The sequence below is a fragment of the Candidatus Woesearchaeota archaeon genome (genome assembly GCA_016187565.1).
Lineage (GTDB): Archaea > Nanobdellota > Nanobdellia > Woesearchaeales > JACPJR01 > JACPJR01.
Genome location: JACPJR010000021.1, coordinates 1 through 48,776, shown reverse-complemented (window position 1 = coordinate 48,776; position 48,776 = coordinate 1). Strand labels below are relative to the sequence as shown.

Sequence of the window (48,776 nt, the reverse complement as noted above, 5' to 3'; positions counted from 1 at the left end):
CAAGAAACAGAAGTATGGTGAAAAGGGGAGAGGAAGGAGTCAGGTGAGACTAACAAATTTTGTAGGATAGGCGAGCAACCCGAGCGAAGCGAGCATGCCACCGTGTCTATGACCGGTGGTGGTTGCAAGCCTATTTGACAATTGATTCTTGAAAAAATGCCTCATTTAAAGAAAAGAGAATAAGCTCTAGCAAATAACTGATTTTTAGATAGCAGCGACTTTATGCCTAAAGTTTATGATTTCATAACGTTTAAATAGGAGATCCACTCTCAAGACTCTATGAAGCGTCTTCCTCCTTTTAAGACTACTAAAGAAATTTCGGTATCCAAGCGCATCATTGATCAAGTGCTTGGTCAAGATGAGGCAGTTGCCGTCATTACAAAAGCTGCATCGCAACGACGACATGTTTTGTTAATTGGAGAGCCAGGTACAGGAAAATCTCTCCTTGGCTTAGGTCTTGCAGAACTCTTGCCAAAGGAAAAACTTGTCGATATTATTGCTTATCCTAATGTTAATGATGAAAATCAACCATTAATTAAGACCGTGCCTGCAGGTAAGGGAAGAGATCTGATAATGAAAGCACGGATGGAGACCATGGGATTGTTCAGAACCCAGAACATGATCATGCTTGTCCTTGCCATTCTTGCCATGCTCGCACCATGGTGGATACGTTCACAGTATGCTGCAAAAGAGGGAAGCACTGCAGCCTCTATCATGTTTACTGCATTTTTTCTTGGTGGCATGGTCTTTGTCGCAGCGGTTGTTATGTTTGTTAATCTTGGAAAGCGCATGAATGGAAAAATTAAGTTACCCAAAGTGATCGTGGACAACTACCGGAGAAAACAAGCGCTTTTTATGGATGCAACAGGTGCCCATGCAGGTGCTCTGCTCGGCGATATCCTTCATGACCCGTTCCAAAGTGGTGGTCTAGGAACGCCTGCTCATGAACGAGTAGTAGCGGGCATGATCCACAAAGCCCACATGGGGGTTCTTTTTGTTGATGAGATTGCAACCTTGCAGCCTCACACGCAACAGGAGTTATTGACGGCACTTCAAGAAGGAAAGTATTCGATTACTGGCCAGAGTGAACGCTCTGCAGGAGCCATGGTGAGAACAGATCCTGTGCCATGTTCCTTCATTATGGTAGCTGCGGGTAATTTTGAAACTATTAAGAACATGCATCCTGCATTACGATCACGTATCCGTGGTTATGGGTATGAAGTGTACATGAATGAAACCATGGAAGATACACCAGAAAACTGTGATAAAATTGCGATTTTTGTTGCTCAAGAAATTAAAAAAGATAAAAAAATTCCTGACTTTAGTAAAGCAGCGGTAGATACCATTATTGAAGAGGCTCGGAGACGGGCGAATAGAAAAGGTCATCTGACGCTTCGTCTTCGTGAACTAGGAGGATTGGTCAGAGCTGCAGGCGACCTTGCAAAAGATGAGGGTGCAAAGATTGTTGAGCCGATCCATATCCGTGGTGCACGTAAACTTGCCCGAACCTTAGAACAACAACTTGCTGACAAAGTCATTGAACGCAAAAGAGAATATAATGTTATCTTAATCAGTGGAAAGCGAATTGGTAGAGTCAATGGTTTAGCGGTGATGGGCAGTGGCAGTGCATTTTCTGGTATCTTATTGCCCATTGAAGCAGAGGTAACTGCTGGCGGCAAAGAATCGGAGATTATTGCAACCGGTAAGCTTGGGGAGATCGCCAAAGAAGCAATCAAAAATGTCTCGGCAATTATCAAGCGGTACTTTGGAGAAGATATTAAAGAAACCTGTGATATCTATGTCCAGTTTCTCCAGACGTATGAGGGGGTAGAAGGTGATTCTGCATCCATTGCTGTTGCAACGTCTATTATTTCTGCCTTGAAGAAAATCCCTGTCAAACAGATGTATGCCATGACCGGAAGTTTATCCGTGAGAGGAGAAGTCTTGCCTGTTGGTGGCGTCACCTCAAAAGTAGAGGCTGCTATTGAGGCAGGCATTAAGAAAGTGATTGTACCAAAATCAAATATTGCTGATATTATCATTGAGGAAGCAATGCTCAAGAAAATTGAGATCATACCTGTTGAAACAATTTCTGAAGTACTTGCTGAGGCATTGGACTGGAAAGGCAAAGAGAAAGTTCTTGAACGCATCATGGCTTATAAGTGGTAGTTGCCTTTCTTAGATCATTCTGTTTTTGAGTATACGTTTATTCACGTGGAACGTTTCTAGACGTTGTTGAAATTTTTGCTACTCTTCAATACTCGAATAAGTTTTTATAAGAACGCATTCTCTAGTACTCAAGAGTTATTATTTTCTCTCAGAGAAGAGGGGTAAAAAAGGGAGGTGTAGAACGATGGCTGTAGATCTTTATAACACAGGTACTGATATGTTAGACCCATTGGTGAGCCTTTGGAATCGCTTTGTGGAGCTTATTCCGGGTTTACTTGGCGCTATTATCGTTGCGATTGTGGGTTATTTTGTTGCATCATTAGTTGGTTATGTGGTGCACAAATTATTAGAAAAAGTGCAGTTTGATAAACTGCTCAAACAGTATGAATTGGAAACAGCTGTTGGGCATACGGAAATTTCTGGATTGTTAGGAGCTCTTACGAAGTGGTATATCTTCGTCATATTTTTGGGTGATGCTGCCCGAATTGCCAGTTTAGGAGTATTATCTGAACGGTTGGTTGAATTTGCAATCTGGTTCCCTAATCTTATCGTGGCCATTTTGATCATCTTCTTTGGTCTGATGCTGGCACACTGGTTAGAGGTAAAACTCAAGCACGAAAAGTCAAAATATATGATGTGGACCACATCCATTATGAAGGTATTAATCATCTTCTTTACCGCAGTTATTGCACTCCGTCAAGCTGGCCTTGATGTGTCGTTAGCTGAGGATACCTTCCGCATCATTGTAGGAGCCATTGCAATTGCTGTTGCCGTTGCCATTGGCATTAGCTATGGTTATGCCTTGAAGGATGCTGCTAAGGGACATGTCAAAAAAATAGAGAAACACTTAAGTTAGCCACAGTGTTTTTCTTTTTTCCTTTTTTTCTGTTTCTTAGAAAGTTTTAAATATAAACCCTCTTTTAATCTTCTTGGGGTATGTGTGAGCTCAGGGTGAATGTAATGGCTATGGCAGATGAAAAACCACTCCAGGGCATTGCAGGCGAAACAAAAATCACTGAGTGTCCGGAATGCGGATCAGAAGATATAATATTTCATGATAACGAACGCTACTGTCAACGGTGCGGGTTGGTTATTGAGTAGCTCTCTTTATAATGTAAACTTATTCTTGTAGATTAAAACAGATAACAGTGAAGAGAAAAAAATAATTACAAAAATTATTACTAAAATGGGTCTAACTGACGCTGACAATCTTCACTGCATCAGCTGCAACAATCCCACCGGTACTCGGGAAGATCGCTACTCCCTGTAATTCTGAGTCGTCAAAGGTATATCTTCCTAAGTAAACCCATTGATCTCCTGGCGTGCTCTGATCAAGGTATTTGGTTGTTAAACCATACTTGTGTTTGATCATGTATTTTGCGGTAGTACTCATCTGTGAGCTCCACGGATGATCGAACTTCCAGGTATAGACATCATAACGGCTAAGCAAGCTATGGACTTCCCAATAGACATAACTGCTGCTGTTACTTGCTAGGTGATAATGAGCATTTCCATTGATAGCATCAGGATAATTAATACTCTGCCAGGCTGCAGTAATGATCGGATCATCACGAGGAACTATGCCGGTAACTTCTGCCATTGGTCCATGACCTATGCCATTCATTAAGGCGCCAGCACCGCCATTAAACCACCCTCCCTGGTTGTCAAGGACTTCACTACAGTCTGGCTTGACACAATCTCCCTCACAGGTAGGTGTAATGTTGAAATTCCAGGTATTCTCAACACCTTGATAGCAGTACAAGTTTAAGTTGACATCAAAACGGTTATTCTGGTTATGGATGGTGTTATCCCACAGCACATTATTTCGTGAACCGCCCAAATCAACACCCCATCCTTCATACGTTGTGTCTGCTTCAGTCCAATTTCTGGAATTAATATCATTCCCCGTAATACTGTTCAGATCTCCACCGGCGACTTGAATTCCTTCCATATTATTAAGTAAGCTGTTGTTTGCAACAGTGTTGTAGTTTGCACCGAGAAGAAAACCTCCTAAAATAATGCCTTGTGCAAAATTAGTAATGGTGTTGTTGACGTACTGGTTGTACGTAGCACTTTGGGTATTAGCAATTCCAAATCCATCTGAACTACCGACAAACACGTTATTTTTAACTACATTGTACCCGGCATGGATACTTAATGCAGCATTATTAGAATCGACGAGGGTAAAGGTATTCCCATCAAAGGTATTGGATACGCCATAAAGCCACGTCTCTTTATTAAACGCATTCCGTTGTACAAGATTGTTATCTGCACCTAAACTTACGCTAAAAAAGTCATTGAAAATATTATCTTCGACGATGTTATTGTCGGCATTGACTAGCTTTAAATCAGAAACAAAATTGTTAAGACGGCAATTTTTGATGATAACGCCATTCTTTCCATCAACATAGATTCCTTGGTAAATTCCATTCCCATTGATTGTATATCCCTGACAATCAAAGGTGATATCATTGGCACCTAGAGTAATACAAGGATCGCGATTAGCGCTAATATTGGTAACAAGAACGCTATCTTCAAAGATTGTTCGACAGCTCGAAACTTCAGTAGCAGAAACAGTGAGCAATGGTGTTAAGAACGCGAGAAAGACTACCAACCACACTATTTTTTTCATAGCAATACCCCCTCTAATATTTAGATTTACTACTCACTTAAGACAACTTTTTATATAAATGTGTTGGAGATTCTTGGATTTTCTCGACAGCTCTTTGTTCTACGAATTACGAAGTAACCACATTTGACAAAGAAAAGTTTAAATAGGAAACTGCGTCTTGAGAAATCGAGAAGGGAGGCAATACTATTTCAAAAACTAGGGAACTGGGAAAGGGTTTACGACTATTCTTGGTAATTATTCTCTTTATAACTGTTTACTATCTTTTTGAAATTAAGGGGATGTTTTGGACAGGGGGCATGCCAACAGGTTTTGTTATCAATAAAGATAAAGGATCTCTTATTGCAGCCCTAGAATCAAATCTTCGCGATGATTTTCAGGGTACGATTTCAGTACAGAGCCTCTCGGTGAGTGAGGACGGAAAATACAATCTGAGTGTTTCGTTTGTTTCTGCTGCAGGGTCATCAGGATATCTTTTTCTTACTGATGTTGACAACCCTTATGGACTACAGCAACTACAAACTGGGTATAATGAGCAGTTTGCTACCGATATGATCTATGTTGGTGGTGATTTTAATTTTACTACAGCAACTGTTCGTTTGCCAAAATATGCTCCTATTTCAATGATCTTAAAATGTCCTGATGAAGAATGGCATGAAAATAATCTTAGTTGTGATCAGTGGAAGAGAACCAATATTTCCTTTGTCGAGACCGACAATAGCATTGAATTCAATGTTACCTCCTTTTCTGGTTTTGTAGGAACAAGCTATATATACGATACCTTCGAATCAGGAACCAACTATTGTACATCTATTGAGGACACGCAATGGTACGACGCTGTCTGTCAATCAGGCGCAGGGAGCTTCACCATCATGAGTGATGCAAGTCTTGCTTATATGGGCAGGAAATTTGCAAATGTGACAAAGTTAAATTCAGGGAATAGTTCACGAATAAGAGTAGAGGTCTATGATGTCTATGGAACAACCAAGAGTAATATTTATAGCAGAGTCTACCTCAATGCGCAAAACGTTTCAGTCTCCTCCGGATCCACTGATGCATGGATTTTCATGGGTGTATGGGACGCCACTTTACCCCTACCGTACTTACAGGCCTTTGCATACTTTGACGAAAATGAGAGTTTGGGTTGTGGTTATTTTTCTGATCCAGCGCAAGGAACCCTTACAGGATGTAGCAATCAAACAAAACAACATCTGAATACAAACACTTGGCATACCGTAGAGCTTTTTTACAATGCAACAGGAGGAATAAGTTGCTGGTTAAATGGAACGGTCTTCTGTAATCAGACAGGCATTAATTTCAGCAATGAAGAAATTCAACATGTAAGTCTCGGAGTAATTGATAACTCTGTTGCAAATGCAACAGGGACATTGCTATTTGATGAGTATCGGGTTTCAAACCAAAAAATAGGTAGCTATCCCTTGATACGAAATGTAACCTTACCAACAAGTATGGTCTATGACGATCAAAATCTTTCTTTGTGGGCCTTAATTACTGATCCTGATACAGAAGATAGCATCCAGTTAGTATGGTTAAATAAGAGCACGACAGAACTGTTTCTTTTACCGCAAGCAAGTGGGCAAACAATAGTAGGTTACCTTACCAATACAGGTTCTAATTATTCTTTAGCGATCAATGAATCACTCTATGCTAAATCTGCAAGTTCTGACAGTTTAACGGTAACATATACTTTACTTGCAAACGACAGCAACGGACAGATTCAACAAGTACAAGGAAGTTTTGAGGTTCTTGATGGTAACCCTGTTGTCTCTCTTATTACTCCGGCAGATGGTACGTATTTTGCAAGTCCAAATGTAACCCTTACCTGTAATGTAACTGACCCGACTGCTAATCTTTACAACATAACTATCTATACAAACATCAGTGGCACGTTCATAGAAAACGCAAGTACCAACATTTCCGGAAATAGTTCTTCAGTCAGCATGAATTTGAGTTCCTTACTCGATGGTGTGTATCACTGGAATTGTTTAGCATATGATACTGAGAGTTTGGATGGCAATGCAGCAAACATTGCTTGGGGTGACATAAATCGGACTTTTATAATAGATACGACTGCACCAGGAAGTATAGCTAACCTCACCCATGAAAATGCAAGTTTAACCTGGATTAAGTGGAATTGGAGCAATCCAACAAATAATGATTTTAACCATACGGAGATTTGGTTAAACGGCAGTTGGGTAGCCAATCTCAGCACACCTACGACCAGTTATGTTGCGACGAGTTTAACGAATACGACAAATTATACCGTGAGTATCAGAACAGCAGATCATGCAGGCAATGTTAATCAAAGTGCAGTGAATCATACTGCCAGCACCAATGCAGTGCCTGATACACTATCACCAAGTACATTAAGCAATCTCACCAATGTTTCTATAACTGATGCCAGCATTACGTGGAATTGGACTAATCCTTCTGAGAATGATTATAACCATGTTGAACTTTACGTAAATGGCACATTTGTAGTAAATATAAGTTATACCTTACACAATTACACTGCCACAGGATTGTTGAACAATACGAATTACACGTTAAGTACACGAACCGTGGATCATAGTGGTAATATCAACTCAACGTGGGTTAACCATACGACTACAACAGCGGTTGATACCACCGCGCCTGCAAGTATTAGCACGTTGAGAAAAGAAGCCCAAGATTCGTCGTGGATAACGTGGAACTGGAGCAATCCACTAACGGGCGATTATAATTATAGCCTTCTCTATTTGAATGGTAGTCTCGCGACTACTGTTTACCAGCCTACCAATAGATACAATGCAACAGGTTTATTGGCAAGTACGGTTTATACGTTAAGTATCCTTACGGTAGATCATCTAGGGAATGTTAATACCACTTGGGTGAATAATTCAGGCCAAACAAGTGCTAGTTATTGTGGTGACGCTCGTTGTGATGGAACCGAATCATGTTCTCTTTGTGTTATAGATTGTGGTGATTGCCCTGTTGGTGAGCAACAAGGTAGTAATCTGGTTGTTCCTGTAGTTATCCTCGAGCCAAAGATATCGCGCGCATGGGACATCCTTGATGAGAATGCTGAAGTAGTCTGGAGGATCACTGATCAAGAGATGGGCGTTAAAGAAATTTCTTTTACCACTAAAAAAGTAATGGAAAATGCAGAAATAAGCCTTGCAGCATATACTCAACGACCAAGTGGTCTTTATCAGACCATTCCCGGGTCATTGTATTACTACCTTAAGATTGAAACCATGAACATGGATAGCACCTCTCTCGATGATGTACAATTTCAATTTACTGTTGAAAAAACATGGTTGGATGCAAATAATCTAACTTCTGAAGACGTAGTCTTATACCGTTATACCGTTGATTGGGTAGCCCTGCCAACCATAAAAGTAGCTGAAGACAGCACGATAGTTACGTATGAAAGTAACTCACCAGGATTTAGTTATTTTGCTATCGGAGGAAACAAAAAAGAGAAAACTGGTGTGGAAACTCCTCTTGAAGAACTAACCACCCAGCCTGTTGTTGTCGGAGAGTCAATTTCTATACCAAAGGAACCAGTTGTAGAAACTCCACGTACTATCATTAATCTGACCAACACAAGCGATGCATCTGATAAGCCATGGACATTTTTCATTCCACGAGGAGACCTCTTGATGTTGTTTGTTTTTATTGGCCTTCTCATCTCGGTTGGTGGTATCAAGTATTGGCGGCGAAAGCGGATAAAAGCATCTGATAATCACCAGAACCTATAGGAGCAATCTTTATATAGCACGATGTCTTTTTTTGTTCTATGATTCAAGCTATCCTCCGAGAAGAGATCGATTTCGGCATTGTGATGGTACTTTGTGAAAAGGAGGGTCAAACTGCTAAGCAGATCTATGAGAAGGTAAAAACACGAATCACTCAGCAAATATCCTATCATCGTGTTTATGAATTATTGCTGGCTTTTCCTCACTAAACACGGGAATTTGTAGAACAAGCCCGCACTATTGCGGTAAAAGCATTATATACCCCCTCTCCCTAGAAACATTGGGGCATAGGTTACTATGGCAGGAAGAATAAAAGAAAAAAGTATTAAGTCTTTTAACCTCCAAAGAGGCAACACACAAAAGTATCTCGTGCCAGGAACTTCTTCTCGACGACGAGTAAACAGTTTTAACAAGTATTTTATCGACATTCCTGGTTTCCAGGAACAGAAAAAGTGGAAGAAGACTGACAAGTGGAGAGAATGGTATTAGTCTGCAAATAAGCTTTTTATTTTTTCTCTCTCTTTATGCGCGTTGATACAAGAGTATTATCTCTCTTAGGTATAGTCTCGCCAGGTATGCTTACATTTCTCGCATTTATAGAATTTAGTTTCTGGTTCATCTGCAGCCCTTGTTTGGAGAGACCAAAAATAAGCCTTCTCATGCTTACATTTTGGGCAGGTTACCTCTACTAAGGGATGAGGGCTATCATCTTCTTTATGAACAACTTCAATGGACGCACTCTCTTTTGTTTTCTCCACAATTTTCATCTTATCACGATCTGTTTCTTTATACCCACACGAGCAAGACATGACTCGTTTATTGCCTTCTTTTTTTGGAATAAGAATTGCACCACATTTTTTGCAAAACATACTATCACCTCGTATCATTAGGATTTAATAACTGAACGAACCATATTTTAATATAGCCGAGATAGGGAATTCTCAATACAGCCCTTCCAATAATCTGTTCTTCTCTGATGTTAATTTCATCTAAAGATGAGGAAGCAATGCTCTGTTGATTATGATCCCCCTTTGTCTGAAAAATGGCTTTTCCTTGTTGTCCATCGACATTGATAATTCTGTGGATGATTGGGTCTGTTCGTTTGCTCTGAAAGACAATAACGTCTCCTGCCTCGAGAGATCTTGCTGGTGTCCCTAAAAGTACCATGATATCTCCTTTGTTGAATCCATTGGGAAACCGAAATTCTTGAAACTCTTCTTTGGTGATGCTATACTGCATATAATAGTCTTCTTGGCTACACAGATCATTACCACAAAGAGCACTTGAGTGCCACCAATCATCAAAGCTACCATCATGCTCCATACTTCCCGAAACAACAGCCACAATCGGATGGGTCGTCCCTAAAAGGAATCCTAATCCTGGATAAACGAGGAATTTGATGATGACAAATGCTAAAATAACATTCACTATCCAACTGAGCCAACTATCTTCATACCAAAGAAAGTGCCAAAACCTCTTGAGAAGCGTTGTTACTGATTGTAGCCTTCTCTTTTTCATCTCTTGTTGGAGAGCCCAATGCTTTATAAACGTTGTGGATTAATTTAGGTAGTTACTGAAAGATAAAACCAAAAGTTTAAATAGATCAAATCCGTTGAGATAACTATGCGTGGGGCAAAGGCAATAGTATTCTCAATAGGGGCTTTTATTCTTGCAGGAGTAATTATGTTCTCAGTAGCTGCTCAGCTCCAATCACCTAATGGTGCATCTATGCAGAGAGTAAATGGAACAAATTGTACACCTTCTCCTGAAGGCATTGTTGCGTGGTGGCCTTTTGATGAACAAAATGGTACAACAACAGACGATGTTGTTGGCTCTCACTCAGGTGTCCTCGTCAATGGACCTTTACATGTTACCGGATTGGTTGGTCAAGCGCTTCAGTTTGACGGAGGGAATGATTACGTCTCTGTGGGTGATAGTGACTTGTGGTACTTTGGTCGAAATAATTTTACTATAGAGTTATGGATGAAATCTTTTGAGCCTGGTGGAGGAAGCATGGGCCATCCAAGTCATATTTTTATTGGTAATGATGAAGGTTCTGGATTTCGGCGTAAATGGTTCTTTGCTTTAGGGGGAGGAGTTTTGGAATTTCACATCAATGGTGGGGTATCAGGAACACAATTTTTTGCTCTTGCTCCCTTTAGTCCAACCTTAAATGAATGGTATCATTTAGCCATGCGTCGTATGGGAAACAATTGGACTGTTTTTGTCAATGGTCTTCCGGTCGTATCGGAAATGCATGATTATGAAGTGCCAAATGCTAATGCTCCATTAACGATTGCACAGGCTGAAAATCTTGGATATGTCAATGGCGTCATTGATGAAGTCGCTATTTATGATCGTGCGTTAAGTAATGAAGAGATTCGTGCCATAGCTAATGCATCTCAAGCAGGAAAATGTAAGCAATTCCAAATCTCTACTGCATCACCATTATTCGCTCAAATAGATCAGTATGTTGTCTTTCAGTTTGAGGCCCTTTTTGGAAAAGAGCCACTGCTCTGGTCAATAATTAACGGTACCATTCCCCAGGGTATGGGCTTTTATCCGAATGGAATGTTGAACGGCACGCCTGCAGGTGTCGGTAATTTTACCTTTACGGTACAGGTGAAGGATGCATTAAATCAAACGGTACAAAAAGAATTAGTTATGGAAGTGCTTTTACAGCTTCCACCCCCTACGTTTACTGTAGAAAAAGTGGGAACGCAGACTGTTCCTGGACAAGATGCAGATTATTTTATTATGGTACAGAATATTGGTGTGAGCCCCACAGCAAAAGTCAATAGTTCGGAATTACTCGAGCCATGGTTTACTTTTCTGAATGCATCTCCTTACCCAAAGACAATTGTTAACACCTCTGATGGATGGCCATTGCCAGAGAACGAGAGCCTCTTTAATCAAAGTTCCTATCAAACCTTTCTCCAATGGGAAATTCCTCCCCTCCAACCAGGAGGCTCGTACCTGATTTATTATAAAGTAAACGTTGATCCTACGTTCCCCGTAGGAGAGGAAGTTACGGGAACGTTTTGCCTTACGCCTGAAGAAGCAGAAGCCTGTTCGCAAACATACCAAGATTGTTTACAAGCAGGAATGATAGGATGTATTCAAAAAAAAGATCTAAAGTGTGTTACCGTCGTTGTACCTACCTGCATTTTCCTTTGGACTAGATGTCTGTGGAGAGGAAATCTCGATGGGTGTGGATCACATGAGCAGAACACTTCAGGATCTTTTGACCCGAATCAAAAGACCGTACTTCCAGAGAAATATGCGTTGCCGAATCAGACACTCTTATACACTATTGATTTTGAGAATATAGGAACTGCAGAAGCAAAAACTGTTGGCTTATTGGACGAGCTCAATCAAAAACTTAACCTCTCAACACTTCAGGTTGTTGCAAGGAATGGAACCTTTTATGCTATCAATGATGGACAAACCATTCTCTTGTACCTGCAAAACAAAACCCGACAGAAAAATATTACCTTTGGTAATGAAACGATCTTTATCAATGAGACCTACATGGAAAACTGGACCGTGAACAGAAACAACAATACGTTACGCTGGTTCCTCGAGAATATCTATTTGGGGATTAATAAAACAGATCATGTTTTCTACCAGATTAAGCCAAAGCAAGGATTGGTTTCTGGAGCAACTATTCTTAACAATGCAACTATCCGCTTTGATGTTTTTGATCCTATGACAACAAATAACACCATTACGATTATTGATAGTTCAATACCAAAATGTACCATGAATGCCCTCCCTCCGTTAATGTATTCATCAAACTTTAGTGTTTCTTGGAATGGTACCGATGCTATTGGAGAGATCGAATCATTTGATGTGTATATGGCTGCAGATGGCCAAGGCTATCAACGGATACTTACCCGTACACTACAGACAAACACAACTATTGTAGGAAAGCGTGGAGTCTATTACGAGTTCTTCTGTGTTGCCACAGATATGGCAGGGAATATTGAAACCCAACAAATTAGAGCAGAAGCATCAACAACTGTTTACGATTGGAAACCAACACCAATAAAAATGCGTGTTGACTGATTACTCTACGATTGTAGTACCTATAATCAGAAGCATAACAATCTTTTTATACTGCATTCATTTTAGTTCTTGCATGACACAAAAGCAAACTACTGAAAGGCATCAGGATTACTTTGAGGGAATTCTCCAACTTCGTCATGCTACACCTGATGCTATTGTCTTTGCCCGGCAGAAAGTAATGCAACATCCTCAAGTACACATTACAAAAGAAAAAGTAGTTCGTGGTGGAGTTGATCTCTACCTTACGTCAAAGACTTTTCTCAAAACCTTAGCCGTAGCAATCCAAAAACAATTTGGTGGAACATTGAGCATGAGTCCAACACTTTATTCGCGTGATCGACAGACGAGTAAAGACATCTATCGTTTAACCGTGTTACTCAAATTGCCTCTGTTTCAGGTAGGCGATGTTCTTGCGGCTGAGGAAAAAGTTATCAGAATAACCCATCTTGGAAAACTTATCCATGGAGTTGATTTGCAAAGCAACAAAAATGTAAGCCTTGATTATGCAGCTGAGGTAGTTCTGCTTACAAAGCATCCAACACCTATCACCAAAGTAAAACCACGGCTTGAGGCGCTTGATCCAGAAACGTATCAAAGTGAACCTCTTCGCAATCCTGTTGAAAAAAAACCTGGAGAAAAGGTTACTGTGGTGAAGTGGCACGGCTTATGGCTGGTTTGAAGGTGTTGTGATTATTTATCTGGTTTTGTCCTCAATTGATGACGAAATTATCGACGACAAAAAGAAAAGGTTTAAATAGAATCTCCTGGGAGATAACATCCAGCAACACGATGGAGGAGGTTCTTATGAGTGAGAGGGAAGTGGTTGTTGTTGGCGCTGCACGCACGCCCATTGGAAAACATGGTGGTTACTATCGACATATTTCTGCACAAGAGCTAGCCATCCTTGCTGGCACTGAAGCACTCATTCGAACAGGCATAGCTCCTCGAGAATGGCAAGGTAGTATTGATAAGGTTATTGTGGGACTGCAGATTTATCCAGATCCTGATTTTCAGCAGATCTACACGGTTAATGTTGCGCACGGATTAAGAGTTCCTGATGCTCCATCGTATGGCGTCCAAAAAATCTGTGGCACTGGATTTCAGGCAATTGTTGCTGCGTATAAAGATATTCTTCTTGGAGATCAGGCAGCTATTGCAGTTGCCGGAGAGAATATGACCCGAGCTCCATTGACGAATTTAGCAAATCGAACCGTTCAGGATGTGTGGACTTTTGAACATCCAAGTGTTCCGAATGCAACAAAGGAACGATTTCCTGCACGCATCGTGAGTACCGGCTCTGGAGATGCTATCTGGTTAAGTTTAGAACATCTTGCGTTTGATACGCGGATGTCACAAACAGCAAATTTAGTCGGGCAAGAAGCAGGGCTTACCCGAGAGCAAACTGAAGCATATGCGCTTGAAAGTCATAGACGTGCTGGTTATGCACAAGAGCGTCAATGGAACCGTCATGAGCCTTCGCTGGATAGATTTGACCTTGCTGCTTATCTTGCAGGGATCGCACCTGTTGATTATACTGATCGTGAAGGGAATCATCTTGTTGTCTGGCGGGATGAGGGTGTGAATACAACACTTACCAAAGCCATGCTTGCTGCACAACGAACCCTTCCGGGAATGAAGCTCTTTACTCCAGGAACATCCTCACAAATCAGTGATGCTGGTGCAGCTATGGTCCTTATGGAAAGAAACTATGCAGACAGCTTAGGACTTTCCTATGCCTATAAGATTGCTGGTTATGCTGAAGGAACCTGTGACCCAAAAAGAATGGGTCTTGCTCCAGTTTCAACTTTCCGAGCGCTCCTTGATAAAAGCGGGTGTAGCATGGAGCAGATTGATCTTGTGTACATCAATGAAGCCTTTGCTCCCCAGGTCATGGCAGTACAACGATTACTTCAGATACCTGATAACAAACTAAATCCGAATGGTGGAGCAATTGCCATGGGCCATCCCCTGGCAGCAACCGGACTTTGTCTCTCGGTCGATGCAGTTTATGAAGGTTTGCGGCAAAACGCTGAGAGAATGCTAACAACAGCTTGTATTGGTGGGGGTCAGGCAACAGCAATTTTATATGAACGAGTTGCTGGGAGAGGTGGGTAAGATGGGCGTTGCTTTTGCATTTGGGGATAGATCACTTGAGGATGCTGTTCGTGAAATAGAGCGCATTCAACGAGTTGCTATTATTGGTGCAGGAACGATGGGAACAGGACTTGCCCAACTTCTGCTTGAGAAAACTCCTTGGGAGATAACCCTCTATGATGTTTCAGCAGAGGCTCTTGCACGGGCACAGAGCACATTAGATGCTACATTCCGAAAGATGACCTCAGTGAAAGGTGATCTCACCGAGCTATGCCAACACGAACTTTCAGCATTACGAGAACGCTTACAAGGGAGAGTAGTAACCACAACCGACTATAAAACCTTAAGCGATAAACATCTTATCTGGGAGGTTGCAACAGAACGCGAAGGTATCAAGCGTCAGGTATTTTCTGGTATTCAGGAGTATGCAGACCCTCGACAACTTGTTGCTGTTTTCTCGAATACCTCTTCTCATTTGACGAGCGAGCTTGCAGGGCTTTTTTCTGATCGAAGCTTTCGTGAACGGTTTGCCGTTGTGCATGGTTATTTTCCGTTTCATGGCAATGCCCTCATTGATGTCATGAAAGGCCCTGAGACCAGTGAACTAACCTATCGAGTAGCATGGTTGCTTGCAGCACAGGTTCTTGAGAAAAATACCATGCGTCTTCCTCGGGAACATCATGGTTTTTTGACCGATCCCTTATTTGAGGCAATGGCAGCAGGTCCAAGTTGTTATGTTGCATCAGGACGTGATATTGTTAGTCTTGGAGGGGTTTGGGGTCATTTTACTACCAATCCATTTCAAGTTTTAGATAACACCGGTCATATGCCCTATACTGAATCTGCAAGACATATGCGGGCTGCATTGCCTGAACATGATCGTCTTCGTACGTGGTATCAGGGACCTGAAGGAGCTGCGTATCCCGATTGGATACAATGGCTTGAGAGCGAGAGAAAAACAGGTTCAGCGAGTAGAACCGGTGAAGGATTCTTCAAGTGGGAGCACGGAAAACCTGTTGCTGTTTTCAATCCGGATACCTTTGAATACGTTCCTATTCCAAGAATAGATGCTCGTGCCTTTGCTTCCTATGCACACGCAGAAGCAGCTGATCATGCAGCAGGAAGAATTAAGAGTGTTGATGCTTTGCGACATATTGCGCATGCTGATGATGACGGAGGAAAGACCTTCAGGAGGTATGTTATCCCAGTACTTCTCTACGGTCTTGATATGATCCAAGAGGGGTTTGGCACGCCAGGTCAGGTGAATACCTCCACGAGAGTTGGATTGAAATTCAAGCATGGACTTGTCGAAGTCGTTGATGGCTTTCTGGCACATGGTGGTGTTGATGGTTTTGTTGCGCTTGCTGATCGAGCAGCCAGTGAAAACCACGAATGGGTTGCTGAAGGCCTCTATGATGTCCGCGGAGAAACAGGACCTCGGACTGGTACGCCTTCACTCCTTATGACGATGCAACACCGTGGCTGGCGAAGCCTCCTTGGCTATGGACATCTCAATGGCACGCCAGTTGAGGAACGAGATCTTCGTACTGGTGAGATGAGACCCTCGTATGCGTATTTTGAAACTATGGTTTCTCAAAGAGATCGTGTCCTTGTGGTTCTTGCTAATAATCCCTTACGGGGAAATGTCTGGAATCCAGAATCCATGGATCAGTTTCGGCATATCGTGGAACATGCCATTGAAATGTATCGAAATGGAACTATTGGTGCCATGCTCTTTTATCCAAAGGGTGGCAAGATGATGGGAGCTGATGCCAATGCATTTAATGTAGGGTGGTATGATCCTGCAGTTGGGTATAGACCTATGGATAGTGAAGGACGAAGAAGAATTGCCCAGGATGGAGTGGAAACGTTTGAAATGCTTCGACAAGCGCCAATTCGAACAGTCTTTGCTGGTAAAGAACTCTGGGGTGGTGGTGCTGAAGTATCCTATTTTTTCGATCTTCGATTTATGCAATTCAACCACGGAGCGTTCTATGATAAAGCCTTTGGAAGAAATGACTGGGGCCATCGACCAGCATTTGTCCAACCCGAAGAGGGATTGGGTATTTTAATGGGGTATAATGGTGCGAGGCGATTAAACGAGCTCATCAGTGAGTCAGGTGCACGGGAGGTTATCCATCTCGGCGTTTCTGCAGAACGGGCTCATCAATTAGGATTGGTTCATGGAGTTTTTGCAACTGAACAAGAACTTCTTGTACGTTCCTATGAAGCAGCACGGCAGTTAGCAAAAAGTCCGCCCTATTCAGCCGCGCTTACCAACCTTCAATTCGGACATCCGTCGACAACAGCAGAGATTGGAGCGCAATGTAGAGACGCTTTAGATCCAGGTATCAATCCATGGGTAACGGGTTTTGAGGTCCTCCTGAGTAAAGGAGTACGACGACCAGTGCATGATTACAACTCTCGAGGAACAGATCTTCCTGGCTGGACGCCACCAATAAGGTAAGTCGTTTACTTTTACCGAGCCAATTATGGCGGTGCTACGGTCATGACTACACTTCGTTTGCCATGCCCTACTCGCCACCCCGATGGGGTCATCCCCCGACTCGTCGCACGCCCACAAACTCATGAAAATCCGTTGGATTTTCAGGACACCGAAAATGCCATGCATTTTCGCGTGTTTACCAATTACCAAAGTTTGATCAAATGGGTGTAACATGAAGTTGCACGTCGCGGCCTTCGTGTTGCCTTAATAGCCGCGCCGAAGAGCTTCATGCTCTTCCTTGCGTGTCAACTGAGCGTAACCAGTTGCGGGGTGTGCGTAGGATTTGCTCATTAAGCAAATCCGTCAGCTGCCATTAGCGTGGCGTGTGTAGGGTTATGTTTTCTTTTTTGCCTTTTTTAATTGGTGCATGCTCAGTTTATACACATACAGCACTTCAAAGAATAATCGTTGCTGTGCTAATTCTTCTACATGATATCCTTGTTTTTGCAAAATTCGATCGACATCTTCTTTGGTTGTCAGTGAACTAAAAAGTAAAAGAATAATTCCTGTTGGTTTGAGAAAGAATTTTGCTTGTTTGAGAAATCGTTGAATGGTTTCATATCCGTGTTTTCCGCCACAGAGTGCAGGATGATTAGCTACGCTGTTTTCAGGGTCTTCAGGCAGGTAGGGAGGATTAAAGATAATAACATCAAATTGTTGTGGTTGTAGTTGTTCAAACAAATCTGAACAGAGGAATGTAATATTGGTTATATTCTTTGCCTTGATTGTTTTTTTTGCATACGAAAGTACCGCAGCATCCTTATCTACGGCAAGTACGCTTTCTGTGGTTTTTGCTGCTATTTCGGCAAGATAGCCAGAACCAGTACCCATATCCAAAACATTTCCGTGGGCAAATTGTTTAACATACGTTGCTAGAAGAAAAGTATCTTCAGCGGGTTCATAGACATTCATGGATATCATCTCAGTAATGGGCATACCTGCTCTATGGAAGAAAACGATTTGTCTATTTATACCTGAGTTTTTTGTTCCTGTTGCTCTCTTACTTGTTGTACTTCTTCTGCAGGAAAGGCATCATCAAGGGTTTTGTAATATTCCTTTACTCTATTGATGATAGAGGGTAAGAGAAATTTTTGTACTTTTTCTTCAAACGTCTCACTAAGGCTAGAGAATTCAGTAATCCGGTAGTAGTTCTTTACTTTTTCAACTAAAAAGAGTTTTCGTAATCGCATGAGTTGTCTTCGGATATTTGAGGAAGCAACCCCCCATAAGGCTAGATGTTCCTGCTCGCGAAAGGTAATAACCTCTTTGGTAATCTGCTCGCAAGTTAACTCCTTTTTTTGTTTCTTTGCGTCGAGGAGAACATACAACACATCAACAACAACATCACGAGAATCACCTGGTTGGAGCAACCCCACTGATAAGCAGAATTTTCTCACCAGATCGCGTTTGCCAAGATGATAGGGTTTTTCATACCTTCGTAGCGTTAACTCAGAAAGAGGCGTATCAATGGATATCTTCTGTGGCATAGCACATTTCAGAATGAGGGTAATTATAAAGGTTTCGGAAATCAAGGCGTTTGTTTGCTTTTGGCTCAAAACATTATACTTGTTCTTGCGAGAATGCAATAGTTATTGCTTTTCCTTTGATGGTCATATTTTCTGTTTTGGAAAAGCTACTCTCTGTACCCTCAATACTCTCCACGAGTTTTAGTGACGATGCACCTACCTTCTCAGCAATAGGATCCTCCCAAGATTTCAGCAACGATTGAAGCTCCTGTGGCAGAACAATGACGAGCTGAATACGATCTTTTTTTTCGAGGCCTGCTGTTTTCCGTAGATTCTGAACCCGTCGCATAACTTCACGTGCATACCCTTCTGCATCTAGCTCTTGAGTCCGTTCTTTATTCAGATAGATAAAACCATGCGTCCATTCCTGTCCATCATGCGTATCAGGGTAGGTCCGTTCAACAATAAAGTGTTCTTGCATCAATGTTATTCGTTCATTGTCAAGCCGAACTGCATATTGTCCTTTGGTAAGTACGGTGTCGCGTAAAGCCTTTTCACTTTCTCCTACGAGTTTCGCAAGAATCATGGGAGTTTTATCACCAAACCCTGATGCTATGGCCTTATAATTGACCCTCACTTTTAAGGTAACAAAGGGAGGTAATTCTTCGACGGTAATGGCCTTTACATTGAGCTGTGTCATGATTATTTCTCGAAGTGCTTCTATAGCAGTTGATGCTTTTGTCTCTCTGGTTTCAATAATCACTTCTTTCAAAGGCCATCGTACATTCATGCCCATTTTCTCGCGCATATGCAATCCTGTAGTAACAATGCCCTGGACCACATTCATGTGTTCCTCGAGTTCTGGCTGGTGTTGTTCTTTCATAACTACAGGCCACTCAAGCAGATGGATACTTTCTTCATTAAGGTGATATCGCTCTCTCAACTGTTGATAGATTTGTTCGGTGATAAAAGGAGTTACTGCAGCCATAAGCTTGAGAACGGTTAAAAATACGGTATAACAGGTCCAGAGAACAGCTTTTTTCTCTTCAGGAGAACCAGTAGCACTCTTTTCGCGGATTAACTGGATGTAGATTCTGCTTAGGTCAAGGTAAAGGTTTTCCACTTCTCCAGGAACTTCATTGAGGAAATAGTTATCGTATTTTTCTGTCGTGTTTTTGATGGCGCTATTCATCCGTGAGAGAATGTACTGTTCAGCAAAAGAAAGATTTTCCTCTGCAATAACAAGCGGTGCAGGATTTGTTCCTGTCTGCATGCTCAGATCAATGATAAACCGTTGGAGATTCCAAAGAACCAAAAGATTTCTGTGCTTAAATTGCATATCCTCAAAATTATAGTTCAGATCAATACCTGGATTTGCTCCTCCCATTGTATAATAACGGAAGGTATCAGCACCATACTTATCGATAACTTCCTGAGGAAGGATGTAGTTGCCCAATGACTTTGACATCTTTCTTCCCTGTGCATCTTGGACAAACCCATGCATATAGACATGGGTAAAGGAAGGCTTGCCAAAGGCAATCATCGAGGCTACCATGAGCAGATTAAACCATCCTCTAATTTGATCTTTTCCTTCAAGAATAAAATCAGCAGGAAAGAGGTTTTCAAGGTTTTCTGCTTGGTGAGGATAATCTAAACAATTCCATGAAACAGTTCCTGCATCAACCCATACGTCCAAAATATCAGGAATCCTTCGATAGGTTTTACCATTTTTTTGGATGGTTATTTGATCTACCGTAGAAATATGGAGGTCATCAATAGTTACTCCAGCCAATGATTCAAGCTCTGCTTTTGATCCAACAACCAGATAATCATTAGGATCATTTTCGTTTCTCCAGATAGGTAATGGTGTTCCCCAGAAACGTTGCTTTGAAATAGAATTGTCACGTAAATTCTGAAGCCAGGATTCAAAGGCATTAAAGGCCGCCTCAGGAACCCAGCGGATAGTTTTATTCTCAAGGATCATCTGCTTTTTCAGGTCCTCAACCTTAAAGAACCACTGCCTTGTTGTCTTGTAGACAATAGGCTTTTTACAACGCCAGCAATGAGCATAACTGTGATTACATTTGGTGCAGGCTAATAATGCACCATTTTCTTCTAACAATGCAATAAAGTTCTTGTCGTCTTTTTTTGCAACCAAGCCTCCAAAGAGGGGATGGTCCTTAGGATAGACGCCATGTTCATCAATCACATTAAAGGGCTGGATACCTTGCCGAACACAGAGCTCATAGTCAGCATCTCCACAACCCGGTGCAAAGTGTACCAGTCCGGTACCATCATCGAGGTTTACATACTCATCAGAGAGGAGGACCGTAAATATTTTATGTTGCTCTTTTCGTGCTTCGTTGATCTCAGGAAACTGATCCGCAAAAGGAGGGAGATAAGCAATGCCTTCAAGATCTTTTCCTTTGAGCTCTTCAACAACAGCATAATCCTTTCCTATGGTCGTTTTTATCACTCGCTCAGCGAGCTCTTTTGCAACGATCCAGATTTCATTTCCGACCTTACATTTGACATAATCAAACTGAGGATGAACAACAACCGCAAGGTTTAACGGAATAGTCCATGGTGTTGTTGTCCAGATAAGAAGGTACTCATTTTCGGTTCCCGCTATTTTAAATTTGAGATAAATAGAATCATCGGTAATGTCCTTGTACTCAAGCTCATGCTTTGCCAGTGCCGTGGCACATGAAGCACACCAGGTCATGGCTCGTTCTCCTTCATACAGTCTTCCGGTCTCATGCGCACGTTTAATCAGCCACCATTCTCCGTCGATAAATGAGGGAGTAATTGATTGGTACGCATTTGTAAAGTCCATCCACACCCCGAGCCGTTCAAAGTCTTGGTTCATTGCTTCCATGTTCTCAATACAGAGTTTTTTGCACTCTCCAATGAACTTGGTTACGCCAAAAGCACGAATCGCTTCCTTACCATGGATATTGAGCTTCTTTTCGGTAGCATGCTCCACAGGAAGGCCATGCATATCATAACCTGCTCGATCCCAAACATCAAATCCCTGCATCCGTTTATAACGAAGCACGGTATCCTTTAGGCTCTTATTCCATGCAGTTCCAATATGCACTTTTCCTGAAGTGTAGGGAGGTCCATCTAAGAAATAGAATGGCTTTTTCCCTTTGTTCTTTGCCTTAGCCTTTGCATAGGTGTTATTTGTTTTCCAAAACAAAAGCACGGATTCTTCTACTGCTTTGAAATCGTAGTTACTCATTTGCTGAACCATTGTCTTTTGCACAGAAATCCGAGGTAATTTAAAAACGTTTAGCTTTTTTGTTTTTAAGTAATGCAATGATCTTGGGCAACTGTTCTTCGGCTGCACGTTCCCCTTGTTTGATGATATACGTGCTTCGATCGAATTCAATCCATGCAACTCCCTCAAGTTTAGGATGGATAAGAACCTCTACCTTCGATGTTTTTAACTTTTCCTGTGCCAACTGATTAGCCAGAATGTCCATTGAGTTAGTCATGACCATCACAATTTCCGGGGTTTGTTGATTACATAATACCTTGACTATCTTCGGTGTTGTGAGTAAACGGTCAAAAATAAAATCGATAATTCGGTACATAATTCCAGGGAATGGATATTTTTTTGCTTTGAAAAACTCTTTTAGGTACCCCCGTTCAGTATCCACAAAGTTCTTCTTAAGCGAGAGAATAAGTGAATTCTCTTCATTTGTCTTCTTGCTAGGCAAATTGATTTCTGCAGCAGGTTGGCTTACATCAACTGCAATAACAACCGTAGCACCAAGTTCTCGAACGACTTCTACAGGGACAGGATCAACAAATGCTCCATCCACTAAGAGCATATCATTATGCTTCACTGGCGTAAAGACACCAGGAATACTCATACTGGCACGTATCGCATGAGCTACATTTCCTTTAGTGAAAACTACTTTTTTTCCTGTCTGTAGTTCTGTTGCAATGATTGCTAAAGGAATTTGCAGATCTGCAAAATTCTTTCCTTTGGTTACCGTCGTGAGATACTTTTCAATCTTATTTCCTGTAATAAACCCTTTTTTCGGAATGGTAAAATCGATCAATTCCTGAATATGGGTTGATAGAATAATCTGTTCAATCTCCTCTGCAGTAAGACCGGAAGCATACAGAGCTCCAATGAATGCGCCAATACTGGTACCTGCAATAGCATGAATAGGGATATGTTCTCGTTCAAGAACTTTAAGTACCCCAATATGGGCAACCCCTTTGACACAACCTCCACCGAGAGCAAGACCTAGTTTCATACGACCTCTTTTTTATCAGTTCTCTTCTAATTTTATCTACTCGGCCATTTTCGGTTCCATCGAAGGATAATAGCAGCTATAATCAGTCCTATTGCAATAATCAGTGCAGGAACAATAAAACTATTTTCCTTGACAATGGGAATGTCATGGCATTCAAAGTCGCTCCCACAGTATTGGTTCGCTGCGCAGTCATCATCTTCTTTACATTCGCGTGGAATAAAGAGGTCGCGAGCGACAATAATAATGATAATAACCAGTAATGCAATGATTGCAAGTAATGCTCCATCAGCTTTTTTTCCGGAGATCATGTTCTCTTGAGATGCTAGGTTAAGACATCCAGTAATTTTCCTGTGTCTCTTGCTTCCTTTATCTCCATGGCAATCCGTTTTCCATAACTCAGGGATTGTCCGTACAAATACTGCGTATAAGGTGTAAACATCGTTCCAGGACTTCCGGGGATTCTCAAACTAACGTCAAAGACAACAATCTCTTCTTTGGGTGGACCTGCTGTAATACATGCCTGGAGAGCAAAAGGCCCGATAATCCCTGGCGGATGTTCTTTTTTACAGGTCTTAATGAATTTTTCTCCTACTATAAAAGCCTGTTCCAAAAGGGATTCTTTAATGGTACAGGCAATATGGCCTGCCTCAATGTATTTGGGCGTGAGGTGCTTCAACACCTCGAGTTGTTCAGGAGCAGGTAAGCGGATCAATCCATCGAGGTTTGTCTGCCTTCTGGTATCAATCCCCATAAGCTCTAATTCATCGTGAAGTGTTGTATAAAAGAAATTGAAGTTTACCTGCACTCCGACAATATATTCTTCAATGACTGCTTTTGCAAGACCATCTTGCGTAATCTGTCCTTTTGCGAGGAGCTCTTTTGCTCGCTGTTCATATTCTTCTGGTGTATGGGCGAAAAAGAAAGAACGTTCATAGCCACGCTGCGCTTCAGCAACCTTGACGATAACAAGACGGTCAATGTCCTTTACCTGGGCAAACAGTTTTGGGTATCTTATTCCTGACTTTTCAAGGAGATAGTACTGATTTTTAGGAACATCCCGTTCTTCAAGTTTTAAGAGTGTTCGTGTGCCATAAATAGGAACAAGGAACGTATTCTCAATATCCTGGAAATTGCAGTAGACCCAGAAATAACGGTTGTGGATAAAGACCGTGTTAAGCTTTCGTAACTTTTCCTGAACTGCTGGCTTGGTAATATCTCTGAAATGGTCTACGAGAATAATCTCATCAACAATGCCCTTTTCACGACGCGTCTTGTAATAAGAAGCATAGGTTTTTTCTCTGCCTCGTTGACAGACAGCGAGGGTTTTAAACCCAAGATCTTTTGCACCTCTGCAGACATCAAGGGCACTATGACCACCAAGAACACCAATAGTAATAGCACTGGAGTTGTATCCTTTGAGGATTTCCTTAATCTGTTGCCGTTGTATCATACGCTTGGATCACCTGTGGAAGCATATCCAGTCGTTGTACTTTGTAGTCAAATTCGCGTTTATTTTTTCTGTCAACGAGAATCCCAGCAATGCCAACCTGCTTGGCGCTAAGCATGTCCGAATGGATGCTGTCTCCTACCATGATGGCATCTTCAGGCTTCATGTTTGTATCGTTAAGGACATGTTTAAAGAGCTCTGGATTCAATTTAAGCATTCCCTCTTGGTATGAAAATCGCATACTTTTGAAATATTTTCGTAAGCCATACTTGTCCAATACCTGTTCAACAGAAAAACAGTCAGCATTCGAAATAATGGCTAAGGTGTAGGTCTTTTGGAGTTCGGCTAATGTATCATCCACCTCGGAAAAAGGCTTTGCCAGCAGCATATTTTTATTCCACATGCCTACGAGATCATCAAGGAGTTCTTCGCTTGGTTCAATGCCAAACTCCTCACATACTTTGGTGAAGGCTTCTCGTAAATTCGGAAATTTATCGAGCATAAAGGCCTTTTCAAAGCGTATCACAAAATCCACAAAGCTCATTCTGACACCGAGTATACTTCTGGCTTGTTGTGTTGGGCTGGGAAACACTCCATTTTCCACTAATGTGCCCCAGAAATCAAAAATAATCAGTTTTGTCATTTCATACCCCCTCTGGTGTTGTGTTTGAAACATCTTATGATATTTAATACTTTTGGAACAAGTGCTTTGCATCTGGACAGAGGGGGACTTGTTGTTACTGGATTCGAGTAAATAAATCTTTTATAGACAAACCCCTTAACAATATATGGGGATTTTGGGTTGTATTTGTAGGCTTTCAGGGAAAAAGAAGGATAATGAGCCCTTTTCATGGTTTAAGATGTCCTTAAGCTACTCAGAAAGTTTCATTAACTCATAGTCGCAGTTTTAATCAGCTCCGGGGTTTTACGCCTCTTTTTCCCCGGAGTTGGTTTATTCCTTAACAAGAAGGCGCTTGGCATGGGGACTTAAATCCCAAAGCGTTTTGTTTCCTTTCTTACCCATACGTTTTACCAGACCTTTCTTCCTGAGATAGTAGAGGGATTTTGAAAGGAGTTCTAACGAACTATTGGTGTATTTTACCAGGACATCTGCTGTTACTGGCTCAGACCCGGCTAAAAAAGCGACAACTGAGCGAGAAAGGGGAGAGAGATCTTTAAAAGAGACATTTTCGGTAATGGGTTCATCAACCGTATCTTCCTCGTTTTCCAACTCTTCTATAAGAGATTCCTTCGTTGGTTCTTGCTCTTTTGACACTTCTGGTTCTTCCTTTAATTTTACTTCTTTTACTTCCTCAACTCGAGCAGTTGTTTCTGTTTTCTTGGGCTCAATCCCAATGCGGACATTTCTTGATTCGAGAATATCTTTTGTTGCGTAATAGGTTACTAAGTAATCTTCCTTAAGGAAAGGATTGATATCTTCGAATTTTCGGTAATGAAAATCAAAGATGGCATCAGCGTACTCTAACAGTTTTCGAGGGTTTCCATCTGCCAATCGTATCAGGAGATCAAGGGCATCTTCGCTTAAGTTGTTCACATAATTTTTTTTGCCTTTTGGATGCTCTAAACGAAGCGTGAGAATTTCCCTCATTTCTTTGTCGGTTAAGATGGGTAGCTCAATCATTCTATTTCCTAGTCGCTCCTTGAAAGAATCAGTGACATTTCTCAGCATCTTGTTGATCTGCGCAATAACTATCGCTTGGATCTTTTTTTCGTTTTTACTCTCCCATTTTCCTCGTGCTTGGAGAATTAAGTTTGGGTCAGTAGCTTGGAACTCATCGATCAGCAAAATGGGTTGTTTTGACGGGTACTTTTTGAAGGTAATACGATCAAAGAAACTGCGCTTACCCTTAATGGCCTCTTCAAGATCAAAATCCTCAGGTAATTCTTGTGCATCAAGATAGATAAAGGTATGGTCCTTCAACCGCTCTTGGACTTTAAACAATAAGCTGCTTTTTCCTGATCCGGTTAATCCATTCAGAAAACAGATCTCTCCTTTCAAAATATGATTGGTGAGGGTATCCTCCTCTTCCTCGAGGCCAACGAGCTTGGTGTTTGGTCTGATGTCCAAGGGGTTATCGCCAAAGCCCAATTGCTGATACCATGTCATCGTTCTTCACGTTTGTATTCCAGACGACTTTAAAAAGCAGGGGGTTTAAATACCTTATGGTTTCGGCATTTTAACTGCCACGTTATCCTCAAAAGCACTTCGTACAAACGTTTATATAGATTTTCTTCCTTATTCTTTAGAGTTACTCTTTAGAGCTACTCCCGTATCCATGGATCACCATTATCGACCGTTGGATCTTGAACGCCTCGCAGCATGTGTTCCTGATACAGAAGCCGAATATTGGCATAGTTCTTCGAGAAGAGATCAACTTCCTCTTCCTGTCGGGGTCTGGCAGCGATTGTATACTGTTGTTGAGATACTACGGTCTTATGATGGATGGATGCCTGAGGGTATACACCAATTTCCTGGGCGTCGTGCTGCGTTAGTGCATTCTCCGACTCCATGGGCATTCAGTGAGATGAAGAAAAGTTTTATTGACCTTCTGGTATATGATCTTGCCTGTTCTGGACTTCCTGAAGCAGAGGTTTTCGGGCTCTTCCAGTGTTTGCGAAGGGACTATGATGTACGCATGCAGGTTCCTGGACTGAGGATGAAAGAGTTCACGCTGCCTGAGGATCTTGCCACTGCACTACGACAGGGATACAGGCCAGAAGTCAACGAAGAATTGGCAGATATTGCCTTGCTCGAGGAGTATATGGGTTACGCTACGGTTATGCAACAGCGCCGTGCAGCCCCTCAATCACATTGGATCGATAATGTCTTACGAGGGTTTTAACGTTTTAACATCAATAATTTTCATTGGAGAGGTGCTCAAAATAGACGGGATGAACTTACATAAGATCTCCTCAAACTTCGTGCACCTAACTCAGCAAGTCTACATGCTGCTTGGTTCTGATTATAATCAAGTAATCTTTCATACAGGTATTGAAAGGTGTCTAAATAATTTACTCTCGTAGGAATCTCACTAGAAGGATCATGGTTATGTGCCAGAGCCGATACAACATCACCACTGATCTGAAACTCTTCTATCTCAAAACCATGGCTTTCATCTTCAACGAATGCTCGTAAGCCTGGCAATACTATGTTATATAAAACAGCATCGGCATGTTTCCGGTCTGCTCTTTGCGGACTGTCTCTGAGTTGTGCTAATGCCGCTAGTCTAAAAAGAACATCCTCGAGACTTACTTGTGTTCTATCAACGATCATGGTTGAGAAATAATGTATGATCTTATAAAGATATCTCATTATGAAGAACTTACTTCATTTTTATAGATGATTATTATCACAAATACCGTAAACAATAATAATAAGAATGAGCCTTCAAGAATGTTGGTTTGCATAAAACGAGAAAACAATTGATACGCATAGAAGCCACCGAATGCAAAGATCCCTGCTAAGAGTGTTTTACCAAGCAATGAGGGAAGTATTATCTTCTTGATGTCATAGTTTATCATCCCTAGAGGGATCATGATCAGATCGTCTGGTAATGGTGTACAGGCAAAGAGGAAGATCAGAAACGGGATTAATTTTGGTTTATGTGCAATGACCTCTTGGATATGCCTAAAGCTTCGTTTATCTTTTCCTGCTTTTATCACCCAAATTGCACCCCTTCCTATAAGGTAAGAAATGATCTCGCCAAGCATCATACCAACACCTGAAACAAGCGTCAGCAAGAGGAGATAGCCAAAATTAGGTGCTTGACTTCCAAGGAATATGATGGCTGGGTAATAGGGTATCTGGAGGATTAACGAAGCATTTGCAACAATGCTTATAATAAAGGAACCGAGAATGCCATACGCAACCAGTTTTTCGACTAACAACTGATTAAAATTGTTGAGAGCTTCATGAACACTCGGGATCCTATTAATCAGAAGATACACTAACACAATAACAAGGAATATGCTTGCTAAGATAATGGTCTCTTTTGTCCATACTTTTTTGAGTGTTTTTTTCATACATGGCTTTATTATTTCAGCAATTTATAAACTTTTTTGGTATTGAGAAAAAACGCCGAGGAGGGGAATTTCCAATCACTTCGTCATGGAAGCGCATTTTTTGAACCCCTACGTCCCGAAGGACACGGGATTAGCAATCCCGCGCAGTACCAGATTGCACTGAAATCGCAGACGTACGTCAGCAATTTCTCTTGTGCCACCTCGGCGTACGAGCTTGGAAAGGTCGATGATATAAAAGGTTTATGATTTCACGGTGTTCTGATTTATCTCGACAGAACGCCAAGCTTTATAAAGAGAAGCAAAATCTCGCGCACTATGATAGAACACCATCTTTACCAAGGACCAGGACATGATCCACATAGCCATAGAGCAGAATACCGTCCACGCCGGGAAATTCATCATCCGTGGAGACATTTGCAGAGAGGAACGGTTCTTCGAGATGTTGAACTTCTGGATGGTCCACACCCTACTAGAGATAAAGGGCCGTTTGTAGTATGGGATGATGTTTACATCCATGTGCGTGAACCATCTGATTCCCTAGCAAAACAATTTTACAGTGGATTAAGGAAGGGCTCTTATGTTACCTTAGGACTTATAGATGACGGAAATCAAAAAGAGAGTGGTCTCCATTACCAAGCTGTACTTGTTGTTCCCAATGCCCCTAGCGAACAATCACTTCGGTTATCACCGCAACCTAGCCGTTATTTTACGCTTGATCATGAAATTCAAGAGAGACACATCTCTGTTTCTCCTAATGGAGAAGATCAGGTATATAGATGTCCTTCTTTAGAAGAGCGAGCAGAACTCGAGCAACGATGGGGAAGGCCTATTCAAGAACCAAATGCAGAAAGATTACAACGAGCCTTTGCTCCATTGAAGTAAGTTTCCGCTTATTCAGTTCTAGAAATCTATGAAGTAATCATCTCGCCCATTGAGGCATAACTGAAAGAGCAAGACCATATTTAGGGCGTTGAATTATCTCAGGAGGTACATATCCGTATGTCCGAGAAATATATTTTAACGGTTTCTTTATTTCCGTATCATCAACCAGATCATCTAAGCCGTATTCTAATGAAACGAGCATCACCTCTCTACTGAAGAATGGACTACATGGTTCAAAACTAAAATATCTCGAATACCTCTCCTCTTGAACAAATAAACCTGTCCTTTCAACTAATCTGTAGTATTGAAGTGCAGCTTTTCTGTCCCCTAATCTCATAGCTGCTATCAAATCTCTTTCTCGGTCTTCAGTTGGTTCAACTAATAAATAATGAGGGTGCTCATTTACGTTTGTTGGTTTCTGAACAGTATGAGATCCCATGAGAGTATCTGCTGCATCACCCGTTACTATCTTAAATCCTTCATGGGGAGAAATGAGTCTGTTTAACCAGCCATAGAGTATTTGCCAGCAGGTTCTACTACCCCTGACTGTTTTTGGGTCAATGCCTAACTGTTCTTCTAACAATGCATAATCAATCTTCTGTTCCTCACGACTCAATGGCTTTGCAGTCCAATGGACTTTCACACCCCTTTCTCTCAAGAAATCGACCATTAGTCTTGCATAACCCATATCAGGTGATTCATAATCGCATACAGTGTAGGCCCATATATCTTTGCCTAATTCTATGCCTAGGATTCCTGCTACAAGCGAGGAATCAATCCCTCCACTTAATGCTACATGAACGACTTGTTCTGTAGCGTCGAGTCTCAAATCATTTATGAGAGCTTGTCTAAGTTTCTCATTAAGGTGATCTGTGTTTCCCCTGTAAGAATTGAATATATCATTCTGTGCAAAACCTTCCAAATTTCTTATTCCCGATGAGACTCCTACCACCGTTGGCCATTTTTCAAGGGTATTTAAAAACTTAGCGGGAAAACGAGTGGTCTCTCATCAAAGATAGGGTTATACCTCACAGAAATAACTCGCGAACAAACGAGGTAAAAGAAACGAACTACCTTGATCATTACCCTGTTAAGTCTATCTCTAGCTTCTTGATATCTTCTCGCAAGCTATCAAGAAATGCACTATTTTCCATTTGGTGCATCATTTCGCCACACTCTGGGCATTTGAATTCAAACTCAGTGGCGTTGTGGAAATCTAAACGGAGGCATCTGTTTGCACAGGAGAAGAAATCATTGCCCTCTTCACGTTGCAGGCGTTCTTTCAGTGTTTTAAGTTTTTTTCTTTTGAGATCATGGAAGAGTGTTTTCAGCTGAGCCAAGTTCATGGTCCAATAATAGATATACCATCCCTTTTTGGTGTCTTTTTTACGGGTGAAGGTTACCAGATTATTGCTCTGCAAGCGATAGAGCATATTTCGTGTTGCATTGATATCCAATGCCAGTGTGTCGGCAATAGAGAATTCAGAAACATTTTTTTTGTTGCGAAGACTTAATACCAGAGGAATAACATCCTTTCCTGCAACTTCTTCGATTACTGACTCAATTAATTTCGTCGATAGTTTCATTGTGTACACACCCCTTTTCCTTCATTTTAGGATATTAAGGTTTAAATATTTTTCGTTTTTTTGGATAAAATAGGCTTTTCGTGCCTTTACTCGTTTAGATCATCCTTTTTTTAACCAAAAAAGCTCTTTTTTGGTCTTTAACCAGAAAAAAAGCGCTAAGATCGAAAAATTTAAATATTGCAGGATATTTAAGACTACTATACTCAGAAGGAGCATTCGGAGGGATATCCATGATGTCAAAACGCCTTATTCCATTGGCAGCGATGGAGAAAATCTTAAAAAACATCGGTGCAGAACGTGTTTCTGATAATGCAAAACTGGCCTTAAAGAATGTTGTTGAGGACATTGCAGAAGAGATTGCAACAAATGCCGTGAAGTTGGCAGTCCACGCAGGCAGAAAAACGGTAAAGGCTGGCGATATTAAACTCGCTGCAAAGTAGGTTGCGATTGTGTTGGCAACCTATATAAATGAACGATTTGATTGTATTTCCATTATTTATTCTGCTGAAGCTATAATCTCCTGAGAAGGAAATCTTGGAGTGAAATCATGTGCTCTTTGGTGGTTGATTTGGTAACCAAGATTGCTGAAAATTGCTTGTGTTTTTTTTTGAAGTCCTCTAATCCTTGTATTTCTCTCTGAGGAATATTATCGGTTGAAGTCACATTAATGGCAAAGGTACTGACAATAAAATCGACCTCTGATGTCATTTCTGACCAATAGTAGATCTCTTTAAATGACCCTCGCAGTTTTATAAACGTACTGCTCTCAAACATTTGACCTAGGTTTCGTGAATATTTAATGTTCACGGCATTAATGAGCCCATTGTCCAGTGCATAGAGTTTAGACAGTTTGGTGACATCATGGCGGATTTTTGCTGAATACGAAAAATAATTGACTTCACCGAGAAGATAACAATCAATCATATAGGAAATATACTCAGCAATGGTATCTTTCGAGATTCCAAAAACACGAGAAAGTTTATTGATACTTACCTTTGAACCAGAGGTACTTACTACATAGCGTGCAATCTGAAGAAGCTGTTTAGGGTTTCTCACGTTATATCTTCCCACAATGTCTTTATGGACAATGTCTTCAAAGTACTGTTGAAGAATGAACCTCTTTTTTTCAGGTGATGGTTCCAATATCACTTCAGGAAAACCACCATACAAGAAATACTCTTCAAGTGAAGCATCTGGTGCAAACGTGAGAAACTCTTGGAAGGATATTGGTTGGATCTCAAAGGAGAGATTTCTTCCGGTTAACAGTGTTGAGAACTCTTTTGAAAGTAAGGATGCTGATGAACCAGTTACGATAAATTTGATGTTCTCTTCTAAATCATATTTTGTTCTGATCCATTCCTCCCAGTGAGGTATTTTTTGGATTTCATCAATAAAAAAAAAGATTTTTTTGTTGTTCCCTGAATAGGTTTTATATGCCGTAAGAACCTCATCAAAAAGTGTAAGGCGTAAATCATTGGCAAAATTATAATCTTCAAGATTAAGGTAAAGGATCTGTTTTTTGTGAACGTTCTTTTGTTTTATCAATTCGATCATCAGTTGTTTAATGAGCGTGGATTTACCTGCCCTTCTCACTCCCTTTAAGGTGACAATTTCTTTTCTTTCCATGTAGGGAAATATCTGTTGAATGTAGGCTTCTCTTTTGATACCGACATCTATCTCTTTCTCCCACAGATTCCATTGCTTCAAGATGGTAATGATGGTTGATTGGTCCATAGTCAAGTCAGAGGTGGGTAAATACCTACTTATTTATAAAGGTTGCGATTGTGTTAGCAACCTATATAAATGAAACGCCTTGAGAGAATTCTTTGAACTAAAAGAGAGATATATATATATATAACCTATACTAATATACCTTTAGATACCTTTTTGGAAAGAATGAGGTGAAATAATGAAAAGCGGCGTGATACTGTTGGCACTAGTTGTAGGAATTCTGCTACTTGCAGGATGCACGAGTAAAGGTGCAACCGGTGAGGCATATAAGAAGAATGTCGAACTTGGAGAAAAAGAACTAAAGGCAACGTCATGTGATGGGGATGACATCTGTGAAGCAAAAAACGTTGAAGCGAATGTAGTTAAGGCTACAAACCAAGTAGAAACAAAATCGATTGATGCTATCAGTGGCTGTTTCCATCCTGAAGGTAATGGTTGTGGTGGCACTGGTGTTGGAGGGTTCTTACAGACTCAAGTACTTAAGTCTGGAGTGGTTGAAGCGACCACTGTTGATGCAGATGTAGTTAAGGCTACAAACCTCCTTAATGCTACATATGTATATACCACATCGTTGTGTGTTTCCGGATACCCTGAAAGAGACTGCAACCCCATGTTACAGAGCGGTATTACGGCTGGCACAAGGGTAGTAGCTCGGGAGTTCGAAGGAGAAAGATTACTATTGGGTGGCTGTATCATAACAGTTAATGAGACTACCAGTGAATTAGAAGTGGATTGTTAACTAACCTGTTTTCTTTGTTTTATTTTTTTTCTCTTTCTTTTACACTGAGTACTAAAAAGTAACAAGGTTTATATATTCTCCACAGTTTATGAGCACAATTCCTGCTGTTCAGCACTTGTTGGAGATGTGTGTCGTGGATCGTCTAGAAACTCTTCGTGCAACCCATCGTTGCTTTGCGGCTATTCTTCAGGAAACTGATCGACTGGGCCTTGTCTATCCCGGAGATGGAGGAAGCACATCAAAAGGAGCAGTTGTCCTTGGCAGACTGAATTTTCTTGAACTTCGTGGTGATAATGATGTCTATCGTGAATCTCTTGATGAACTGACAACACTATTGCTTCAGGATGCTCCACTTCAGTATAGTGGGCAGCAGCGTGATGCGCTTCAGCTCGCCATGCTCTATGGTATCCTCGGTCCTGGATGGGACACCAGGAAAACAGATGCTCGTGTTTTATATGCGCAGCACCACTTTGATACAGGGAGATTGTCTGCCTTAAAAGGAGCTGATTGGTTAACTACTGCAGTACTTGAAACGCACGATGTTGTTGAGGATCACGTTAAACAGGTCATGAAGCAGCGTTTTTCTCGAGAAAAACCAGGAAAAAGTCTGCATGATCTTCCAGAAGCAGAGCAACGAGTCTATATGCGGCAGACAAAGGAATTAATCCAAGAATGGCTCGAGGCTATTGCTTCAGATTTTCGTGACAATATTAAAGAAGATCCAGAATTTTACAGGGATTGTGGATATGAAGATTATGACGCCCATGAGGTTCCTCGAGCTCTCCTACAGACCATGCGAGAGGTTAATCGTGGGATAAAAGCCCTTCCCTATGTGCTCGATCTAATGACACGGCCATGGCATGCTGACTATTTTACCTACTTTTTGCGGTTGTACAATACCTCACGGAGATGGGATGGCTTAGCTCAGGGAGATAACGTTGATCCAGAATACCTCTATGCCTTAGATAGAAGAGGCTACACATCATTTGTTTTTGAACGGGCCCAGATGGCAAAGCCTTTAGACAGGGCTGATAATACAGCAACACTCTTGGGATATGGTCTTCCTCCAGGAGTTCAGCTCTATACTCCCCCTGATGCTCAAGATCATCGACGAGCAAATAAAATCAAACCCTTTGCACCAGCACGCCAGGTTCTCAATGGTTTCAAGAATCTTGTTTTTTTAACCGAAGCATTGCAGCACTATGCACCTCGTATTCCTACTGAAGCCCAGTCAATTGTTGATCTGGATCCTGAAGGACCATACTATAGAGAGCTTCTTCGCGTAACAAAAGAGGCGTTGTCTGCATTTGTAACCTCTGCTTCTGGTAACCTTGGGTTATTGGGCTTTGTCCGGCGTCCTGTCTATCATCACACTCTGAGGGAGTATGAAGCGCGAGGTGGTCTTGATCAATTAACAGACCCAGGCGAAACACTCTTTCCCTGGTGGCGTCCTCTTGAAGCCAGAATTGGCAGATATTTTGATGCACGCGTTGTTGCATATGCTGTCCTTGCACGGGACATTGCACGAGAAACCCCAAGTACAAGCAACACGCGTCAGTTGTACAAGGATGCCATTGTCTTTTTGCGGATGGCAGAGAAAATTGAAGAAGAAAGGTTTTATCGACCCCGTCTGTATGTCCCCCGAGAAGTGACCATTGCACACCTTCGTTCTAAACAGTTTTGACCTTCATGAAATCATAGGCACAGCTAACATTCGTGAAAACGTCACGGGCATCTTCTTCAATCTCTTGGGTTGTTTTATACCGTTGGGAGAAGTGAGTTAAAATCAATTTTTTGACATTTGCCCGATTTGCAATCAATCCTGCTTGTTTGGCTGTCAAATGATGGTATTCCTTTGCTTTCTCTTCAAGGTTGCTTGTATACGATGCCTCACAGATAAGCAAATCTGCATCTTGGGCAAGGGTAATGGCATTTGCGCAGTATTCGGTGTCGATGACAAAGGCAATTTTTTTCCCAGGGACAAGATAGGTAAGCTCTTCTGGCGAATAGGTTTTTCCCTTCCAGGTTATCGACTTGTTGTCCTGGAGTTTTCCTAAGAGTGGACCGTCAGGAATGCCAAGCTTTCTCACTGCAGCTACTTTGATTCGTCGTTTATCAGCTTCTATGAATCGAAAACCAAGACAGGGAATACCATGTTTGAGCGGTAAAGCAGTAACGGAAAAAGAATCCTGTTCAATAATAACTCCTTCGTTCACTTCATGAACCTGTAACGCTACTTTACAGTCAAAGAGAAATGCCTTGAACATAGCCGCTATATGTTGTTCTGTTCCTTTAGGGCCATAGATCTGCAAGGTTTTTCCATATTCTGATGATGCCAAGGTCTGCATGAGTCCTGGAATACCAAGGACATGATCACCATGCCAATGACTGATGAGGATTTTGGTAACTTTCGTTGGTTTGATGTCTGCTATCTTCATCTGGCGTTGGATTCCTTCACCACAATCTACGAGAATTCCTTCTGCACCATACTCTAAGAAGATCCCTGAATGATTCCGTTCTTTGGTTGGCACCATACAACTCGTGCCCAAAAACGTGATGTGCATTTTTCCTCCTCCCCTCTCGCGTAAACTTGTTATCTTTTTGTTATATAAATGTTCGCTTCATAATTCTCCACCTCTTGTTCACTTGTTTGATTTTGTCCCAAAACTATTTAAAGAGGAGCCGTTTTAATGATTTAGCATGTCTAAATCGACCATTACGACCTTGTTTACCCACGAACGAGTTATTACTGAAAATTCAGATGAGGCAAGAGAATTGTACAACCAAAGTAGATTTGGTTCTCTGCTTGAGGATGGTAAAGTACAGCTTTCATTACTTGAAGGGCTCTATCTTATGGACAAGAAGCGTCTTGTCGTTGTTGATGGTCGTGGTAAAGAACTCAGTTTTGAACGTTACCTTAAAAAAGCACAAAAGCATGAACCTAATTTCTGGATAAGGTATTGCGTGTTTAAAGACCTCAGAAATAGGGGCTATATTGTCAAGACTGCATTGAAATTTGGTGCAGACTTCCGTGTCTATGATCGGGGTGTTAAACCAGGAGAGGATCATGCACGATGGATTGTTTATCCTGTTCATGAAGCAGAAACGAGTACTTGGTATGAATTTTCTGCCAAAAACAGAGTTGCCCATAGTACGAGAAAGCGATTACTCATCGGCGTAGTTGATGAAGAAGGTGACGTTACCTATTATGAGATCAGATGGTTGAGACCATAACACGGGAGGATCTTTTTGCTCTATGAAGAACAGCAAGGATAGTGAGGTCTCTCAGCTCTCTTATAGCTTACCAATTGCATGAAGCAGCTTTTTGTGTCCCTTTACTAATTCTTTGAATTTCCGTATTTCATCGATAACGATTTTTGCTTTTTCATCGTTCAAATTGTCTGATTTTACCATTTTTAATCCACTGTAGGATACTCTATTTTGTCCATTCTTTATTTGAAGAGAGGTTGAGAATATAAATCTTTTTCCAATTTTAACAATTAATGGATAAATGAGGTAACTATAATTATGAGATCAGATGGTTACGTGGGGATAATGATTGTTTTATAAACCTTATGCTGGGTTTTTATGCTGAATAAAAGAACATGAATGAGGGGATGGGGATTCGAACCCCAGTAGGCACTAAGCCAATGGATGACTTATCCTTGATATGTTTTGAAGAACTTTCTCAAGGAACTTGAGTCCATCCCGTTTGGCCACTCCGGCATCCCCTCAATTATGAGGGATATACCTTCCTATAAAAACCTTCCTCTGTTCGTTTAAACTACTTTTGTACCTATTCAACAACTACGGACGCTTTATTTTTCAGCTGTGGTGTTGCCTGGTAATGAACAAGATAACTGTCTCGATGATCTTTAATGGTGGTAAACCTTGCAAGTGTTGCCATAACTTCTGCAATGTTCTGCGTTGCCATGAGTTTTTCATCGTACGAAATATGCTGGAAATGGACACTGTAGCGCTGTTGATGAATGCTAAGATTTGTCAAGATAATCTCATCATTTAACGTATAGTTCTCACCCTGAAGAATAAGGAACTGTTTGTTGACGAGTGAAGTCAGATGTTCCCTTGCTACTGTTTTATGAGCAGTTGTCTCCAGAAATTGTGCAAAGCTAAATGTTTTGAGGTGAAATGCTTCTTTCAATATCTGCATCTCTGTTGCTGTTAATGTGTGAATGGGGGGAAGTTTTTTTCCTTTAAGGGGATCTTGCTCTATGTCGGTGAGAACTGTTCCATTCATCATCTCTACCAACAGTTGGTATTCCATCCCTTTTTCTTCGCACACAAAAAGCTGTACAGGGACTAATACCGTACGAATGCTGAGCGGAACTGAGGTCATGAGCAGAAGATCGTTCGGTGTAATCTTTGGTTTGATGATGGGTAGGTACTCTTTTTGCGTAAAAGACTCTAGTTTTTCTGCAAAGGTTTCTTCCTGTGGTTCAAGAATGTCAATAGCCTCTCCACCATGTTTTGTCCGTCGAGGTCGCACCGCAATGACTAACGGCATATCAACAATTCCGGTAATCATGGCTTGGCCTATGGCCAGATTTTTAATGGTTTCTTCTGATTCAACAGTAATACCCTCAACTGAGCTCATGATGGCGCGTAAATCCTGAGGGTTAGTCACCTTTAGAATAATCTGTGTGGTACATTGACTTAAGATATTTTTATCAATACGGGCAGGTCGTTGAGAAATAACGCATAATCCAAAGCCGAATTTTCTGCCTTCAGAGGCAATGCTGCGTAATATTTTTGAAGATTTTGCCTCACCAAAACTCCGCTCTGGCATAAAGGCATGCGCCTCTTCGATAACTGTAAAAAATGGAGGGATCTTCTCCTTTTTTCTTTCTTCAAAAAGATCCTTGAGTATCTTGTAAGCAATGATCTCCTGAAATTCGGGGAGAGTACCTTTCATATTAAGAATCGAACATCTTCCTGGCTGGACGAGTTCATGATATGGTGTCGGGTCGAGGGAAAAGAGTCCTGTTTTGTGTACCTGATCAATGACGCTGATGAGGGTGTATTTCAAGCTACTTTCTTCCTGCTCAAGTGCAAAGAGAAGATTAGTCAGCGTCAAGGGAATGGCTTGTTTCATGGCATTGTACAAGAGTGAGCGTTGGCTATTGGAGAGTTTTGTTGGGAGTATATGAAGTAGTTCTTCTGGCGTAAGATGTTGATCCAGTCGTAGGGGTGTAACATCACCAAGAAGCTGAGGATCTCCAAATTCCTTGACTTGTTGTTCATAGCCTTTCTGGGTAATACCAAAAGAATGCATCTGAAGCTTATCCTCACTATTCTCATTTGGCTCGCGCAAGGTTCCATACTCGCCGTGAGGGTCAATAATGAGTAATGGTATCTTCTTTTCCATCATCTCTTCGAGAAGCGTTCCCACAATGTAGGATTTGCCTGAACCACTTTTCGCAAGTACAGCAACATGTTTGGTAAGCAGTTTATTGAGATCAAGAAAGACAGGTATGTCTTTACCTTCAAGCTTGCCAACATAAGCACCAGAGTGTTTGTTGCCCAAGGTAATAATTGCCTGAATCAGTTTGTCTTCTGCAATAAGCACTTCTGTTCCTGGTTCAAAGGGGGTCATGATCCCTTTGATTCTGCCACGCTCATCCACATAACCAAGAATAAAACAGCTCGCAATGGTTTTTTCTGCATCACGAACAAGTTCCGCGACTTGACAGAGTACTGCGCCATGATGTTCATGAAGAACTTGGACAAAAGAGAGTTTTTTTGTTTCTTGCTCTACCAGAAACTGAAAACTTGTCGTTGTCACTTTTCCAATAATCCTTCCCAGAATCATGAAAACAAGAAAGAAGATGGTGTTTATAAGAGTTATTATGAATACTTTTAAATAGAGCGGGTTATTTTTCCTTGTACGTATGGTAACACTTACCCTTATCAGTATCAACCGGTGTTATGGAGGAAAAAATGGTAGAGCATAAGAAAGCAGCGTCAGCATCAGAGATAAGTCAAGAGCAACAAGTTGGATTTCATAAAGGTGCATTATCAACCCTTGCAAAAGAGCGACAAGAACTCTTACGAATCTTACAGATTGTGGAACAACTCATGCAGATGCATGTTAAAGGACTTCAAGATCTTGGTGTTGATCTCGCCAAAGAGTCAGAGAAGGGACAACAATCAACACCGCAGTCAACAAAGACTAAAGAAAAACGGCCTATCGAAGATTTGCTTCCTCGCTGAACAAACAAGAGGCGTAGGGAACGATGTCCGCATAGGGTAGATAGTCTATGAACATGATGGTCTTTCACTGTTGGGGTCATCCCCATATCCGTGCGACACATTCAACGACCTTTGAGTTTACCAAAGAAGGAGAGATGACGGTGCGAGGCACGTGTATTATCGGCGTTCGTGCGAATTTTCAGTTTCCCATTCATTTACCTCCCGTGTCATTCCAGAAAATAAAACTGATGCTTTCCCTTGAGGATATCGAGGAAGAGATACATGCTGAGTATCATGCTTCCTTTACGAGTCCTACTGAAATGGTCATTCGAAAAAGTGCGTTTACCTCCGAGAGAACATTTGCCATTCATGCTACCAAAGCTGCCATTGATCTGAAGAGAGCGTTCGTAGAAAAACTCCAGAATGCAACTGCGAAAATGACGGTGAGGATTGTTCCATTATGAAACGTCTTCGTTTGCGAAAAAAAGAACTCAAAGAATTGCAAACGCTTCTTACAACACGTTATGGACTCCAAGATTTTTTTGATAAATACGACAAGAATGTTGTTATCGAATTAATCGGAGACACCTATCTTTTTATTGATGGCAATGTGGCTTTTTTTTGGCTACAGGGAGAACTGATTCCGAGCCTTAAACTCGTCTTGCAGAGCAATTTCTTGAAGACCGTAACCATAGATATGGGTGCGGTGAAGTTTGTTGCGAATGGTGCAGATATTATGCGACCAGGCATTACTACAGCGGATGCAGCTATCGTAAAGGACGATATGGTAACTATCATTGATCAAAATCATGGTAGACCATTGGCAATTGGCAAAGCACTGTACGCATGGCAGGAATTTCAAAACATCACCGAAGGAAAGATCATCCGTAATCTTCACTTTGTAGGAGACAAGCACTGGAATTTTAGCACCAAAAAGTGAGTAGATTTATAAGGAGCACTTATTTCTGCGCCTTTCTTTATGTCTCCTCAAACAACTATTGCTGATAAGGAAAGAGAATCTTACGGAAGTCTGCATCTTCCGACGATAGATACCCATATAAGGGCTATTTTGACTGAAGCTGAGCGACAATATGGTCGTAGACCGTCTTTTGTCGTAGCAGAAGGTACTCCCCATGAAACCGAGTTTTTTTCTAAATATATTGCTTTTGATGAGACACTTCCTTATTTTTTATGTAGCGATTCTATTGTTGGGGCAACAGAGGCTATTTTACAAGAAGTAGCTCCTAGTGTTGACCAGCGATATACTCCTGCAGAGGTTGAACTTCTCCGCTATGGTATTGGTGGTGCTATTGTCGGACACGGCTTTAAAGAATTAAAGACCTCACCCTCTTTTTTCATCCGGCATCCCCTTGAGGTTTTTCATCTATTATATCGTTTGGGCATTGTTGACTATACTGGTAGACCGCAGCCCGCTCAACTTGCTCTTCTCTTGGGTGGCTTAAATCATGATTTCCCTGAAGAGACGACCAAAACAACTATCCGTGACCAAATGTTACGAGATGGTCATTATGCATGGAGGGAGAAGCCGAGTGGAAACAAGCTTATCCCACAGCATTGGTGGAAAATTCCTGAGACTGATCGACAGCGCTATGAACAGCAATCCCGTCATTCTGTTTATACTACGTTACAGACTCTTATGAACAGTTTGGAGGGGTGCTTAGATTCACCCCGCATACGTGCAGATGGTGTTCAATTTTCAGATAGTGAGAGAGCAGCATTACGGGACGAAATCCGAAAGATTGGTCCAATTGTTGACCTTGAAACGGCTCCGCATAGTATGAATTATTTTGCCTATGGTGGTAGACTTTTTGACAGTGGAAAACACCGTTTAGCGATGGGAGAATCTGCATCTGACGTCTATTCTTTTCCTTCAACGGAATATACCCCTGCAATCCACCGTGATGCTCAAATGATTAAGTTCATCGACCGTGCACGAAATACACGAACCATGAGGACAACCTATACGGGTAGACAGCCGAATGGTGATGCTTTTGATGAAGTGAGACAACTTTTTAATTTTTTTAAGAATATTTACCTTTTAGGCCTAGCAAAGGGATGTTATCAAGCTCGCGCAGCAGTTATTCAACGTGACTTTTCTCGATTATCAGAAATTCCCCATTATCGGGAACTCTTGGAGGCAAGTTTGGACACCTTAGACCAATTCCTCAAGCGAGAGGAGAATCATACGTCCTGGCCACGAAGGGTAATGTATCAACATGCATTAAGTGCCTATGAAGATGCGGGTGGACTCAATGGGCTTACTACTCAAGGAGAGACTGCAGAAAGAATGGGGATCTATCGTTATTTTGGCGATCACTTTGATGGCATCCTCGGCGCATTTTCGGTTATTGCCCTTGATTTCGCGAGAAATCCTCCACGTGTTGAGGTAAGGCATCAGCGATACAAAATGGCACTCGCGTTTTACCGAATCCTTGAAAGAATCCGCGATGATCACTGGTATGTTCCCCAATTCACCTTTACCACTGACCAAGCCCGTCATATTCATGATTCCTCACAGTAAGCTCTTCCATTAGTTTGGGAAGTATTGTTTGGGAAGTATTCATGATTACCTGACTGATATCAAACAAGAACATACATTTGTGACATCCATCTGTCAGCATGTTTAAATATGTAATCTTTTGCGCCTCACGAGCAGTTTACAAAAGGTGTAGGTAAATAATTTAAATGAGAAACTCCAGAAACAAAACAAGAGAATGACGTGAAAGTATATGCAAGAAGAGGCAATAGTAGACAGTCATGAAACGAGTCCACATCTCCTTAAGTTAATGTTTGAAGGCTTTTTAGGTGAAGGAGCAACATTGGAATCTGTACAACACTTAGCAGATCCTCTCCCAAAACCTCTTGCAGATGGTATTCTTGGTACCTTACGACGCTTAGATGCTTCGTATAGTTCTCAAAGAAGAGAGTCAAGGCACGGCCCTGTTCATCTCGAAGAGATTGATGGTATCGATCAAATACTGTTACTTGATCCACAAGAACAGGCTGCATTTGTCACTGCATTTGATGAGAGTATGGTTGCCCATGTTGGTCCTTTTTATGATTTATGTCATAAGCTGCTTGACATAGGGGGATTAAGAGCTGAACAAACACTTGATTACTTTGGGAATTCCGCATCTGCAGTCATAGGATTTACTGATTCTTACCAAACGTATTTAAGAACACTTGAAAAAATTGGTAGAGACTTCTTTTACGTACATCCTGTGTATCCCCAACGTTTTTCACAATCTAATGCTGACTATGTAACTGAACTCAGACAAGTCGTTCCACGAAATATGGCTATGTTTACAAGAAAGCGAGAGCCTTATGATATTCATTGTGCTGATGGTTGTTCTGATGAAAAGCATGCTCCTTTAGATGGAACAGTTCTCCGTATTAAAACTTCAAGAAAAATAACCGAAAAGGTTGTTACGCATCTTGCAGGGCTTCTTAGGTCTCAACTTCCTAATCATTTGCCGTCAGGAAGTGGGGCGCATGAACCAAAACCATTGGAATGGAATGACGTTTTTATTACTGATATTCTTGGGGTGGCTGCTATGGGTCATCGAACATATCACTCACAACCAGGAAGTAATATCGGTGTTGAAAGGGTTATTAATGATGCCCTTGGCGGCGGTCGTTATCGAAGCGTAAAAGCGAATCGTATTAGGAGCGGTGCTGATCCTACGCCTTCACTTGCTGGAAGAACATGGAAGGCTGATGCCCGTGACTATGCAGAGGGTTATGATCGTATTGTGGCATTAGGTCCGCGACCATTTACCATCGATGTAAGATGGGGTGACTGGCCAAATCACGCAATAAGTGCTCTAGGAGCAAATGGCCATCATCGACTTTCCCGTGCTTCCTGGCAAACCTTGATGAGAGATGAAACCTATGGACCTCTTTATGAAGGCGTTGCAGAAAGGGTGAACGCACTCTTAGCAGAATGTTTTTTTCCTTCTGTCGAGGAAGTCGTCCTTGAACGACAGTATCGCCTTGTTGATTTTATCTTTCGCCGCCTTCGATCATTGAGTTCACATAATGCTTCTCCTACAGATTTTGATCAAGCCCTTGGAGTGTTCATTCACAGGGAATTGGGATATGATGCAAAGAAAACTGATGCCTACAAAACTCAGTTCTCTAGAGAGATGTGCAGCATGATTCAAGGCTATAATCGGGTCATCGAATACTACCTAACGCTTCCCTTGGAGACCTTTTTTCCATCTTCTCCTGCAGGATCCAGTGAAGCAAATGGGATTGATATGCATACTATTCAAACAACACAACATATTCAACGACTCTTAAGACAGGCACATGGCCTTGCTGGAATCTCAGAGCAGATGTACCGAGATAACCAATGTTCCCATTGTCAAACACAAAAAGCACGCTTACACACTTTAGAACAGAATCTTGAATCGCTTCGAATACTTTATACAGATGTTATTGCCTTTACTGATGATCCACGATTTGGCAGCGATGTTGCCTATACTTGTGAGAATGAACAGTTTCTCAGTAATTATTTTGATGGACAGCTCAAAGATCTTCACCTGCGAGAAGAGAGTAATTATCCTGAGCTTCGCTTACAGCATCAGATTGGGCTCGTTGCACATCTCCGTGCGCTTGACGCCTATACCCGTCTGATGCAAACACCTTCTTCTGACATGACCGGAGATTATCGAGAAGCTCTTGATCGTTTCCATGCCTTGAGAAATTACACGACTGCGTTCTATGAAAGAAATGCAGCATCATTCCCCTTACCTGCACGCGTTCGTTATCAAACAGTTATGGCAAGGGCAGGACAAACATTGTCGTCGTTGGTAACACCACAATAATGAACTCTATTTCACCCTCCTTTCCTTTGGCACGAAGTTAAGAATAACATTCTGTTTTGCCTTACCACACCCATAAAAGTCGTTATTATGCTTTACGAGCACAAATCCTTCAGGAGCTTCTTTGGCTATATCGTTTCCTCGAATCCAATCCACGACTTCTTTACTCTGTAGTTCGACGATATGGTGGGTACACTGTGCTCCAATACACTGACTGCCTTCAATGCTCAAGCGTAAGGTACCATGATGATATTGACCAAAATACATCCCTAGAGCATCGATCTTCAGTTTTGAAAGCTCTACGTTAAAAACTTCTTTATTCACTAAAACAATTCGCTCATGTTCATTCATCAGAGAAACATAATCAAGTTTTCCCCTGAAACCATAAGCCTTTTCTAGAACCTTCATCAGTTCCTTGATTTCCTTGCTATTCATAACCGTGTAGCGTTGCATAACCCTGTAAGATCTTTGAGATTTAAAAATCTAGTGCTTACCATTCGCTTTCCGGGGACTTCAGTGTTCTTCCATCAATTTACCCTTTGAGAATAGTCACAAAGCTTAATAAAGCTCGCTGGAGTTATGATGAACAAAAAGAGAGAGGACTGTTCTATGGACTTCAGGATCCACGAGCGAAAGAAACAAATTGAGCAGAGATATCAGCATGAAGATCTACAGTTGGCACGAGAGTTTACCAAAAAGATCTATAAGGAATTTGGCAATATGTTAAAGGCTGTTGTTCTTTTTGGTAGCCAGACCAGGGGAACAACCTCTCCCCAGAGCGATATTGATCTGTTAGTTATTGTTGATGATGTCTCTATCATTCTTACTGCTGAGATGGTTGAGGCTTATCGTATCATTACGGAAAAGACCTTACTGCGTACCTCGATAAGGATTCATGTCACAACTATGAAATTAACAAGCTTCTGGGAATATATCAGAGCTGGAGATCCTATTGGGGTTAATATCCTCCGTGAAGGGGTTGCCTTGATTGATACTGGTTTCTTTGATCCACTCCAGTTACTGTTGTTTCAAGGAAGAATGCGACCATCCGAGGAAAGTATTTGGACTTATTTCACGAGAGCTCCAAGAACATTACACAACTCAAAATGGCATCTCCTGCAGGCAACCATTGATCTCTATTGGGCAGTGATTGATGCTGCTCATGCAGCCTTAATGCGCTTGGGAGAGGTTCCTCCAAGCCCAGAACATGTGGCAGATATCCTTCATGAGAAAATGGTCAAGAAAAAATTGCTCCATGAACGGTATGTCCATACTATGCGAGAGTTTTACAAACTCACCAAGATGATTGTCCATCGTGAAATTAAAGAGATCTCTGGCGAAGAATATGATCGATATGCTCGTGAAGCCCAAGATTTTGTTGAGACCATGCGGGCCTTTATTGATCAAAAACGGATAAATAAGTGAAGCTATTTAAACGTCTCTTGCTTTCTCCTTTCCATGCCTTTTGATAGTGATAAGCAGGGAGTCTTACAGAAGAAAGATAAAAGTAAGAAAGGAGATGTTGATCCTGAAATCAAAGAGATCATTACCTTATTCAATCAACACCGTGATTACTTTACCACTAGTTCTTGTGCAGGAAGAAGTATGGTGTATGCCCTTCCTTCAAGCAGAAAAAAGCATGAAGCGGTCTGGTTATTGGTGAGTCATAGCGGTGTTACGCTTGCTGAGCTTCAGCGTGCATTGGTTTCTCTTCCTGAAGACCCGGTCTGGGTAAAATTTGAGCCATTGATTGTCCACGTAAGATGTCGTGATCTTGCTGCTGCCAAAAGTATCATGGCCTGTTGTTCTTCCTGCGGGTTAAAGAAATCAGGAATTATTGCCTGTGGAACAAAAATGATGGTAGAGATGATTGGGACTGATTTCCTTGAAATGCTTCTCGCAAAAGAAGGAAAGCTCCTTGTTGATCAAAGGTATCTTACCTGCCTTGTTGAGGAACTGAACAAAAAACATCAACGGAACAGCGAGCGAATAGAAAAACTCAGGAAATCACTTACTGCAGTAGGTAACCGTGCAAAGTAAACCTTATTCTATCACAGCGCCGCCATCGGCGTGGCGTGCGTCCTAAGAATGGGATGTTTAGAATCAAACTTTTAACCGACAAGAATATTCTTTCTGTTTTCCAGCTCTTCACGTAGTGTTAATCGTTTTTTCAACCGATTGAAGGTAGAATCGGTGATGATAACCATAAGCACGAAAGAAACAACAACAATCATGATGAGCATGATAATGACGCTGGATTGAAATGTGGTTGCGGTAATGGGACCAAGGATGGTAAACAGGGTTACGGGTACTAAAATAAGCACATCAGAGAAAAGGGCAACGGTTAGTCCAGTGTGTGACATTGCAAACAGGCTTTCATGTTCTGTCGTGTATGCTTTATGGACACCAAAGTAAATTGCCCAGTTAATCGTAGCAAGAATCACTAATATGATGGTCGTAAATACTGCAAAAAGATACCAGCCATAGCTGAGCAAGAGACCTTCAGTAATTTTTCCCTTGGTAACGAGCATGAGGAACAAGGTCAGCAAATAAACAAAAAGTGCAAGGATCATTTCTTTGATACGGAGCTCACGCTTTAAGTCACGTACAAAGGTGATATGGTACGTCATAGCCTTTTTTCTTGGTGCAGGCGGTTCAAGGAATGAAGGAACATGTTTCGGAGTTGCATGTTGTTCTCCTTGTCGTTGCTGTACTTCTTTTCGCTCTTGGTATTGCGCTAATCGTAGCTTTAAGAAATCGGTGCTCGGTGTGTCTATATTGCTCTGTTCCTGAGTAAAGAGCTCGGTAACCTCATCATGTTCATCCGCTTGTGGTAAGGGAGTTAGTGAAGGAATAGGTGGAGGAGCGGGTGGGGGGGGAGGCATGTGCTGTTGAAGCTGATGAATTGATGGTTGCACAAGAAGATCACGATGTTGTTGTGTTGCATGAGCTTCAAGCACCGTTATCATGGCCTCTTTTGTCTGACAATGAGAAATCGCCTGTGCAAGGTCTTCATGCTTAAAGATGTCTTGAATCCATGAAGCAAAATCATTTTTGTGCTCATTGACGTGCCACCGAAAGGTTGCCTCGTCCATTCGTGGCAGTTTTTCCCGTAAATCATGAAGCGTTCTCAATACAGAACCATCAGGAAGTCTAAAGAAATGTCGTGGATCAAGGGGTTCTTGATGGTGTAGATCTGGTTGTAGTGGTTGTATTACCCTATTTTCTGGAAAGCTCTCTTTTTTTGTCAAATCTTCAATAGGAATCACCATGCTTACACATTTGACTTATAGCAAGTCACACTCATACTAGTAATTTTATCGTAAAGAAGGACAGGATATAAAAACATTTGTTATGCCTGTAAAATGGTTAGAGAAGAAACAAATAAAGAAAAAAGAGAAATAAAAAGATCATTTACTTAAACTGGTGGTTTACTTTCCGTTGGTAAGCGGCTGCTTTACTTGGTCTGACTTTTTCAGCACCCTTGCCCTTTCTTCCACGGATACCACGTCCTTTTCTTCCTGAACTTGTTAAGCCTCGAAAAGCCCTTCCGCGATGTTGTGGTTCATTGATCCATGAAAAACGTGGATCGCTAAGAATCCCTGGATGGTTTCGGTCAAGGAGGATGATTTCATACCAGTAGTACTTACCATCCTTTGCCACCTGATAGCTGTTAAGCACTTCACAGTTAGGATATTTTTGATTAGCCCTCTCTTCTGCAATGCGCTGATAGCTCTTATCAAGGACCATATGGCGTCTAAAGTGTTTTGGCCTTCGTCCAGATCGGATTGTTGGTCGTTGATGGCCTCCTCTCAGAAGTCGTTGTCTCACCACAAGGATTCCCTGCTTTGCTTTGTATCCCAAAGAACGCGCACGATCTATCCTCGTTGGATGTTCAATACGAATAGTTGCAGGCTCTCTTCTCCACCGGATTAATCGTTGTCTCCAGAGCTCACCAAGATTTGCTTTTGGCTGTTTCCACAGCTCTCGTACCTGTTGGTATAATCCCATGTTGGCCTCCTTCTCTGCTCCCTTTCTGGGAAGTTATGTTTTCTTGCTTATTTTTTTATACGTCGTATGCTCGATGCACGGATTCAGGTAAGCCGTTACCTACATTTCCGGCATATCACTGCATCTTTGTTTGTGGAGTAGGGAACATTTTATAAAGCTTATGCAAAAAATGGCTTCATCCAAAAATTGTTTCTAACGCCTGAATTGAAAATAACAACAATAGAGGTGCAGACGCCCAAAATTTCAGCAGAAATTTTGTGCTACTCGGGTTTCCCCTAAGGAACCCTCCCTCGTCCTGCACCAATGTTGTTA

General features: G+C 41.5%; 44 protein-coding genes and 2 tRNA genes. 23 read left to right on the top strand and 23 right to left on the bottom strand.

Annotated features, from left to right (window positions below):
* The first annotated feature begins 279 nt into the window (after positions 1 to 279).
* The 3 genes from lonB to HYW21_06155 all read left to right on the top strand — a co-directional run bounded on the left by lonB (position 280) and on the right by HYW21_06155 (position 3,270).
* Complete coding sequence (gene lonB, locus HYW21_06165; protein MBI2548907.1) at positions 280 to 2,169, top strand: ATP-dependent protease LonB; 1,890 nt, start codon at positions 280 to 282, stop codon at positions 2,167 to 2,169.
* Between the two features lie 184 nt (positions 2,170 to 2,353).
* On the top strand, positions 2,354 to 3,025 hold the full coding sequence (locus tag HYW21_06160) for a hypothetical protein (protein ID MBI2548906.1): 672 nt from the start codon (positions 2,354 to 2,356) through the stop codon (positions 3,023 to 3,025).
* Between the two features lie 80 nt (positions 3,026 to 3,105).
* Positions 3,106 to 3,270 (top strand): hypothetical protein, encoded by a 165-nt coding sequence (locus tag HYW21_06155; GenBank protein MBI2548905.1) that lies wholly within the window; start codon positions 3,106 to 3,108, stop codon positions 3,268 to 3,270.
* Between the two features lie 91 nt (positions 3,271 to 3,361).
* On the opposite strand, the gene HYW21_06150 is transcribed toward HYW21_06155, so the two are convergent.
* Positions 3,362 to 4,801 carry a right-handed parallel beta-helix repeat-containing protein gene (locus HYW21_06150; GenBank protein MBI2548904.1) on the bottom strand — a complete coding sequence of 480 codons (1,440 nt, stop codon included), beginning with the start codon at positions 4,799 to 4,801 and terminating at the stop codon, positions 3,362 to 3,364.
* Positions 4,802 to 5,097: 296 nt separating this feature from the next.
* Between HYW21_06150 and HYW21_06145 the strand changes: the two genes are divergently transcribed.
* The 3 genes from HYW21_06145 to HYW21_06135 all read left to right on the top strand — a co-directional run bounded on the left by HYW21_06145 (position 5,098) and on the right by HYW21_06135 (position 9,048).
* Positions 5,098 to 8,562: a PGF-pre-PGF domain-containing protein gene (locus tag HYW21_06145; protein MBI2548903.1), complete on the top strand. Its 3,465-nt coding sequence runs from the start codon at positions 5,098 to 5,100 to the stop codon at positions 8,560 to 8,562.
* Between the two features lie 38 nt (positions 8,563 to 8,600).
* A complete protein-coding gene (locus tag HYW21_06140; protein ID MBI2548902.1) occupies positions 8,601 to 8,768 on the top strand; it encodes a hypothetical protein in 168 nt (55 codons plus the stop codon).
* 88 nt (positions 8,769 to 8,856) lie between these two features.
* Positions 8,857 to 9,048, top strand: coding sequence for a hypothetical protein (locus tag HYW21_06135; protein MBI2548901.1), 192 nt, complete (start codon positions 8,857 to 8,859; stop codon positions 9,046 to 9,048).
* 65 nt (positions 9,049 to 9,113) lie between these two features.
* Here the strand turns inward: HYW21_06135 and HYW21_06130 are convergent, their stop codons facing one another.
* Together HYW21_06130 and HYW21_06125 are read right to left on the bottom strand one after the other, a co-directional pair.
* A complete protein-coding gene (locus HYW21_06130) occupies positions 9,114 to 9,428 on the bottom strand; it encodes a transcription factor S (GenBank protein ID MBI2548900.1) in 315 nt (104 codons plus the stop codon).
* Positions 9,429 to 9,432: 4 nt separating this feature from the next.
* Entirely contained in the window at positions 9,433 to 10,077 is a 645-nt protein-coding gene (locus HYW21_06125; GenBank protein MBI2548899.1) for a signal peptidase I, read from the bottom strand.
* A 105-nt stretch (positions 10,078 to 10,182) separates the two neighbouring features.
* Between HYW21_06125 and HYW21_06120 the strand changes: the two genes are divergently transcribed.
* The 4 genes from HYW21_06120 to HYW21_06105 all read left to right on the top strand — a co-directional run bounded on the left by HYW21_06120 (position 10,183) and on the right by HYW21_06105 (position 17,188).
* Positions 10,183 to 12,627, top strand: a complete 2,445-nt coding sequence (locus tag HYW21_06120) for a LamG domain-containing protein (GenBank protein MBI2548898.1) — start codon at positions 10,183 to 10,185, stop codon at positions 12,625 to 12,627.
* A gap of 73 nt (positions 12,628 to 12,700) precedes the next feature.
* Positions 12,701 to 13,306 (top strand): hypothetical protein, encoded by a 606-nt coding sequence (locus HYW21_06115; GenBank protein MBI2548897.1) that lies wholly within the window; start codon positions 12,701 to 12,703, stop codon positions 13,304 to 13,306.
* Positions 13,307 to 13,431: 125 nt separating this feature from the next.
* On the top strand, positions 13,432 to 14,742 hold the full coding sequence (locus HYW21_06110) for a thiolase family protein (protein MBI2548896.1): 1,311 nt from the start codon (positions 13,432 to 13,434) through the stop codon (positions 14,740 to 14,742).
* 1 nt (position 14,743) lies between these two features.
* Complete coding sequence (locus tag HYW21_06105) at positions 14,744 to 17,188, top strand: hypothetical protein (GenBank protein ID MBI2548895.1); 2,445 nt, start codon at positions 14,744 to 14,746, stop codon at positions 17,186 to 17,188.
* 372 nt (positions 17,189 to 17,560) lie between these two features.
* Here the strand turns inward: HYW21_06105 and HYW21_06100 are convergent, their stop codons facing one another.
* From HYW21_06100 to HYW21_06065, 8 genes are all read right to left on the bottom strand, one after another.
* Positions 17,561 to 18,139, bottom strand: a complete 579-nt coding sequence (locus HYW21_06100; GenBank protein ID MBI2548894.1) for a methyltransferase — start codon at positions 18,137 to 18,139, stop codon at positions 17,561 to 17,563.
* Positions 18,140 to 18,195: 56 nt separating this feature from the next.
* Positions 18,196 to 18,714 carry a hypothetical protein gene (locus HYW21_06095; GenBank protein MBI2548893.1) on the bottom strand — a complete coding sequence of 173 codons (519 nt, stop codon included), beginning with the start codon at positions 18,712 to 18,714 and terminating at the stop codon, positions 18,196 to 18,198.
* A gap of 73 nt (positions 18,715 to 18,787) precedes the next feature.
* Complete coding sequence (locus tag HYW21_06090) at positions 18,788 to 21,949, bottom strand: isoleucine--tRNA ligase (GenBank protein MBI2548892.1); 3,162 nt, start codon at positions 21,947 to 21,949, stop codon at positions 18,788 to 18,790.
* Between the two features lie 28 nt (positions 21,950 to 21,977).
* Positions 21,978 to 22,967, bottom strand: coding sequence for a patatin-like phospholipase family protein (locus HYW21_06085; GenBank protein ID MBI2548891.1), 990 nt, complete (start codon positions 22,965 to 22,967; stop codon positions 21,978 to 21,980).
* Between the two features lie 32 nt (positions 22,968 to 22,999).
* Positions 23,000 to 23,275: a hypothetical protein gene (locus HYW21_06080; GenBank protein ID MBI2548890.1), complete on the bottom strand. Its 276-nt coding sequence runs from the start codon at positions 23,273 to 23,275 to the stop codon at positions 23,000 to 23,002.
* 14 nt (positions 23,276 to 23,289) lie between these two features.
* Positions 23,290 to 24,417 carry a formate--phosphoribosylaminoimidazolecarboxamide ligase family protein gene (locus tag HYW21_06075; protein ID MBI2548889.1) on the bottom strand — a complete coding sequence of 376 codons (1,128 nt, stop codon included), beginning with the start codon at positions 24,415 to 24,417 and terminating at the stop codon, positions 23,290 to 23,292.
* On the bottom strand, positions 24,395 to 25,057 hold the full coding sequence (locus tag HYW21_06070; protein MBI2548888.1) for an HAD family hydrolase: 663 nt from the start codon (positions 25,055 to 25,057) through the stop codon (positions 24,395 to 24,397). The genes HYW21_06075 and HYW21_06070 overlap by 23 nt, the downstream gene beginning before the upstream one ends.
* Positions 25,058 to 25,366: 309 nt before the next feature.
* Entirely contained in the window at positions 25,367 to 26,542 is a 1,176-nt protein-coding gene (locus HYW21_06065) for a hypothetical protein (GenBank protein ID MBI2548887.1), read from the bottom strand.
* Between the two features lie 169 nt (positions 26,543 to 26,711).
* Here HYW21_06065 and HYW21_06060 point away from each other — a divergent pair, with 169 nt between their 5' ends.
* Positions 26,712 to 27,278 carry a hypothetical protein gene (locus HYW21_06060; protein MBI2548886.1) on the top strand — a complete coding sequence of 189 codons (567 nt, stop codon included), beginning with the start codon at positions 26,712 to 26,714 and terminating at the stop codon, positions 27,276 to 27,278.
* Positions 27,279 to 27,313: 35 nt separating this feature from the next.
* On the opposite strand, the gene HYW21_06055 is transcribed toward HYW21_06060, so the two are convergent.
* The 3 genes from HYW21_06055 to HYW21_06045 all read right to left on the bottom strand — a co-directional run bounded on the left by HYW21_06055 (position 27,314) and on the right by HYW21_06045 (position 28,664).
* Positions 27,314 to 27,709 (bottom strand): hypothetical protein, encoded by a 396-nt coding sequence (locus HYW21_06055; protein ID MBI2548885.1) that lies wholly within the window; start codon positions 27,707 to 27,709, stop codon positions 27,314 to 27,316.
* Between the two features lie 38 nt (positions 27,710 to 27,747).
* Positions 27,748 to 28,458: a VTT domain-containing protein gene (locus tag HYW21_06050; GenBank protein MBI2548884.1), complete on the bottom strand. Its 711-nt coding sequence runs from the start codon at positions 28,456 to 28,458 to the stop codon at positions 27,748 to 27,750.
* Between the two features lie 53 nt (positions 28,459 to 28,511).
* Positions 28,512 to 28,664 (bottom strand) — tRNA-Ser (locus HYW21_06045).
* A gap of 109 nt (positions 28,665 to 28,773) precedes the next feature.
* Here HYW21_06045 and HYW21_06040 point away from each other — a divergent pair.
* Positions 28,774 to 29,340, top strand: a complete 567-nt coding sequence (locus tag HYW21_06040) for a hypothetical protein (GenBank protein MBI2548883.1) — start codon at positions 28,774 to 28,776, stop codon at positions 29,338 to 29,340.
* A 37-nt stretch (positions 29,341 to 29,377) separates the two neighbouring features.
* Here the strand turns inward: HYW21_06040 and HYW21_06035 are convergent, their stop codons facing one another.
* On the bottom strand, positions 29,378 to 30,292 hold the full coding sequence (locus HYW21_06035) for an asparagine synthase (GenBank protein ID MBI2548882.1): 915 nt from the start codon (positions 30,290 to 30,292) through the stop codon (positions 29,378 to 29,380).
* A 130-nt stretch (positions 30,293 to 30,422) separates the two neighbouring features.
* A complete protein-coding gene (locus tag HYW21_06030; GenBank protein ID MBI2548881.1) occupies positions 30,423 to 30,926 on the bottom strand; it encodes a hypothetical protein in 504 nt (167 codons plus the stop codon).
* Between the two features lie 233 nt (positions 30,927 to 31,159).
* On the opposite strand from HYW21_06030, the gene HYW21_06025 reads away from it, so the two are divergent.
* On the top strand, positions 31,160 to 31,366 hold the full coding sequence (locus HYW21_06025) for a histone family protein (protein MBI2548880.1): 207 nt from the start codon (positions 31,160 to 31,162) through the stop codon (positions 31,364 to 31,366).
* 70 nt (positions 31,367 to 31,436) lie between these two features.
* Here HYW21_06025 and HYW21_06020 read toward each other — a convergent pair whose 3' ends face one another.
* Positions 31,437 to 32,666 carry an ATP-binding protein gene (locus HYW21_06020; GenBank protein ID MBI2548879.1) on the bottom strand — a complete coding sequence of 410 codons (1,230 nt, stop codon included), beginning with the start codon at positions 32,664 to 32,666 and terminating at the stop codon, positions 31,437 to 31,439.
* Positions 32,667 to 32,835: 169 nt separating this feature from the next.
* Between HYW21_06020 and HYW21_06015 the strand changes: the two genes are divergently transcribed.
* Together HYW21_06015 and HYW21_06010 are read left to right on the top strand one after the other, a co-directional pair.
* A complete protein-coding gene (locus HYW21_06015) occupies positions 32,836 to 33,396 on the top strand; it encodes a hypothetical protein (protein ID MBI2548878.1) in 561 nt (186 codons plus the stop codon).
* 88 nt (positions 33,397 to 33,484) lie between these two features.
* Positions 33,485 to 35,080, top strand: coding sequence for a hypothetical protein (locus HYW21_06010; GenBank protein ID MBI2548877.1), 1,596 nt, complete (start codon positions 33,485 to 33,487; stop codon positions 35,078 to 35,080).
* Here HYW21_06010 and rnz read toward each other — a convergent pair.
* Complete coding sequence (rnz, locus tag HYW21_06005) at positions 35,067 to 35,960, bottom strand: ribonuclease Z (protein MBI2548876.1); 894 nt, start codon at positions 35,958 to 35,960, stop codon at positions 35,067 to 35,069. The genes HYW21_06010 and rnz overlap by 14 nt on opposite strands.
* A gap of 136 nt (positions 35,961 to 36,096) precedes the next feature.
* Here rnz and endA point away from each other — a divergent pair, with 136 nt between their 5' ends.
* A complete protein-coding gene (gene endA / locus HYW21_06000) occupies positions 36,097 to 36,630 on the top strand; it encodes a tRNA-intron lyase (protein MBI2548875.1) in 534 nt (177 codons plus the stop codon).
* A 376-nt stretch (positions 36,631 to 37,006) separates the two neighbouring features.
* On the opposite strand, the gene HYW21_05995 is transcribed toward endA, so the two are convergent.
* Together HYW21_05995 and HYW21_05990 are read right to left on the bottom strand one after the other, a co-directional pair.
* Positions 37,007 to 37,130 (bottom strand) — tRNA-Leu (locus HYW21_05995).
* A 62-nt stretch (positions 37,131 to 37,192) separates the two neighbouring features.
* On the bottom strand, positions 37,193 to 39,226 hold the full coding sequence (locus tag HYW21_05990) for an ATP-binding protein (protein ID MBI2548874.1): 2,034 nt from the start codon (positions 39,224 to 39,226) through the stop codon (positions 37,193 to 37,195).
* A gap of 128 nt (positions 39,227 to 39,354) precedes the next feature.
* Here HYW21_05990 and HYW21_05985 point away from each other — a divergent pair, with 128 nt between their 5' ends.
* The 5 genes from HYW21_05985 (at position 39,355) to HYW21_05965 (ending at position 44,456) form a co-directional block, all read left to right on the top strand.
* Positions 39,355 to 39,627, top strand: a complete 273-nt coding sequence (locus HYW21_05985; protein ID MBI2548873.1) for a hypothetical protein — start codon at positions 39,355 to 39,357, stop codon at positions 39,625 to 39,627.
* A gap of 47 nt (positions 39,628 to 39,674) precedes the next feature.
* A complete protein-coding gene (locus tag HYW21_05980) occupies positions 39,675 to 40,070 on the top strand; it encodes a DUF371 domain-containing protein (protein ID MBI2548872.1) in 396 nt (131 codons plus the stop codon).
* A complete protein-coding gene (locus tag HYW21_05975) occupies positions 40,067 to 40,546 on the top strand; it encodes an RNA-binding protein (GenBank protein MBI2548871.1) in 480 nt (159 codons plus the stop codon). Before HYW21_05980 ends, HYW21_05975 begins: the two co-directional genes overlap by 4 nt.
* A 39-nt stretch (positions 40,547 to 40,585) precedes the next feature.
* Positions 40,586 to 42,148, top strand: coding sequence for a hypothetical protein (locus HYW21_05970; GenBank protein MBI2548870.1), 1,563 nt, complete (start codon positions 40,586 to 40,588; stop codon positions 42,146 to 42,148).
* Between the two features lie 208 nt (positions 42,149 to 42,356).
* Positions 42,357 to 44,456, top strand: coding sequence for a hypothetical protein (locus HYW21_05965; GenBank protein ID MBI2548869.1), 2,100 nt, complete (start codon positions 42,357 to 42,359; stop codon positions 44,454 to 44,456).
* A gap of 6 nt (positions 44,457 to 44,462) precedes the next feature.
* Here HYW21_05965 and HYW21_05960 read toward each other — a convergent pair whose 3' ends face one another.
* On the bottom strand, positions 44,463 to 44,906 hold the full coding sequence (locus HYW21_05960) for a hypothetical protein (protein MBI2548868.1): 444 nt from the start codon (positions 44,904 to 44,906) through the stop codon (positions 44,463 to 44,465).
* A 126-nt stretch (positions 44,907 to 45,032) separates the two neighbouring features.
* Between HYW21_05960 and HYW21_05955 the strand changes: the two genes are divergently transcribed.
* A complete protein-coding gene (locus HYW21_05955; GenBank protein MBI2548867.1) occupies positions 45,033 to 45,878 on the top strand; it encodes a nucleotidyltransferase domain-containing protein in 846 nt (281 codons plus the stop codon).
* A 33-nt stretch (positions 45,879 to 45,911) separates the two neighbouring features.
* The gene (locus HYW21_05950; protein MBI2548866.1) at positions 45,912 to 46,493 is read left to right on the top strand and encodes a hypothetical protein; all 582 of its coding nucleotides are present in this window, start codon (positions 45,912 to 45,914) and stop codon (positions 46,491 to 46,493) included.
* 71 nt (positions 46,494 to 46,564) lie between these two features.
* On the opposite strand, the gene HYW21_05945 is transcribed toward HYW21_05950, so the two are convergent.
* Positions 46,565 to 47,725: a hypothetical protein gene (locus HYW21_05945; GenBank protein MBI2548865.1), complete on the bottom strand. Its 1,161-nt coding sequence runs from the start codon at positions 47,723 to 47,725 to the stop codon at positions 46,565 to 46,567.
* A gap of 142 nt (positions 47,726 to 47,867) precedes the next feature.
* A complete protein-coding gene (locus tag HYW21_05940) occupies positions 47,868 to 48,464 on the bottom strand; it encodes a 50S ribosomal protein L15e (protein MBI2548864.1) in 597 nt (198 codons plus the stop codon).
* Positions 48,465 to 48,776: the final 312 nt, after the last annotated feature.

Bases quoted from the DNA above. Each gene is read 5' to 3' on its own strand.
- HYW21_05980 (MBI2548872.1), top strand. From the start codon at position 39,675: ATGAACATGATGGTCTTTCACTGTTGGGGTCATCCCCATATCCGTGCG.
- HYW21_06110 (MBI2548896.1), top strand. From the start codon at position 13,432: ATGAGTGAGAGGGAAGTGGTTGTTGTTGGCGCTGCACGCACGCCCATT.
- HYW21_06095 (MBI2548893.1), bottom strand. From the start codon at position 18,714: ATGCCACAGAAGATATCCATTGATACGCCTCTTTCTGAGTTAACGCTA.
- HYW21_06125 (MBI2548899.1), bottom strand. From the start codon at position 10,077: ATGAAAAAGAGAAGGCTACAATCAGTAACAACGCTTCTCAAGAGGTTT.
- HYW21_06025 (MBI2548880.1), top strand. From the start codon at position 31,160: ATGTCAAAACGCCTTATTCCATTGGCAGCGATGGAGAAAATCTTAAAA.
- HYW21_06100 (MBI2548894.1), bottom strand. From the start codon at position 18,139: ATGAATGTCTATGAACCCGCTGAAGATACTTTTCTTCTAGCAACGTAT.
- HYW21_06070 (MBI2548888.1), bottom strand. From the start codon at position 25,057: ATGACAAAACTGATTATTTTTGATTTCTGGGGCACATTAGTGGAAAAT.
- HYW21_05955 (MBI2548867.1), top strand. From the start codon at position 45,033: ATGATGAACAAAAAGAGAGAGGACTGTTCTATGGACTTCAGGATCCAC.
- HYW21_06145 (MBI2548903.1), top strand. From the start codon at position 5,098: ATGCCAACAGGTTTTGTTATCAATAAAGATAAAGGATCTCTTATTGCA.
- HYW21_06015 (MBI2548878.1), top strand. From the start codon at position 32,836: ATGAAAAGCGGCGTGATACTGTTGGCACTAGTTGTAGGAATTCTGCTA.
- HYW21_05970 (MBI2548870.1), top strand. From the start codon at position 40,586: ATGTCTCCTCAAACAACTATTGCTGATAAGGAAAGAGAATCTTACGGA.
- HYW21_06075 (MBI2548889.1), bottom strand. From the start codon at position 24,417: ATGATACAACGGCAACAGATTAAGGAAATCCTCAAAGGATACAACTCC.
- HYW21_05990 (MBI2548874.1), bottom strand. From the start codon at position 39,226: ATGATTCTGGGAAGGATTATTGGAAAAGTGACAACGACAAGTTTTCAG.
- HYW21_05945 (MBI2548865.1), bottom strand. From the start codon at position 47,725: ATGGTGATTCCTATTGAAGATTTGACAAAAAAAGAGAGCTTTCCAGAA.
- endA (MBI2548875.1), top strand. From the start codon at position 36,097: ATGTCTAAATCGACCATTACGACCTTGTTTACCCACGAACGAGTTATT.
- HYW21_05950 (MBI2548866.1), top strand. From the start codon at position 45,912: ATGCCTTTTGATAGTGATAAGCAGGGAGTCTTACAGAAGAAAGATAAA.
- HYW21_06050 (MBI2548884.1), bottom strand. From the start codon at position 28,458: ATGAAAAAAACACTCAAAAAAGTATGGACAAAAGAGACCATTATCTTA.
- HYW21_05965 (MBI2548869.1), top strand. From the start codon at position 42,357: ATGCAAGAAGAGGCAATAGTAGACAGTCATGAAACGAGTCCACATCTC.
- HYW21_06135 (MBI2548901.1), top strand. From the start codon at position 8,857: ATGGCAGGAAGAATAAAAGAAAAAAGTATTAAGTCTTTTAACCTCCAA.
- HYW21_05940 (MBI2548864.1), bottom strand. From the start codon at position 48,464: ATGGGATTATACCAACAGGTACGAGAGCTGTGGAAACAGCCAAAAGCA.
- HYW21_06105 (MBI2548895.1), top strand. From the start codon at position 14,744: ATGGGCGTTGCTTTTGCATTTGGGGATAGATCACTTGAGGATGCTGTT.
- lonB (MBI2548907.1), top strand. From the start codon at position 280: ATGAAGCGTCTTCCTCCTTTTAAGACTACTAAAGAAATTTCGGTATCC.
- HYW21_06130 (MBI2548900.1), bottom strand. From the start codon at position 9,428: ATGTTTTGCAAAAAATGTGGTGCAATTCTTATTCCAAAAAAAGAAGGC.
- HYW21_05975 (MBI2548871.1), top strand. From the start codon at position 40,067: ATGAAACGTCTTCGTTTGCGAAAAAAAGAACTCAAAGAATTGCAAACG.
- HYW21_06090 (MBI2548892.1), bottom strand. From the start codon at position 21,949: ATGGTTCAGCAAATGAGTAACTACGATTTCAAAGCAGTAGAAGAATCC.
- HYW21_05960 (MBI2548868.1), bottom strand. From the start codon at position 44,906: ATGCAACGCTACACGGTTATGAATAGCAAGGAAATCAAGGAACTGATG.
- HYW21_06160 (MBI2548906.1), top strand. From the start codon at position 2,354: ATGGCTGTAGATCTTTATAACACAGGTACTGATATGTTAGACCCATTG.
- HYW21_06030 (MBI2548881.1), bottom strand. From the start codon at position 30,926: ATGAAACTATCGACGAAATTAATTGAGTCAGTAATCGAAGAAGTTGCA.
- HYW21_06120 (MBI2548898.1), top strand. From the start codon at position 10,183: ATGCGTGGGGCAAAGGCAATAGTATTCTCAATAGGGGCTTTTATTCTT.
- HYW21_06150 (MBI2548904.1), bottom strand. From the start codon at position 4,801: ATGAAAAAAATAGTGTGGTTGGTAGTCTTTCTCGCGTTCTTAACACCA.
- HYW21_06140 (MBI2548902.1), top strand. From the start codon at position 8,601: ATGATTCAAGCTATCCTCCGAGAAGAGATCGATTTCGGCATTGTGATG.
- HYW21_06040 (MBI2548883.1), top strand. From the start codon at position 28,774: ATGATAGAACACCATCTTTACCAAGGACCAGGACATGATCCACATAGC.
- rnz (MBI2548876.1), bottom strand. From the start codon at position 35,960: ATGCACATCACGTTTTTGGGCACGAGTTGTATGGTGCCAACCAAAGAA.
- HYW21_06065 (MBI2548887.1), bottom strand. From the start codon at position 26,542: ATGACATGGTATCAGCAATTGGGCTTTGGCGATAACCCCTTGGACATC.
- HYW21_06155 (MBI2548905.1), top strand. From the start codon at position 3,106: ATGTGTGAGCTCAGGGTGAATGTAATGGCTATGGCAGATGAAAAACCA.
- HYW21_06010 (MBI2548877.1), top strand. From the start codon at position 33,485: ATGAGCACAATTCCTGCTGTTCAGCACTTGTTGGAGATGTGTGTCGTG.
- HYW21_06060 (MBI2548886.1), top strand. From the start codon at position 26,712: ATGGATCACCATTATCGACCGTTGGATCTTGAACGCCTCGCAGCATGT.
- HYW21_06055 (MBI2548885.1), bottom strand. From the start codon at position 27,709: ATGATCGTTGATAGAACACAAGTAAGTCTCGAGGATGTTCTTTTTAGA.
- HYW21_06080 (MBI2548890.1), bottom strand. From the start codon at position 23,275: ATGATCTCCGGAAAAAAAGCTGATGGAGCATTACTTGCAATCATTGCA.
- HYW21_06115 (MBI2548897.1), top strand. From the start codon at position 12,701: ATGACACAAAAGCAAACTACTGAAAGGCATCAGGATTACTTTGAGGGA.
- HYW21_06085 (MBI2548891.1), bottom strand. From the start codon at position 22,967: ATGAAACTAGGTCTTGCTCTCGGTGGAGGTTGTGTCAAAGGGGTTGCC.
- HYW21_05985 (MBI2548873.1), top strand. From the start codon at position 39,355: ATGGTAGAGCATAAGAAAGCAGCGTCAGCATCAGAGATAAGTCAAGAG.